Raw genomic sequence first — 56736 nt, 5'->3', positions numbered from 1 at the left:
CCCCGATCTCCTCGCAGCCCGGCGGCACGTCCCGCCCGCGGTCGGTGAAGTACCCGTCCGGCGTCACCCAGTCGTGGTAGAAGGGAGCATCGTCGTCCTCCAGCAGGGTGACCGCGACCTCAGCACCGTGTCCGGCGCACACCGCCGCCTGATGCGGTTTCTCCGCGAGCCGTCCCGCGGCGTAGAGCCCGTTCACGCCGGTTCGACCGCGCTCGTCGACGTCGACGTAGGCCTTCCCGCGGTCGACGATCCCGACGCCGTCGATGTCGGTCAGGTAGCCGACCTCGTTTTTCGTCGCCGCGACGACGTACCGTGTTCGAATGACGTCGCCGTCCGCAGTCTCGACAGCGAACCGAGTAGTGTCATCCGTGTCGGACCTGTCGTCTGGATCGTCGCGCTCGGGCTCTGCGACCGCGCTCGCAAGGCGGGTCACTCTCGCATCGAGCCGGTCTGCACCGGCGTTTTCGGCCTGTTCGCCGATGAGATCGAGGAGTTGTCGAGCGTTGACACCGGCCGGAAATCCCGGGAAATTTTCCAAGTGCGCGTTCCGTCGGAGGAGCGATTCCCCCGTATCGACGATAAGCGTGTCGAGTCCCTGTCGGGCGGTGAAGACGGCGGCCGAGAGTCCGGCGACGCCTCCGCCGACGACGACCACGTCACAGTGGATACTCATGCGGTATCGATCGGTAGACTCCGCGGTAGGTCCTTCGATCACCGACCTCCCCGCTGCGGCCAGTCGAATTCGGATCGGTCCGGCTACGAGCCTGTCGTCGGCTACTCGTGTCGCGCCCGGAGCGGCATCACCCGCGGCCCGCGTTCGGTGTCGATGACCTCGGCGTCGACGCGGAACACCTCCGCGAGCAGTTCTTCGGTGACGACATCCTCAGGAGGGCCCCGAGCGCGAACCTCGCCACTCTTGAGCGCGATCATTCGGTCGGCGAGCCGCGCGGCCTGCTCGATGTCGTGGAGCACGACGACGACGGTGACCTCGCTCTCGTCGCGGAGCGTCTCGACGATCGCCATCACTTCCATCTGGTGGTGGAGATCAAGGAACGTGGTTGGCTCGTCCAACAGGAGTACATCGGTATCCTGTGCTAACGCCAACGCGATCCATGCCAGCTGCTTCTGGCCGCCGCTCAGGCTCCCAACCTCGCGGTCGCGGAGGTGGCTACATTCAGCGAGGTCGATCGCGCGCTCCACCGCGCGAGCGTCCTCGTCAGTCGTCCGCTCGAAGAACCCGCGGTGTGGATACCGGCCGTGATACACCAACTCCTCGACGGTGATACCGTTCGGCGACGTGCTCTCCTGTGACAGCAGCCCGAGCTTCCGCGCGAGCGCCTTCGTGTCCATCGAGTGGACGTCGCGCCCGTCCAAGAGCACCGAGCCATCCTCCGGCGCGAGCTGGTTCGCCAACCCCTTCAGCAGGGTGCTCTTTCCCGATCCGTTCGGGCCGACGAGGGCGGTGACCGCTCCCGGCGCCGCCGCGATCGACGCCCCGTCGATAACCGGTTTCTCGGCATTCGGGTACCCCAACACCAGGTCCTCCGCGTTGAGGTCGCTCGCGTCGGTCGCGTCGACCGCCGCGGAGGTCCCGTTCGGATCGTCCGTGTCGCTCGATTCATCCGGATCCGTCGCGTTCGCGTGTTCGAACGACATTTAGAGCTCACCCATGTGCTGTTGTTTGCGCATCAGGTACAGGAAGTATGGCCCGCCGACCAGCCCGGTGACGATCCCGACCGGAATCTGCGCGTCCGCACCGGTGAGCACGCTCATCCCGAGCCGCGCACCGAGGTCGGCGGCGACCATCAGCGCGGGGCCGACGAAGAGACACCCGACGATCAGCTTCTTGTAGTCACTGCCGACGAGATTCCGCACCATGTGGGGAACGATGAGTCCCACGAAGCTGACGATGCCGGCCACCGCGATGCTCGCCGCGGCCGCCAGCACCGCCACGCCGGACAGCGCGAACCGCGCCTTCTCGATCGACATGCCGAGCGACTTCGCGGTCTGTTCGCCCAACAAGAGGAGGTTCAACTGCCGCGATCCGGCGATTGACAACAGCACTGCCACGACGGTCCACGGCAGCGCCAGCCGCACCTGCTCCCAGTCCGTTCCGGTCAGCGAGCCCGTCGTCCACTGGATCGCCGACTGAACGACCCCGATGTCGTCGGCGAAGAAGAACAGCGCCGTCTGGAGGCTTCCGAAGACGGTCCCGACGATCACGCCCGCGAGCACGAGCCGGATCGGACTCGTCCCGTTCTTCCACGCGATCGCGTACACGATCAGGAACGCGACCGCACCGCCCAGCGCCGCGACCAGCGGAAGGAACGCCGAGAGACTCCCGAACACGACCAACGTCAGGAGGATCATCAGACCCGCGCCCGAAGAGACGCCGAGGATGAACGGGCTCGCGAGCTCGTTTCTGGTGACCGCCTGAAAGATCGCGCCCGAGACGGCGAGGTTCATCCCGACGACGGCCCCGACGAGCACCCGCGGCAGCCGGATGTTCCAGACGATGAGTGTCCCGTGCGTCAGCTCCGGCAATTCACCGTGAAATCCTGTGAGGGTTCGCATCAGCCCCTCGCCGACGAGGAAGTTGAGCAGCCACCGCGGGTCAAGCAGGACGGCGGGATCGAGAACCGCACGCCACGCCTCACCCACCGTCATCGAGTATGCGCCGAAGCTCACCTGGACGACCCCCGCAGCGACGACCACCGCGAGGCTGCCGAGCGCGACAGCCACCAGCTTCGGATCGAGCAGCCACGCGATCCGGCTCACGCCGGTCGGTCGGTGCGTCGAACGCTCGCTTCCGACGGCGGAGCGCTCTCCGCTCATCGCGTACCTCCGTCGGCGGCACAGCCAGCCAGCCCGCCGCCGACCGCGACGATATCGCGATCGGCGAGAGGACTCATTCTCCGCCTCCGGTGACGATCGGCGCGACGCGGTCGCGGTCGAACAGCCGTTCGTCGGCGGGAATCGTCGGATAGTCCTCGCCGCGTTCGTATCCGGGCCACTCGCCGAAGCGGTCGGGAAACAGCTGCTTGGCCGTCGCTTCGAGCTGGAACAGGTTCATGATCGGTCCCTGTACCGGGTCGCCGGCGGCGTAGAACCGGTCGTTCGCGACCGCAGAGAGCTCGCTGGCGACCGGGTGGTCCGCGAGTTCCTCGCGAATCGCGGCGACGTCGTAGTAGGAGGCGATGCCGTACTGGTGAAAGATTACGTCGGGGTCGACCTCCAGCAGCTGCTCGTGGTCGTAGGCCGTCTCGTAGGTGACGTCGTCCGCGGCAAAGGCGTCGGGGACGCCGAACGGTCGCACGTGCGCGTTCGCAAATCCCGGTGTGTCGGTGCGTGACGGGTAGTACGTGCCGTCCATGTAGATGAGTGCCGCGACCGTGGGACGCTCCTCGGCCGGCGGGAGGCCGCTCCGGATCCGTTCGGTCAGGTCGTCGTGGACCGCGGCGAGTGCGGCGAAGCGTTCCTCCTCACGGAACACGCTGGCGACGCGCTCGGCGATCTCCCAGAGGGTGTAGTACGCGTACTCGTCGCGACACGGCTCGGGGGGCTCCGAGTGTCGACGGCTGTAGACGTTTCCGAACCACGGGGCGACGTTGTCGCGGATCTCCGCTACGTCGCCCTCCTCCCAGCCGTCGAAAGAGACGAACAGACACGGGTCCGCGAGGTGGAGGTCGCTGTCGAGCTCGTAGAGGAGCTCGCGGTCGACCGTGATACCGCCGCCGGATCCCGTGTTGAGCTGTGCGACTCCCTCGCGCTCGAAGGCCACTCCGTCGAGGTCGGCGTAGTAGGCGTCGAGGGTGTTCCCGCCCGCGTCGGCGTCGAAGCCGAGCGAGTTCACCGCGTCGCCGTGGCCGAACGCGACCGCCATGTCCGCGTACAGCAGGCTGTACACCATGACGTCCTCCGGGACCGCGTCGAAGGCGACCTCACCGGCGGGCGCCAGCTCGACGGCGTACGCGTCGCCAGTCGACTCCGCTTCGCTACCGTCTGCGCCGTCGGAAGCCGATCCGTCGCCGTTGCCGTCGCCGGTCGGTTCTGTACCCTCGTTCGGGTCGTCGGCGGTCCCACCCAGACACCCAGCGAGGAGTCCGCCGATGGCAACCCCGCCCGTCCGGAGGAGCCGTCGGCGGCGCGTCGAGCCAGCAAGTCGGTCACCTGATGTGCTTTCGTCTGCCATCTCAGCGGTCACCTCGGACGATCGCCGCGACCTCGTCGCGGTCGAACAGTTCCCCGTCCCCGCCGAACTCGTCGGGGTATAACCCCCGTGCCCCCGCTTCTAGCGTGAACAGGTGGATGAGCGGTCCCTGATAAATGGGGCCGCCGCGGATCACGCGGCCCGCTTGGACCGCGGTGAGTTGGCTCGCCACCTCGTGGTCGCGCATGTACGCGAGGACCGTGTCCTCGAACTCGGTCGCGCTTCGGACCGTGTCGCTCCGGACGAGGATCGCGTCGGGGTCGACCTCGAGCATCGTCTCGTAGTCGATTGTTCCCCGATCGCTGGTGCTGAGCCCGTCGATTCCGGTGTCCGCCAACGCGTCCGCAACGCCGAGATCGTGCCACTGCTTGTTGTTCGTGCCGCGGTCGGAAACGCGGTAGGGATAGAACGTGTCGGGCTCGTCGCCTGCGCCGTACGTCAGAAGGGCGGTCGGCCGGTCGTCGACCGGCGGCAGCCGCGATTGGATCTCGGCGACGTACGCGTCGTGGAACGATTCGAGCGCCGCGTACCGCTCCGCGCGGTCGTACACCTGCGCGACCGTTTCGAAGGTCTCGTACAGCGTGTAGTACCGGTAGTCGTGCCACGGGTCCGTACGGCGGAACACGGCGTTTCCGAAGAACGGCGCGACGTTGTCGCGGATCTCCTCGACGTCGGAGCGTTCGAGCCCGAAGAAGGCGTTGTTGACCAGCCACTCGGGGTCGATCAGGTGGAGGTCGCTGTCCAGTTGGTAGAAGATCTCCTTGTCGATGCCGGTGTCGAGGACGATGTCCTCCAGCCCGTCGACATCGACACCGACGCCGTCGAGCTCGTCGTAGTGGTGGTCGTGGAACCGGTAGTTCTCGCCCATCGCGACGAGCGAGTCTTCCACCCCGAGCGCGACGCACATGTCGGCGTACCCGGGGAAGTACGTCGTCACGCGCTCGGGCGGCTCCTCGAAGGTGAGTTCGCCGACCGGTGCCATCTCGACGGAGTACGCGCCCGAACCGTCGGCGTCTGTCGCTTCGCTCGGACCGCTTTCCACCGCGTCCGCGCCGTCAGGATCAGACGTCGAGCCGTCGTCGCTGTCGGTGGAGCCGACACATCCGGCGAGTAATCCGACACCGGCTACTGCGCCCCCGTATCTGATCGCGCCACGACGCGTTACGACACGTCGGTCCGTGTCTTGTGCCATACTGTTTAGGCCAGCCTAAAGTATTAAATCGGTTTCGAATCTTAGGCAGACCTAAACTGTACGGGAGGACAGCACACGAGACGCGACGGCGGTGGCCTCGGATAACGACATAACCGCATTTTCATATCGCACTATGCGATTTATTCGTCGATAAACGCGCGAACCGTCTCGAACGAGCCGTCGGCGACAGCGGCCGCGACCGCCTCCGCATCGATATCTCGCGGCACTTCGTGGGGATACTTCCGGCCGAAATAGCGCAGCAGGTTCGTCACGTCTCGTTCGAGGAACTCGCGGGCGTTCTCGTGGTCGACGGGGACGGCCTGCGGCCAGTCGAAGATCGTGACCCCGCCCTCCGCGACTGCGACGTTGTGTTCGGACATGTCCGCGTGGACCCACCCGAGGTCGTAGGCGGTGACCAACTCACGGCAGACGAGATCGAGCACGCCGACGGCCTGTTCGGGATCGAGTCGCGTGCGCGCGAGCTCGACGCCGTCGAACTTGTCCATCACGATGGCGTGTCGGTTGTGATCCACCGGTCGCGGCACCGACACGTCGGGGTACATCGTCTCCATGGCCTCGTACTCGCGCTCGGCCGCCTTCCGCGCGGTGTACAGCCACGAGACGTGGTCGCGGTCGGCGGTGTACTCGCGCTCGCGGTTCACCTCCCGAAAATTCGTGTATCCCTCACGGTGGTACTTCAGCGCGAGCGGCTTGAACGACTGCACCTCGTACACGTCTCCCTCCTTGCCGAACCCCAGGGGTGAGCCCACGCCGTCGATGGTCTCGCGCTCGGCGAACGTCCGGAGCGCGAGGGCGTCGTACCCCTCGAAGGTGAGCTGGTATCCCTCGTACTGGATCGTCTTCCGCTGGATCAGCTCGCGGTCGAGACACCGGTCGATTCGGTAGTCGACCTCCTCACGCGTCAGGTTAGCGTATTCGGGGAGCTTGTCGCGGCGGACCCACTCGGAGAATCGCATCCCCTGCTCGACGCCGGAGAGGAGGTAGAAGTCCTCCGCGTCGAGCTCCGCCATCTCGCTGGCGACGTTTCGAACCATGCACGCCTCTACTCCGGCGATTCCTAAAAGGGGCGCGCGTTCGACAGGGCGACGTATATAAATCGCATAGTGCGATAGCAAATCGTGTTCGGCGGCTCGCGTTCGGGATAACGTGAACGCAACCGCTTTCGGATCGGCGCGCTCAGTGGCGGTATGACCGCACCCGCTGGCGACTGGCGCCTCATCCGGGGGGAGAGCCGCCCGGGACCGATGCAGATGGCGCTCGACGAGGTCGCCGCCGAGACCGCAGCCGACGGCGGCCCGGCGACCGTCCGGACCTATCGCTGGGAGCCGAGCTGTCTCACCCTCGGCTACCGACAGGACCCGGAGACCGTCGACTGGGCGTTCTGCGAGCGCGAGGGGATCGACGTCACCAGACGACAGACCGGCGGCGGCGGGATCTATCACGACGGCTACGGAGACATCGCCTACTCGATCGCCGTGCCTGCCGCCGCCGTGCCAGGAAAGCTGCTCGACTGCTACCACCTGCTCTGTGAGCCCGTCCTCGACGCGTTCGATCGGCTCGGGATCGACGCCGATTACGTCGAGGAGGCGGTGCCGGAGCTGTATCACCCCGCCTGCTACCTCCGCGAGCTTCACCCGGCACACGACGTGGTGGCGGGCGGCGCGGACGGAGGTGGCCGCCGCAAGATCGCCGGCAACGCCCAGTACCGCAAGCGCGAGGCCGTGATTCAGCACGGGTCGTTGACGTTCTCCGTCGATGCGGAGCGACATCTGGGGACGTTCGCCGACCCGCCGGTCACGGCCGATGCCTTCCGCGAGCGCGTCGTCGGGATGGACGAACTGGTCGGTGTCGACCGCGAAGCGGCGGTCAATGCGGTCGAGGAGGCACTCTCGGCGTGGATCGAGGGGGCCGACGGGACATCGTTGACGACTGACTCATCCTGGACCGACGACGAGTTGGACCGCGCGCGGGAGCTCGCGGAGACGAAGTACAGGGACGGCGAGTGGATCCGGACGCGACCGGGGAGCGACGCGTCGTCGTAGCGCGACCGGTTCCGAAGGGGCTTTTTCAGTCGCCTGCCTGATGACGGTATGAGTCTCAAGGTCGGCGCACACGTCTCGATCTCCAGTTCGAGAGCGTCCAACGATCCCGAAACGCCGCCGTACGGAAACATCGCGAACGCGGTGTTCAGACAGACGCAGTTCGGCGGCAACTGCGGGCAGATATTCACTCACTCCCCGCAGGTGTGGCAGGATCCGGACATCGGCGACGAGGAGGCCGAACAGTTCCGCGAAGGCACCGAACGCGACCTGGAGGGACCGTGGGTGATCCACACCTCCTACCTCGTCAACCTCTGTACGCCGAAGGAGGGGCTCCGCGAGAAGTCGCTCGACTCGATGCAAAAGGAGGTCGACGCGGCGACGAAGTTAGGGGTTCCGTACGTCAACGTCCACCTCGGCGCGCACACGGGCGCGGGCGTCGAGGGCGGCCTCGACAACGCCGCGAGCGTCATCGACGACCTCGACGTACCGGACGACGTCACGGTCCTGATCGAGAGCGACGCGGGCGCGGGAACGAAGCTCGGTGGCGAGTTCGAGCACCTCGCTGGGATCATCGACCGCACGGAGACCGACATCGACGTCTGCGTCGACACGGCTCACGCGTTCGCCGCCGGCTACGACCTCTCGACCCCCGAGGCGGTCGACCGGACTGTCGCCGAGTTCGACGACGTCGTCGGCTTAGAGCATCTCCGGTACATCCACCTCAACGACTCGAAACACGGCTGTGGGACGCACAAGGACGAGCACGCCCACATCGGCGAGGGGCTCATCGGCGAAGCCGGAATGGAGCGGATCCTGAACCACCCGGAGCTCGCGGACGTGCCGCTGGCACTCGAAACGCCGACGGAGGACGGAAAGAGCTTCGCGTGGAACATCGAGCGAGTCCGAGAGCTGCGCGCGGATTGATCGGGCCGATCGGTCGAACAGGAGGCTCTCGTCTCCCTCGTTCTTTCGGCTCATCGGATCGGCGTCGTGCGTTCAGTCACCGCGCTGGATCGTTCGAGCCACACCGCGGCCGACGCCCGTCCGACGCGGGTTTATGTGCACGGAGCGTCGAACCGCGGACATGGCCACCACAGAGGCGCTACTCCTCGGGCGACGACGCGGGCTCGCCGTCACCATGGTCGTGGGGTTCGCCGCCGTCGTGGCACTCGCGCTGGCGACCGCACTCGTCGCGGAGCTCGCGGATATCCCGGCCGCGGCGGCGTTGACGGACCGTATCATCCCCCTGTTGGTGTTTTACGCGCCGGCCCCCATCGCGGCCGCCGGCGCCTACGCGCGGTGCGGCGGCCCGGCCTGTCTGGCCGTGGGCGTCGTCCCCGCACTGGTGTTCGCCGGACTCGTCCTCATCGGAACCGTGGTCGGTGTCCCCGGCGTCGGCGGCGGTGATGCGCCCCTGTGGAGCGTGGCGACATCGTTCGCACTCCTCGGCGTGAGCGGAGCGTTCGTCGGCTACTGCGCCGGTGTCACGGCCGCACTACTGGTAGATCTGGTCGGGTTCGGCTCCGGCGAGGCCGAGTGACCCGACGGGCGAGGAGTCGACGGGCGAGGAGTCGACGAGGGGAACGAGCAGCGACACGCGTCCGACCGCGAGGACGGGGCGTTTATTTTTCCGGACGCTGAATGAAGGAGCGTGCGACGCTTCTCCGCGGAGTACCTCGAACACACCCGCCAGGGGATGTGGGCAGACGGCCGGGACGCCCTCGCCGACCTCGACCTTCCGGGGCGTCGGCGGGTCCTCGACGTCGGCTGCGGGACGGGCGAGCTAACGCGAGTGCTGGACGCGGAGACGCCGCCGGAGACGACCGTGTTCGGCGTCGACGCGGACGCGGAGCTCCTCGCCGTCGCCCGCGAGGAGACCGGACTGCCGTACGTCGCTGGCGATGCGACCCGTCTCCCGGTTCCCGACGACGCGGTCGACCTCGTCGTCTGTCAGGCCCTGCTGAGTAACCTCCCCGACCCGGCGGCCGCGATCGCGGAGTTCGCGCGGGTCTCCTCGGATCTCGTCGCCGCGATCGAGCCGGACAACGCGGACGTGACGGTCTCGTCGAGCGTCGCGAGCGAGGAACGCTTGGAGCGCGAGGCGCGCGAGGCGTATCTGACCGGCGTCCGCACCGACGTCGCGCTCGGCGACCGCGTGCGGGAGACGTTCGCGGCGGCGGGGCTCACGGATGTCCGGACCCGCAGGTACGTCCACGAGAAGCGGACCGCGCCGCCGTACGCGGAGCCGGCGCTCGCGGCCGCGGCGCGGAAGGCCTCCGGCGCGGGGCTCGCCGACCACCGCGCGGAGCTGGTGGCCGCGACTTCCGAGACGGAGTACGACGACCTCAGGCAACGATGGCGCGAGATGGGGCGGGAGGTGGTCGCCGAGATCGAGGCGGGCGAGTACGAGCGCGCCGAGCGCGTCCCGTTCGACGTGACGGTCGGACGGGTTACGTGACGGTCGAGCGGGTTACGTGACGGTCGGACGAGCGACGTAGGCGACCGGGGTCGAACGCCTCCGTCCCTCGGCGCGAGACGACAGGAAGGCGACCGGCAGTCAGTACTCCGCTAACCCGGCCTCGATCCGGTCGAACCCCGCTTCCAGCCGGTCGACGGAGTTCGCGAAGGAGAGCCGGAGCCGCCCGGGCGCCGTGTCGCCGAAGCCGTCGCCGGGCGCGAGCACGACGCCGTGTTCCCGGAGGAGGTACTTCGCGACGTCGAGCGCGGGCTCGTCGATCCCGGGGTCGAGGAACGCGTAGAACGCGCCCTCCGGCCGGGGACACGAGAGCCCGTCGATGGCGGCGACCCGGTCGACGACGAGGTCGCGACGCTCCTCGAACGCGCGATGCATTTCTTCGAACGGCTCCTGCGGGCCGGTGAGCGCGGCGATCGCGGCGTGCTGCGCGACGCTGGACGCGCAGGCGGTGGTCGACTCGCGAACCGTCACCACGTCGTCGATCACGTGGCGGTCGCCCGCGAGCCAGCCGAGCCGCCAGCCGGTCATGGCGTACGCCTTCGAACAGGAACCGACCGTCAGCACGTGGTCCGGGTGGCCGGTGTACGCGGCGATCCCCTCGGCGGGACCGTCGTAGGTGAGCCCGAGGTACACCTCGTCGGCGATCACGTAGGCGTCGCGGTCGGCCGCGGCCTCGACGACCGCGCGACACTCGTCGGGGTCGAAGACGCGACCGGTCGGGTTCGACGGCGTCGTGAGCACGACCGCCGCGGTGTCGTCGCTCATCGCGTCGATCACGCGGTCGGCGTCGAGGTCGAACCCCGTCTCCGCCGGCATGGGCACCTCGCGGAAGGTCCCGTCGGCGAGCGTCGCCTGCGTCTCGTAGTTGGGCCACGTCGGGCCCGGAACGAGCAGTTCCTCGCCGGGCGACACCGTCGCGAGGACCGCCAGGTGGAGCGCCTCCATCCCGCCCACGGTGACGACGATCTCGTCGGGGTCGTGTTCGACGCCGTACTCGCCCGCGAGCGTGTCGCTGATCGCCCGCCGACAGGCCGGCAGCCCCGCGTTGGAGGTGTAGTGCGTCGCGCCGTCTCGGGCGGCGCTCGCGGCCGCGTCGATCACGTGACCCGGCGTGTCGAAGTCCGGTTCGCCGACCTCTAACCGGACGAGATCGCCGTCGTGACGCTGTGCGAGGTCGAACATCACGCGGATCCGCGAGCGCTCCGCACTCCGGACGCGGTCGGTGGGCGTGGGCATACCGTCCACACGGCGATCGGTCCCAAAAGCGGTCGGGTGGCGGCCAACTGCGTCCGGGTGGGAACGCCTCGGCGGCGGCGAACCCCCGCCGAGCATCGAACGCCCCGCGGATAACCGCCTACACCATGTCGCCGCGCACCGACGCTCCCTCCTGTTCGGCGCGCTGCCGCTTGAGCACCGCGGCGGCCTCGCGTGCCACGTCCTCGTCGGCCCCGAGCATACCGAGCGCGGCGGGCAGCGTCGGCATCGCGAGGGAGGCCTCGCGGAGCCGGTCGAGCGCCTCCTCGTCGCGGATGCCGTCGACCCACAGGCAGACCCCTCGCGGGTCGAGCACCTCCTCGTAGGCGTCGCGGGCCAGCGCCCCCTTCAGTCGCTGGCGGACGTTGTCCTCGAAGCTCGCGTTACACACTTCGAGATGGATCGGCTCGCCGTCACCGGGCGAAGCCCGGTTGCCCGGGGGACTACGTCCCTCGCTGTCGTCGACGAGTTCGGCCGCGAGACACTTCTCGGGCGCGGCGTACCCGTTGTCGCTCACGCGCACGCGGTCCGGATGCGCTTCGGCCCACTCGGCGCGAACCGAGGTGCCGACGCCCTTGACGCCGTATTCGGCCTCGAACGCGGCGGCCGCCTCGGCGTCGCCCCCCATGATCACGTCCTTCGTGAGGTACACGTCGAGCCGGTCGACGGGGTCGAGCCCGAGCGCGACATCTCCGAACGCCCACACCTCGCGGACGGGGACGGGCATCGTCTCGCGCTCGACCCGGTCAAGAAGGGTCTCCAGTCGGTCGACGGCCTGCTCGCGGTTCATTACATGCGCGTACGGGGGTCGCGGCCAAACCGGTTACGCTCGGTCGCAAGCGGGACGGAGTCAGTCGTCGAGGAAGTCGCGCAGCCCGTCGACAGAGCGCGCGTTGAGTACGTCGGCCGTCTCGGCCCATCCGCGCCGCGACGTGTGAACGCCGTAGCGGGCGTTGTCGAGCTCGCGAGGCGCGTGGGCATCCGTGTTGACGGCGATGGTCGCCCCCGCGTCGACTGCGGCACGGACGGTGTCGCCGTCGGCGTCGAGTCGGGCGGGGTTCGCGTTCACCTCGATCGCGGTCCCGGCGGCGGCGGCGGCCTCGACGACCGCCTCCACGTCCGGCGAGATCCCCGGACGGCTGTTGATGATACGGCCCGTCGGATGGCCCAGCACGTCGACATCTGGGTGTTCGACCGCTCGGATCAGCCGTTCCGTGGCGGCCTCGCCGTCCTGTCCGAGCGCCGAGTGCGGTGAGGCGACGACCAGATCGAGATCGGCGAGCGTCGCGTCGTCGGTCGTGATACCTCCCTCGGCGTCGATGTTCGCCTCGATCCCGTGGAACACCTCGACGTCGGTGGCGGCCTCGCTTATCGCGTCCGCGACGGCCGCTGCCTGTTCCGCGATATCGGCCTCGTCGAGCCCGGTGTTGCCGAATATTCCCGGTCCGGCGGCGTGGTCGGTGACGACGTGGTAGTCGTAGCCGCGTTCGGCGGCCGCGGCGATCATCTCCGCGATCGTGAACGATCCGTCTGACCAGTCGGTGTGCGTGTGGAGGTCGCCGCGGATCTCCGTGGTCTCCACGAGATCGGGGAGATCGCCGGCGGCCGCGGCGGCGACCTCGCCGTTATCTTCGCGGAGCTCGGGCGGAACCGGGTCCATGTCGAGCGCCTCGTAGATTCCGTCCTCCGTCTCGCCGGCCACGCGTTCGCCGACGCGCCGTCCGCCGGTGGCGGTGTCACCGGCCTCGTCGCCCTCGTCGGTGTCATCCGCGTCGCTTACGTCGAACAGTCCGTACTCGTTGAGCTTCAGCCCGCGGTCGATCGCTCGGTTGCGGACCGCGACGTTGTGCGCGCGCGAGCCCGTGAAGTACTGAAGCGCGGCGCCGAACTCGTTCGGATCGACGATCCGGAGGTCGACCCGGGTCCCGCTCGCGCGAACGCTCGCCTTCCCGGTACCGGCCTCGATCGTCGCGTCGGCCTCGGGCCAGTCCGTGAACGCCTCGACGATCGGGTCGCGCGCGTCGCTGGCGACGAGGAGGTCGATGTCGCCGATCGTGTCCTTCCAGCGTCGGATGGAGCCGCACACCTCCGCCGACGCGACCGCGTCGAGGTCGGCGAGATACGCCAGCGCCGCGTCCGCGACCGGGCGTGCGTCGCCCAAGCGGGTCCGTTTCCGCGCCTCGCGCGCGAACGGGATGTTCTCCAAGATGTTCTCCTCCGTCTTCGCGCCGAACCCGGAGATCTCCTGAATCTCGCCGGCCTCCGCGGCCGCCTCCAACTCGTCGAGCGTGGTGACCCCGAGCGCCTCGTAGAGGCTGCCGACCGTCTTGGGACCGACTCCCTCGACCGCGGTGAGTCCCGCCATGTCGACGGGTATCTCCTCGCGTCGCTCCTCCAGTTCCGCGATCTCACCGGTCTCGAAGTACTCGACGATCTTCGACGCGATCGCGTCGCCGACGCGGTCGATCTCGGCGACCGCGTCTTCACCCTCTCCCGCGAGGTTCTCGATCGGTGCGGTGTGCTCGCGGACGTTCTCGGCGGCGCGGCGGTACGCCGTCGGCTTGTACTCGACGCCCGTCGCCTCCAGCAGATCGGCGAACTCTTCGAGGAGGGTGGCGACCTCGTCGTTCCGGCTCATTTGCTCGGAGTTCGGTCGGGCGCTGCTTATATTGTCGGGCGGCGATCACGCGCGCGATGGTCACGCGGGTGCGGCGATCACGCGACCGCGGCGGTCGTCGGCCCGCTCGTCGCCGCGTACCACCGAACGGCGAACACGATTCCCGCGCCGAGGAAGACGAGTCCGCCGGCGACCCCGAAGGCGACGCCGTAGCTCTCGGCGGCGAGCCAGCCGCCGAGAACGCTACCGACACCGCCGGCGAGCGCGCCGAGCGCGGCGTACATCCCGAGCGCCTCTCCCCGGATCGCCGCCGGGGAGAGTCGGGTAACGAGGGTGCCAGCGGTCACCGCGATCACCGCCCACGTCAGGCCGATGACGGCGAACACCGCGGCCGCGGCGCCGAATCCGAGGGCGGCCGCGCCCCACGTGGCGCCGACGAGCGCGACCGCGGGGAGAGCGATCCCGCGGGTCGAGAGGGAGGCGATCTGGAGGAGCGAAACGTCGTGGCTGGCGCTCAGCCTCCCGGCCACACCGAAGAAGGCCGCGGCGGCGACCCCGTTGATCAAGTACAGCGCGAAGACGCCGTCGGAGCCGAACCCGACCTCGGTCAGGAACGCGGGAAGTGGGGCGAAAAACGCCGAGAAGCCGGCGAAAAAGCAGAACACCGCGGTGAAGTACGCCGCGAGCGCCGGGGTGAACCGCTCGGCGAACCGACGCGGGTCGAGCCCGCGGAAGTCGGCCCGGCCGACGGTGAAGGGGAACGTGGCTGTTCGGACGCTGAATCGGTCGGCGGTGCGGATCGCGCGGCGAAGGCGCGTCCCGGACACGCGTCGGTCCGTTCCGGGAGCCGGGTCGGCGGGGAGCGTCCGAAGCGCGAGCGCGACGCCGAGAACGGCACACCCCGCGAGCGGAACGAACAGCCAGCGGATCACCGCCTCAGCGGAGGCGAATCGGGCACCGACGCCCGTCCACACGGCACCGAGCAACAGGCCGAGCGCCCAGCCGACGCCCTGGTACTGATTCAGCAGGGCGATCCGCTCGCTCCACGCGCGTTCCGGCGCGTCGGTGACCGCGAGCAGCGTCAACACGGGGGTCGCCGCCGCGAACGCGAACCAGATCGCCGCGTTCGCGACGATCACCGGAGCCACCGCGTCGGTGAGCGGGATCACCGCGACACCGACCGCGACGAGGCCGAACATGGCGAGAACGATGACGCGGCGCTTTCCGGTCCGGTCGGCGATCCGGCCCGCACCGAGCGCGGCCGGGACCCCGACGAGCGCGGCGACAGCGGCCAAGACGCCAAGCACGAACGGTCCGCCGCCGAGTTCGACGACGTAGAGCGGAACGACGAGCGATGCACCGCCGAGCGCGATCGATCCGAGCCCCCACGCGTAGAGCCACGCCGCCGACGTGGTCCCCCCTTCCAACGTGGTCTCAGATCCCGAGTCCGACATGAACGCAGATGGCGTGAGGGACGGTGTTAGGTGGTTCGGTCTTGGGAGGACAGACAGCTACTCGTCCGCGTCAGCCGCGTCGAGGAGCATGACCGCCCCGCCGAGGAGCGCGACGTTCTTCAGGAAGTTGATCTTGTTGTCGTGGCGCGCTTTCCCCTCCATCGTCCAGAAGTCGTGGATCGCGGGTGTCGTCCCGAGGAAGAACACGATCAGCGCCCCGGCGGACGCCCGCGGGAACTTCCAGAGAATGATCCCGAGATTGGCGACGAACAGCATGCCGGTGACGAACGGGACGAGCACGTCGGGCATGGGGACGCCCTTCTCCGCGGCGACCTCGACGCGCTTCTCGTTGTTTTTGAACCCGTCGACGGCCATGTACGCCAAGATGCCGCCGTAGAGCGCGCGCCCGATCGCCGAGGGCGGGCCGTTCGTGGTCGACGGTGCGGCCGATGCCGACTCGGCGTCGGTCATGCCGACACCACCTCGATGCGGCTGACGTTCGCGTCGACGCGGCCGACCGTCTCGTAGGCCCCGTCGTCGGTTCGACGCATGACCCGACCCTCCACGTCGTCGCGCTGGTCCGGCACGTCGAACAGTCCGGAGCCGCAGATCACGTCGCCGTCGTGGACGGCCCACGTCTCGATGACCTCATGGGGCTCGCCGGGGAAGGGGACGCGCTCGAAGTCGCGACCGAAGTTCGTCGACTCGAACAGCGCGACGCCGTGATCGTCGTTCACCCACGCCGGCGGCGCCTCCTCGCCGCCGCAGAAGAAGACGGTGCCGTCGTGGACGAACACGCGCCGGATGTACGAGAAGTCGTTACCGACGTCGATTCGGGTCCACGACTCCCCGGCGTCAGTCGTCCGCCAGAGGCCACCCTCGCCGACCGCGTGACCGAGACCGAGATTCTCCAAGTTGTGGTCGAGATACCCGGTCGTCGCGAGCCACACGTCCGCCGAGACCGGCAGGATCTGGTGGACGTCGTCGACGATCGTGTCGCGCCGGTCGGTCCACGTCTGTCCGCCGTCGTCGCTGAGGTGGATCCCGCCCGCTTCGACGCCCGCGATCAGCCGCTCCGGTCGGCCCGGAACGGCTTCGAGCGCGCGCAGTCTGGCGTAGTGCGGGTCGATCGGGGACTCCCAGTGACCGCGCGAGGGAAGGTCTCGGAACCCCTTCAGCTCCGTCCACGTCTCCCCGTCGTCGATCGAGCGGAAGACGTAGGGGTCGTTCGTTCCGGCGTACAGCGCGCCGTCGGCGGTCGCGAGGATCGACCAGACTTCGCTCTGCCCGGCGTGCCAGAACCGGTCGCCGAGCGGCACGTCGAGGTCCTCCCACGTCTGTCCCTCGTCCGTCGATCGGTACGCCCCCGTCGACGACGCGACGAAGAGACCGTCAGTGTGATCCCACGACTTCACGGCAGTGACGACCTCGCAGTCGAGGACCCGCTCCGCGTCGCCCCGCTCGAACGGCACGTCCCCGACCCGATACAGGCCGTCGTCTGTCCCGATCAACAGTGTCATACACGAATACGTGGATCGGACGCGTACTAAAGTTTTTACCAAGCTGTAAAATGCTAAGTGGCCGGGGGGTCAACCGAAGAGCGACGGGGGACCGCCCGTCGCGGCCGCGACCACGACGACGGGGAACCCCCGTCGGCTCCTCGGCCACAGCGACGGCGGACCCACCACACCAGACACCGATGACGACATCCCATCCCACGAAGCGACCGACGGACGCGGCGTATCTCGGCGATCAAAGCGCCGACAACGGAGCTATCGACCCGCCGCGGGAGCTTCTCACACTCCCGTGGATCGACCCGCACAACCACGCGCACACCCTCTCGTGGGCCGATCGCGAGCGGTACGCGCTCTCCGGCTGTCGGTCCATGCTTATGGTCGCGTCGGGCTACCACTGGACGCCGTATAAACCGGTCGAGGCCGACGACATCCGGTTTCTCTGGGACGACGCGATCAACCGCCGCGCGGCCATCGAGCGGAACCACTTCTTCGAGGCGAAGCTGGGGCTCGGCGTTCACACCGGCGTCCGTATCGAGAACCCCGACGAGCTGTTAGCGGCGATGGACGCGTACTGCGCGCTCGACGAGGTCGTCGCGGTCGGCGAGACCGGCGTCGTTCCCTCCCAACACGTCAGCGCGTGGGGGGTCGACGAACAGCAGGCGGTCGTACAGGCGCAGATGGAGCTCGCGGCGAAACACGGCCTGCCGACCGTCCTCCACACGCCGAACACGTCGACCGACGCGAAGCGGTCGTACCGCGACGGGCTCGGTGTGACCCCCGGCTACGAGAAGAACGCGGGCCTCGGCGCCGACCCCGTCCTCGACGGTGAGAACCCCGCGCTCGACGCGGTTCGACTCGACGTCGAGGCGATGCGCGACGCCGGACTCGACGACGACCGCGTCGTCGCCTCCCACGCCGACGGCAACAACACCGCGTACCTGATGGAGCAGACCGACTGCTACCTGAGCTACACGATCGGCCACTCGTGGCTGGTCGGCGTCGACGCGGCCGACGTCGCCGACGCGATCGACGAGTACGGACCCGACCGGATCATGATCGACACCGACTGCGCGAACGTCCTCCGGACCGACCCGTACGCCCTCAAGCGCGCGATATTCGAGCTGTACCGGTACGGGATCGACGTCGACGACATCCGACAAGTCGTGCTGGAGAACCCGCGAGAGGTCTTCGACTTCGAGCGAGAGTAGTCCGCGGTTCCCACCGGTGCGATCCCGTCGAAACCACGTTCTTCAGGCAGATCACTGAGCGACAGCGACGGTCGCTTATAAATCGATACTGTGCGGTGGCGCGCGCCTCCGAGTGGCCGCCACCGGCGGCCACGAGGAGCACGTGCGAGGGAGTCGGCCACCCGGAGCAACGCGGAGGGTGGCCGACGAGGCTGGGGAGGTGTGAGGTGCGGTGCTGAGCGGCTGGGTGGGATTCAAAGGGGCAGGCGCGAGGACGACTTAGGCGACGAAAGCACCGCAAGGAGCGAGTGAAACGAGCGACTGAGGAGCGCAGCGAGCGTAAGTCGTCCTCGCGCCTGGGGCTTTGGAGGTGTTCGCCACGGATTCGGTGTCAACAACGTATCACCGAGCGCCTGGGGCTTTGGAGGCCCTGGTCGTCGAGTCGCCGAACACGAATAAACGGCCGTCAGCGACGCCGCTCCTCTATTTATAAACAGCACCGAAATCGATCTACTTCTGGAATCGGTGTCTCACACGCGGTTCCGCCCCGTGTGAGCCGACGTATCGCTACGCCTCGTCGAACGCGAACTCGTTCGTCAGCTCGCCGACGCCCTCGACGCCCACCGTGACGCTGTCGCCGTCCTCCAGCAGCACCGGCGGCTCGCGGTAGACGCCCACCCCGGGCGGCGTCCCGGTGAACAGCAGGTCGCCCGGCTTCAGCGTGAACGCCCGACTGCAGAAGGAGACCAGCTCGTCGATTCCGAAGATCAGGTTCGCCGTGGTCGACTCCTGCAACCGCTCGCCGTTCACCTCCGCGAAGATGTCGAGGTCGTGCGGGTCGCCGATCTCGTCCGTCGTCACGATCTCCGGACCGATCGGGGCGAACGAGTCGAGGCTCTTGCCGCGGACCCACTGCCCGTCGCCGTGCTGGAGGTCGCGGGCGGACACGTCGTTGCCGACGGTGAACCCGGCGACGTGGTCCATCGCCTCGTCGGGGTCGACGCGGCGGGCCTCCTCGCCGATGACGGCGACGAGCTCGGCCTCGTAATCGACCTTCTGCGTGAGGTCGGGATCCCACGAGACCGCGTCCTCGGGCCCCGTCACCGAGGTCGGGAACTTCGAGAAGAGCACGGGCTCGTCCGGGATCGGGTTGTCGCCCTCTTCGGCGTGATCGCGGTAGTTGAGCCCGACGCAGACGACTTTCTGCGGGTCGGAGACGGGCGCCGCCCGCGAGACCGCGTCGGCGTCGTAGCGCCCGACCCCGGTCTCCGCCGCGTACTCGACCGCCAGTTCGGCCTTCCGCCGCCACTCCCAGTCGGCGAGCAGACCGGTCGTTCCGCCGTCGATACGGATCCCGGCGGCCGCGCCCGCCTCGGAGAGGTCGACGACCGTGTCGTCGTCGATCAGCGCGCCGCACCAGGGAGATTCCGCGTCCGTCGTTCGATATTGTCCGAGTCGCATGTGAGCTGTGGTAGGTGTGAAATCAGTCGTGTGGTCGCTACAGGTCGATGCCAGCCTCGTCGAGCAGACGTTTGCCGGACTCGACGAAGCGATCGAACTCCTCGTGAACCTTCGGGTTCGTCAGTTCGCCGTCGCGCTTGACGACCTCGCCGTCGACGAGTACCGTGTCGATGTGGGAGGGGTCCGACTGGAAGACGACCGTCTGGACCGGCGAGTGCGAGGGCGCCGTCATGAAGTCGTTCGCGTCGATGAGAACGAGGTCGGCGCGCTTTCCGGGGGTTATCGTCCCGATCTCGTCGTCCATCCCGAGCGCCTTCGCGCCCTCGATCGTCGCCATTTCCAGGGTGTCGCGCGCGGTGATGCTCACCTCGCCGACCTCCTTGTCTCCTTCGAGAATCTCCTGGTTGTCGAACATCCGCTGGAGCTGCAGGCCGATCCGCATCTGACTGCCCATGTCGCCGCTGATGTCCGAGCAGACGTCGACGCCCCACGCGGGGCGTCCGCCCGCGTCAAGTACCTTCCCGGTGACGGGGATGCCGTGGCCCATCTGCATCTCGACCTCCGGCGTCGACGAGAAAGAGACGCCCTGCTCGACGGCGTGGTCGATGTCCTCTTGGGAGAAGTGGTTCCCGTGGGCGACGTTGACGTCGGGGCCGAGCATATCCTCGATGGCGCCGAAGCCCTGGTAGTCCTCGCCGTACACCGACGACGGCCACAGCGCGGCGCCCATATGGACGGTCGAGAGCGCTCCCAGCTCTCGCGCCAGTTCCAAGTCGCCCCGAGCGATTTCGTCGGTACAGAAGTCCGGTCCCCGGAGTCCGAGCGCCAAGTTGAGCAGGTCGTCGTCGCGGATTTCCTCGGCGTAGAGCTCGCGAATGTTCCCTTCGGGGAGGCCGACGTCGCTCTCGTACCACCACTTCGCCGCGTCGTCTCCCGGCGGGCCGTAGGTGTACACCGCACGCAGTCCGGCATCCTTCAGGGCGTCGACGGCGCGTTCGCCGTGTTCGAGCGTGTTGGGGTACGACCAGTCCAAGGCCGTGGTCGTCCCCGTATGGAGCTTCTCCAGCGCACCGAAGAGGCCGCCGAGGTACATGTCCTCGGGCCGGTAGAGCCCGGTGATGTTGCCGAGCATGTGGTCGAAGTACTCGCCCATGAGCGACCAGTCACCGGCGATGCCCCTGACCTGGGTCTGTGCGAGGTGAATGTGCGAGTCGACGAACCCCGGGACCACGATCTGGCCGGACGCGTCGATGACCTCGGCGTTCTCGGTCGAGAGGCCGTGGCCGACGTCGACGATCTCGCCGTCTTCGATCAGCACGTCCGCCTCCTCGAGCTCTCCGATGTCGGGGTCGAGAGAGACGACCGTTCCGTTCTGAATGATCGTTCGTGTCATGTGTGAGTGTACCGTTTGACCAGGAGGTTAAAAATTTACTGTATGGTAAAGTCAGAGCGAATCGGAGGATCGCTTATATGTCTCACCGTCGGAAGACAGCGTATGAGCGAATCCCGCGAGACGGTCTCCTCCAAAGACACGGAAGAGGTGATCATGGAGGCCACGTTCCGGGCCCTGAGCAAACACGGGTACACGGACCTCCGGATGCGCGACATCGGCGAGGAGATGGATCTCACGAGGCAGGTGATCCACTACCACTTCGACGGGAAGTACGACCTGCTGTCGTCGTTCCTCGAGTACGTCATCGAACAGTACGAAGGTAGCGTGGAGGTAGACGACGACGCCGACCCGCGCTCGGAGCTCGGCGCCCGGATCGACCAGTGCCTCTTCGGGCCGGAGTTCGAGGAGTTCTCCCACTGGGAGCGGATGAAGGTGTACCACGAACTGTACACGCACGCCCAGAACGACGGCGACCACCGGGAGATCTTCAACGAACACTACGACCGCATCCGCGGAAGCATCGTCGAAGTCGTCGAAGACGGGATCGAACGGGGCGAGTTCAAGCCCGTCGACGCCGAGCGAATGGGGCAGCTCATCACCGACCTCATCCACGCCGCGCGGGGCCGCCGAATGGCGCTGGGCCACGAGGACGCGCCGGAGGAGACCCGAAAGGCGATCGACGAGTTCATTCTCGACTCGCTGTATACCGAGGACTGACGCCGAGGCCGGACACCCCGAGGTCGGACACGCCAAGGCCGAGGCCGTCAATGAGCGCCTCTGTCGTCACTCCTCGTCGTCGTCGTCCGCGCCGAACACGCCCTCGCTCGCCAATGCGTCTATCTCCGCGTCGGAGTACCCGAGCTCCCCGAACACTTCGCGGTTGTGCTCGCCCAGCAGCGGCGGCGCTCGGTCGAACCCGCTCGTCGCGTTCTCGTACCGCAACGGGTGTTCGATCACCGGCACCGTCCCGAGTTCCGGGTGCTCGATCTCCGTCACCGTCCCCCGAGCCTCGATCTGCGGGTTCGAGAGCGCCTCCTCCACCTCGTACACCGGGCCGGCGGGAACGCCCGCCTCTTCCGCGATGATCTCTATCCACTCGTCGGTCGTGTGCTCGCCCAGCGTCGCCTCGATCTCCGCTTCCAACTCGTCGAGGTGGTCGACTCGGTCGGCGTTCTGCGCGAATCGGTCGTCTTCGGGCAGGTCCGGCCGGTCGAGCGCCTCGCACAGCTCGCCCCACAGCTTCTCGTTGAGGATACAGACGTTGATGAACCCGTCTTTCGTCTCGAACGTCTGATACGGCGCGAGCACCGGGTCCTTCGTCCCCATTCGTTTGGTCTCTTCTCCAGCGAACGTCATCCCCGCCTGCTTGGTGAGCCACGGGAGCGTCGCCTCCAACATTCCCAAGTCGATGTACTCGCCCTCGCCCGTCTGCTCGCGTCGATACAGCGCGGTCATGGTCCCGAACGCGGCCCACATCGCCGTGATGAGGTCCGTCATCGGCAGCCCGACTTTGACGGGTTGACGGCCCTCTTCGCCGGTGACGCTCATGATCCCGCTCATGCCCTGAATGAGCAGGTCGTACCCGGAGCGCTCGCGCCACGGACCGGTCTGGCCGAACGCGGAGATGGCGAGGTAGATCAGGTCGTCGTTGTGCTCGGCGAGCGTTTCGTGGTCGACGCCGAGCCGCTCGGCGGTCCCCGGCCGGAAGTTCTGGACGAACACGTCGGCCTCCTCGACGAGTTCGTACAGCGCCTCCTTAGCGCGGTCGTTTTTCAAGTCGAGTTCGAGGCTCCGCTTGCCGTAGTTGAGCGTCCAGTAGTAGGGGGATTCGCCCTTGATAAAGGGGGGGCCGGAGTGACGGACGGCGTCGCCGTAGCCGGGCTGTTCGACCTTGATGACTTCGGCGCCCTGATTGGCGAGCATCGCCGAGCAGAAGCCGCCGGTGACGAACGTCGAGAGGTCGACGACTTTGATCCCCTCCAGAATCTTCGTCTGCTCAGTCATCGGCCGTCCCCGCTGGGCAGCGTACCTGCTTCGAATCAGACGCTGAATCAGACGCCGAATCCCGCGTCGCAGGTCCGCCGCAAACGACGTCGATCCGCCTTCGATACCCGCTGCCGACTCCCGACCGATCGGTGTTCATTGGTGACTGGACATTGGCTTACCATGTGGAAAAACTATCGGCGGGCGCGGCCATCGGCCCGGTCTGTGGCGGTTCGGGCGGGGCAGGAAGGCGACCGCGGACGTCACTCCGTGAGCCACAGCCCGGCGGCCACGACCGCCGCCAGCGACATCGACCCCGCGAGCAGCGCGAACGCGGGGCGGAACCCGGCGACGTCGGCGACGGTCCCGACGACCGCCGGGGCCAGCGCGCCGGCGCCCATGAGCAGGGTCCGGACGACGCCGAGCCCACCGCCCGCGAGCCAGTCGGGGAGGACCTCCATCAGGTAGGCGCTCCGGACCGGCTGGAACCCGTGCGATCCGAACCCGAACAGCGCGACGACGACCGCAGCGGCGACCGTTCCGGCCCCGACGGAGGGGAGGGCCGTCAGCGTCACGAGCGCCGTCGCCGCCAGCCCGAGCGTGGCCACCATCACCGGGAACCGACCGGATCGGTCGGAGAGCTCACCGGTCACGAGCTGGACGAACGTCACCGCGAACACGAGCGAGTACAGCAGGCTCGCCGTCGTCGTCGCCAGTCCGACCTCGCGAGAGAGGTACAGCGGGAGGAACGCGACCAGCCCGTTGTGCGCGAACGAGAACCCGATCGTCACGAGGACGAACGCCGAGAATCGGGGATTCCGAAACAGCCGAAGGTAATCGCGCGCGCCCGGCTGGGGGTCGTCGTCGCCCCCGGTGTCGGCGTCAGCCGGCAGTCGACCGGGGATACGTAGGCCGAAGGCGACCGCGAGGCTGACCGCGGCGAGGCCGGTAACGAGAAAGAGCGCGCGCCAGTCGGCGCCCGGCAGCCGGTCGAGCAGGACCGCGAGCGCCGGGGGCGCGGAGAGGACCACCACGACGACTGCCGGTGCAACGACGCCACTCATCGCTCCGAGCGTGTCGTGGACCCCGAGCATCCGCCCGGTCTGAGAAGGGTACACACGGGCGAGTAGTCGCACGGAGACCGTCTTGTGAACCCCCGTTCCCGCTCCGATGACGACCATGGCAGCGACGAGCGCCGCGAACGGGGAGTCGACGACGAGCGCGAGCGCGCCGACTCCCGCGACCGTCGCGCCGGCGACGATCACGCGGACCGGCCCGATGCGGTCGGCGACCGCGCCGCTGGGGAACTGCATCAGCGCGTACGCGATCATGAACCCTGAAAAAGCGGTCCCGATCGTGGCGTTGCTCACGCCGTACGTCGATTGGAGCGGTCCGAACAGGGGCGGAAAGAGGTAGCGAACGAACTTGCCGAGAAACCAGATGAGAGAGACGAGGATCAGCACGTCGTAGTCGCCGATCCGCCTGAGATTCATCGGGCGACCGTACCCCGGTCACCCGTATAAAAGGTCTGAACTGCCTGTGCCCTGCCGGTATCTTCCGGTGGAAGAACCGAGCAGCGGGAGTCGACGGCTGCCTAGAACGGACCCTTCCCGCCGCCCATCATGTCGCCGAGGCCGCCGCCGTCGCCGCCGCCCATCTTCTTCATCATCCGCTGCATATCGCCCTCGCCCATGCCCTGGAACTGACTGATCGTCTGTTCCATCATGGAGTGCTGCTCTAAGAGCTGCTGGACCGTTTCCTCGTCGGTGCCGGAGCCGCGGGCGATCCGCTCGGTGCGCGACTGGCCGACGACGCGGGGGTTCTCAAGCTCTTCCTCCGTCATCGAGTCCATGATGCGCTCGAACTTCCGCATCCGGTCTTGAGTGACGTCCATCGCGTCGTCCGGAAGCTGGTCCATCATCCCGCCGCCGAGCCCGGGGATCATGTCCATCACCTGATCGAGCGGTCCCATTCGGTTCATCGCGTCCATCTGCTTTTTCATGTCCTTCAGGGTGAACTCGCCCTGCAGGAGCTGTTCGGGGTCCCAGTCCTCGTCCTCCTCTTGGGCCTCCTGCATCGCGCGCTCGACGCGCTCGGAGAGCTGCTTGAGATCGCCCATCCCGAGCAGCCGCGAGATGAACCCGGAGGGCTCGAACCGCTCGATGTCCTGGACGGTTTCGCCGGTCCCGAGGAAGGCGATGGAAGAGTCCGTCTCGTTGACCGCCGTCAGGGCTCCGCCGCCCTTCGCCGTCCCGTCGAGTTTGGTGATCATCACGCCCTCGATGCCGATCGATTTCTCGAACTGCCGGGCCTGCTCCTTCGCGCCCTGCCCGATCGCGGCGTCGAGCACGAGGAGGGAACGGTCCGGATCGACCGCGCGCTCGATCTCTTCGATCTCGGCGATGAGGTCGTCTTCGAGCGCGTGCCGTCCCGCGGTGTCGACGATGTGAACGTCGGCGTCCGCCGTCTCTTCGAGGCCCTTCCGGGCGATGTCGACGGGATCGTCGTTGTCGGGGTCGCCGTAGAAGTCGACCTCGGCGCGCTCGCACATCTGTTTGGCCTGATCGTACGCACCCGGCCGGAAGGTGTCCGTCTGGATGACGGCGGGGCGGAGCCCCTTCTTCGAGAACCACCACGCCATCTTCGCGGCGGAGGTGGTCTTCCCCGACCCCTGTAAGCCGGCCAGTAGGATCGTCTGGTTCTCTAAGGGGAGCTCCGTCGAGTCGCCGACGAGGGCGACCATCTCCTCGTAGACGATCTTGAGGACGTGGTCCTTCGCCGTGGTTCCGCCGGGCGGTTCCTCTTCGAGCGCGCGGCTCTTGATCGAGTCCGACAGCTCCATGACGAGAGAGACGTCGACGTCGGCGGAGAGGAGCGAGCGCTGGATCTCCTTGACGATCTCCTCGACGTCGCTCTCCGAGAGTCGGGACTTCCCCTGGAGCTTGTCGAGGCTGCTCCGGAGGGACGTACCGAGGTCGTCGAGTACCATTTGCCGAAGATAGGCGGTCGACGCGGTAAAGCTTTGTTCGTCGGCGGTCGGCGCGGTCGGCGGGAGCGGCGGGCGTTTTTGCCGGAGCTCAGATCCGCGTCGCGATGTGATGCTCGATCTGCGTCACAAGCTCCGGTCGGAACGTCCAGAACCCGTCCCAGACGTTGGGCTCGTCTTCGATCGCGAGCAGCGCGACGTGGGTCCCGTCGTCGTCGGACGGGGTGAACACGACGAACCACGATCGTCGGTACGGGTACGTAGTACCGCTGTGAACCGTGACGGAGAGGTCGGACAGCGCCGCCGGATCGCCGGTCCCGTACACGTGGACGTCGACGTCGGTGTCGGCGAGGGTCTCGTACACCGTGCGGGTGCCCTGTTCGTCGTTGATCCGCGGGAGGCGCTGGAACGACGCTCGGAGCGTGCCGCCGCCGTGCTCGGCCGCGATGCGCTCGATGACCCGAGAGACGATTATCAACAGCAGCTTCTCCTTGTTCGACTGCGGATAGCCGCGGAGTCGGAAGGGGACCTCGTCGAGCCCGCGGAGCACGTCCGGAAGCGTCACGTTCGCGAGATCGATCGCTCCCGTCTTGTACAGGTCTGAGTTGATGAGCAACACCGATGCGAGGAGCTCGTCAAGCGTCGACTCGGCGACGACCACCCCGTTTTCGACCAACGCCACGATATCCGTGTTCCCGTTGTCCTTGGTTTCGGTCTCGATGTCCTCGATCGACACCGGCTGACCGTCGAGAAGCTCGTCGAACAGCGCTCTCACCGGGTCCGGCGACGATCGGTTCACGACGACCAGATTCCGATCGGGCGCCTCGAGCCCGTCGAAAAACGAGCGGAGCGACTCGGCCATACGTGATTGCTCGAGTGAACGGTTCAAAACCGTTGTGCACGACCGAGCTCAGCGCGGCGCTCCGCCGTCGCCGACGAGGCTCGCACCGGACGGGTGCGTGTGGCACACCGACGGGTCGTAGCCGGCGTCAGAGAGCCCGGTACCGAGCGCGAAGACGCTCCGCCCCAACATCGCCATGGCGGCGCCGCAGTCGCCGGGCCTCCCGTCTCTCTCCGGCGCGGACTCGACCGCGTCGATCGCTTCGGCGACCTCCGGGACGAGGAGGTCCGCCTCGCGGGCGAACTCTCGGGCTGTGTCCATCAGAGTCGGGAGCCGCGGATCGTCGCGGAGCCGGTCGAGGGCGCGTTCGCCAGCCGCGGAGAGGGCAGCAGTGTCGCCGCCCAAGACGGCCTCGGTCGAGAGTTCGCCGAAGGTGACGTACTCCACCCGAGCGGTCGCCGGGATCCCGTCGAGCTCGCCGAACCCGGGCGCACCGGGCTCCAGCCGGATCGGGACCCCTCCGCGCGCCTGCGCGACGACATCGCCGAGTCCGGTCCCGCGGCGCACCTCGGCCCCGTGGGCGAGCCGGACCAGCTCGTTCTCCGAACGGCCGCGGTCGAACGCGTCGTTCGCGGCGAGGGCGGCTCCCAGCGCCGCCGCTCCGGAGACGCCGAACCCGGCCCCGATCGGAACGTCGGACTCGACGACGACGTCGACGGCGGCGTCGAGACCGAGCCCGGTGAGTACGTCGTCGACCGCACCGATCCGTCCGGACTCGCCGTCGACGGTGGTGGAGGCGGCGCCGGTGCGGGCAGTGTCGGCGCCGGTGCGGGCAGTGTCGGCGTCGTCGGCGATATCGGCGGCGTCGACCTCGAGCGTCCCGTCGGCACGGCTCTCGATCGTCTCGTCTGCCGCCGAGACGCGAACCGTGACGCCGTCGGAGAGGGTCACTCCCGCGCCGCGGGAGCCGGCGGCGGCCGGCTGCTCGGCCGGGTGCGCGCTGAAGAAGGCGGTAACGTGTCCGGGGACGAACGCGGTCGCCCGCTGCCTGCTCATTATCGGCCGAACGAGCGGCCGTCGATTAACGGTTGTTATCCGCGCCTCGGCGGCGACGGCTGACACCGCAGTCCGTAAATACCACCCACCCAAATCCGGGACGTATGCGAACGCAGCTGCGTCCCGTCCTCGCCGCCGTGCTGGCGCTGGCCTTCCCCGGCCTCGGCCACCTCGTCCTGCGCCGGTGGGGACGGGCGCTGCTGTGGCACCTCACGATCCTCGGCGGCGGGGTGGCGCTGTTCGTCCTGTACGACGTCACCGTCGACGCCCCGCTCGGGGATCTGACGGGCGCCGCGGCCGGGCTCCCGACCGACGTTGCACTCCCGCTCGCCCTCCTGTACGGACTGTCGGCGTTCGACGCGTACCTCGTCGGGCGGGCCGACATCGCCGAGAAGGAGCGCGCCGACGCGACCGCCGAGGCGATCCGCCGGCGCGACGCAAGCGCTGACGACGACACCCCCGGAGGGGCCTCACCGGTCGACGCGGTGACCGGGGAAGACAGCGGTCCGCTGGAGGTCGAGTGTCCGCACTGCGGGAAGGAGACCGACGCGGACCTCAGCTTCTGTCACTGGTGTACGGAGCCGCTCCCGTGGGCCGACGCGGAGTAGGCAACGAGGAGCCGCAACCCGAGCATCCATACGTCCACAGTCCGTTCCGATCGTATCCGATGCTGTTCGTGGCGCTTTCCGGTCTCGTCGTCGGAGTTATCGTCTGCTCGTTCGCGGTCCTGCTTCCCCTCTGTGTGGGCACCGATCGGATCCGGTCGGTCCTCACCGACCGCGATCGACTCCGACGGCGCGCCGTCGAAGTCGCCCCGTTCGTCGGGGGACTCGCCGCAGTCCTGCTCGTGAACAAGGGGTTGCTCCGTCGTATAGAGACGTTCTCCGCTGAACACGGACTCAGAGCGACCGAGACGTTCTACGCGCTCGAAGGGAACTTCGTGGCCGGTGTTCAGAACGCGCTCCCCGAGTGGGGGCTGTACTACTTCGGGCCGATGTACGTGTTCGGCTACGCCGTGTTACTCGTCTTTCCGCTCGCCGCGTACGCGTTCGCCGACACGGTCCGACCGCTGAAACGGCTGGTAGCCGCGTACGCCGTCAACTACGCGGTCGCGATCGTCTTGTACGCGGGGGTGCTCGCCTACGGTCCACGGAACTACCACCGGCTTCCCGGGGCCGACCCCGACGCCGCGCACGTCGAGGAACCGCTACTCGACTCGTTCCGAGAGGTGACCCAACTCACCGCCCGGGTCAACGTGGAGACGAACGTCTTTCCGTCACTGCACACAGCGCTGTCGGTGACCGTCCTCCTTATCGCGGTCTCGACCCACGACGAGTTCCCGCGGTGGACGCCGGTCGCGACCGTGCTCGCCGGGAGTATCGTCCTCGCGACGATGTACCTCGGGATCCACTGGGGCGTCGACGTGGTCGCGGGGACGCTCCTCGCCGTCGGCAGCGTCGCCGTCGGCGACAGGATCGTTCGGTAGCAGCCGAACAGCCACCGGACCGAGCAGCCCGAACGGCCCGAAGGGCCGCAGAACCGAGCGGCCATCGGACTGCGGACGACTCCAAAACGACCGTCCGTTATATATCAAACAGCCGCGCCGCGTCTTCGGCCTGTCGGCGGTAGATTCCGCGTCCCTTCAGCCGCGGGATCTCGTGGCGGTGGAGCGTCCCGGTCTCGCAGTCGTACACCAGCGGAAAGACGTTCGTCCGCCGGCGAGCAACCGTGTACGACGTGGCCGCGTCGACGAGCGACGGGTCCGGGTCCGGTATCGGGAACAGCACGTAGCCGAGCGGGGTCGTCGAGCCGTGGCGGTCGTCGGTCACTTCGACGAGCAGATCGCGGAACGCGTCGGCTGTCGTGCGGATATCGTCGGGACGAGGGCCGTCAGCGTCGGTCCCATCGTGACCGTCGACGACTGTCGCAAGGACAAAGACGTCGCCGAGAGAGTCGTCCGCCTCGCGAGCCGCCCACACCGGGTCGAAGCCGTTCGCGTCCGCGTCAAGCGCCTCGAAGCCGTGTTTCCGTCGCTTCTTGACGACCGAGTCGCGGTACTGGATCGGGTCCATACACAAGCCCACAACCCCCATGGTAAAAAATGACATAGGTGACGGCAGGGTTGCGTGCTCCGAGCGACAGCGACGGTTCACAGGGCCGCAGCGCCGAGTCGAACACCCACGGCTGGCGGTGAGAGTCGGCCAGAGGGCGCAAAGCGAAGGGATAGTCTCGGACTGTTCGCGCCAAAATAGCAGTAAGTAGCGGAGGGGTGTCTGTTGCTGCGGACCAGTCCTACGATGTTGGCATCGTTCGAGATCGAGGTCCATCTAAGATTGCCAAACTCAGGAACGCCTCGTCGCACAAAAACCAAAGTCGGAGTTATATTACCCCGAGTGAATTTATAACCTATCGGTGGCAGAGGGCTTCAACAAGGCCAGAGATTTTGTTTGTCGGAAGTGTACCTGAGGCTATCAACGATCCATCCCACGTAGTACCGAACTCTGTGATTGGTGCCTTCAGCCCCATACATGAACTCCACGACAAGTAGTGTTCTCGACACATCCGCAATCGTCGTTGTCGGTGACACGCCATGGATAACGGCGTACACTGACGCTCTCCGGGAGGAGTTCGAGACGACGGTCTATACTGTCTCGACGATATCGGCAGCACAAGAGAAGCTTCGACAGACGACCGTTGACTGCGTCGTTACAGACGACAGTCTCGCTGAAACCACTGGGATCGATCTCATTCGACGTATCCGTGATACGTCGACTACGCTACCGGTGATTTTGGGAACAGTCGACGGCAGCGAACGACTCGCCAGTGAGGCTATCGAAGCTGGTGTCACGGATTATATCGCGGTCACAGACCTATCAGACGACGCCATCAACGACGCGCTACGGCGAACTGAACAGATACTCCGGAAAGCTCACCGATCAGCCACACAGCGCGAACGGGCCCGACAGTTCGACGCCATCTTCCACGATACCAGATCAGCGACGTGGGTACTCGACCCCGATGGGACGCTTACGCGTGTCAACCAAGCCGCCCGTACCATGGTGGATACGGACGCTGACGCCGTCGTCGGTGACCCGTTTTGGACGCTTCCCTGGTGGCCCGATGACAGCCAAACAAGAGATGACATCCGTCAGCTCGTGGACACAGCTGGGGACGGCGAATTTGGGCACGCTGTTGTCATCCAAGACGCTGCAGCGACCTCCAGCGTTCTGGAACTCTCCGTGCAACCGGTCACCAACGAACGCGGCGAGCTCGTCTCGATCATCGTCGACAGTGTCGATATCACTGAGCGCGTCGATCTTGAACGAGAACTCCGGCGTTCCGAGAAACTCCACCGGGTCACGCTCAACAATATGACCGATACCGTCCTCATCACCAGAGAGGACGGCGAATACACGTACGTCTGCCCGAATGCTCACTTCATTTTCGGGTATACCGCCGACGAGATTCGGGAGCTCGGAACGATCGAGGCCCTGCTCGGCGAGGACCTCTTCGACCGTGAGAAGCTCGCTGACGAGAGCGTCCTGAAGAACATCGAGACGACAGCCACGGACAAAGCTGGCCGTGAACACACGCTGTTGGTGAACGTTCGCGAAGTCGCTATTCGGGATGGGACGCTGCTGTACAGCTGTCGTGACATTACGAAGCGAAAGCAGCGCGAACAGTCGCTGGCCACGCTGCAAGAGACTGCCCGAGACTTCCTCTACGCAGAAACACACCAAGAAATCGCCCAACACGTCGTCGGCGATACCTCAGACGTTCTGGGCCTCGAGGCCAGTGCCGTCTACCTCTTCGACGCCGACGAGAATGATCTTCAGCCGGTTGTCCACTCGCAGGCGATGCGGAATGTCCACGGCCCACTGCCTGCGGTTCACGCGGACGGGAACGACCTCGTTAGTCACAGTTTTGTCGAGAACGAAGCCAGCTTTTTTGCGGACGTCCACGACGCGGGCCGTCTTACGAATGTTGCGACTGACCTTCGGAGTGTAGCATACATTCCGCTCGGCAATCACGGCGTGTTCGTCGTTGGCTCGACAGCGGTCGGCGTGTTCGACGACGTCACGCGAGAGCTTGCCGACCTCCTCGCGGCAACCGCAGAGGCGGCGCTCGATCGCGTTGACCGCGAGTCTCAGCTTCGTGAGCAGGACCGCGAACTCCAGCGACAGAACGACCAGCTCACTGCGCTCAATCAGATCAACGAGACGATTCGTGAGATCGATCAGGCGCTCGTACAGTCCGAGACCCGCGAGGAGATCGATCACACCGTTTGTGAACGCCTCACTGCCGACGATCGCTTCCGATTCGCTTGGATCGGCACGCTCGATAGTCCGAGCGAGACAGTGACACCACAGGCGTGGGCCGGAAGCGATCAGGGATATCTTGACACGCAATCGTTCCCGGTGGCCGCTGAGAACGTCGAGCCCGCCGGCCGGACTGTGGCGTCTGGAACAATGACGCTCGTCTCGAACGTTGCGGCCGATCTCCGTGCGGCCCCGTGGCGCAAAGACGCAATTTCGCGCGATCTGCTCTCCGTGTTGAGCATTCCGCTGATGTACCACGATATCTCGTACGGTGTCCTGACGGTGTACGCGAACGCGCCGGACGCTTTCAGTGCGACCGTCCAGTCTGTGTTCGCGGAACTGGGAGAGACGATCGCCGCTGCCATCAGCGCGAGTGAACGCAAGCGGGCACTGCTTACCACGTCGATGACGCGGGTCGAGTACACGGCTACGAATCCATCATTCGTGCTGACGCAATTAGCGAAGGCTGCCGACTGTACACTTACCTACGAAGGCGGCGTCCAACAGACGGCCAGCGGCAACTACGTGTTCGTCACTGTCGACGATGCACCGCTTGACGCCGTTGTCGACGCTGCGGACGGTCTTCGGATCGTTGAGGATATACAGCGGATTCGCGGTGGTGACTCCGGGGGCGTGGTGCGACTCCAGTTATCTGAGCCGTTTCTCGCGACGGAACTTGCTGACCACGGTGCTGTTCTTCAGGGTGCAACCACTACGCAATCGAACACCGAACTAGTCATCGACATTTCTCAGGGCGTCGAGGTCAGACACATCACCCAGTTCGTTAGCGAGCGGTTCAGCGACGTCAAGCTCACGTCAAAGCAAACACGGGAACAAACATCCGAACACGGACTTTACGCGTCAGTGCTTGAGCAACTGACTGCCAGACAACTGGAAGTTCTGGAGACGGCGTACTACAGCGGGTTCTTCGAATCACCACGGGAGGCGACTGGGGAGGTGGTGGCGGACTCGCTGGACATCTCGCCACAGGCCTTCTACCAGCATATTCGAACTGCACAACGGAAGCTGTTCACGGCACTTATCGATGATCACTCGCCTGTCGTTGCGTAGTCCACCGACTGAACCCGCCGGATATCTTGCGTGTAGTACCGCTACTGAGTACGGGGTAGTTGACGGACCCCTCGGCATCCGTCGTAGATTGAATAGTAAACCCTACTGTACACCACTTGGCTTCATACTCAACTACCGGATATTCCTCATATGCCCACTCTGTTTTGCTAGAGCACCCTGCGAGATATCGCCGGGGCTTCAATACCCATGAGAGACGCTTCCCAAAATTCGGCCACAGAATCGCCCTACGAGTGTTTTGAGTGTGGGAACATCCTGCTTTCGGAAAATATCCCCGGCAAGTGTCCCGACTGTGCCGGTGAGATGCGGAACCGACGCATGCCGATCGAATAACGATGGCCTCGACAGCAATAGCCCACGACGAGGAGTCGACTGAACCGGAGTCTGCATTAAAAACGGCTCGCCGTCAGCTCCAACAGGCTGCTGATCACCTCGATATCGGTCAAAACGTTATCGAGCGACTGAAGCACCCGAAAAAAGTCCACGAGGTTACCGTTCCGATCGAACGCGAAAACGGCGAGGTGGAAGTGTACACTGGATATCGCGCCCAACACGACAGTGTCCGAGGTCCGTTCAAGGGTGGCCTTCGATATCACCCCGACGTAACGCGCGAGGAGTGTGTCGGACTTAGCATGTGGATGACGTGGAAGTGTGCTGTGATGGACATCCCCTTCGGCGGTGCGAAAGGCGGCGTTGCAGTCAATCCCAAGGACCTCAGTGAGTCCGAAAAAGAACAGCTGACACGCCGGTTTACTACTGAAATTCGGTCCATCATCGGCCCCACAAAAGACATTCCTGCGCCCGACATGGGAACGGACCCACAGACGATGGCGTGGCTGATGGACGCCTACTCGATGCAGGAGGATGAAACGATTCCAGGTGTGGTCACAGGAAAACCACCTATCGTCGGCGGGAGTGAAGGGCGTGATTCGGCACCCGGTCGGAGTGTCGCAATCATCGCCCGTGAGGCTATTGAGTACTACGACAAAGATATCACAGCGACATCGGTTGCCGTGCAGGGCTTCGGGAGTGTCGGGGCGAATGCAGCGAAGCTCCTCGACGACTGGGGTGCGAACGTCGTCGCCGTGAGTGACGTTAATGGCGGGATCTACGACGCGAACGGGTTAGATACGCACGCGATTCCCGCTCACGACGAAGAGCCGGAAGCGGTGCTGACACACGGGGCCCCGGAGACGCTGACCAACGACGAATTACTGGAACTCGACGTGGACGTGGTGATTCCGGCGGCAATCGGAAACGTCCTGACGGGGGAGAATGCCGACGACGTCGCTGCGGACATCGTTGTCGAGGGGGCAAACGGTCCGACGACGAGTGCGGCGAGTGCGATCTTCGCCGAGCGGGATCTCCCCGTGATCCCGGACATACTGGCTAACGCTGGCGGCGTGACAGTGAGCTACTTCGAGTGGCTGCAGGATATCAATCGGCGTGCGTGGTCGCTAGACCGCGTTCACGACGAGTTAGAAACGGAAATGCTAGCAGCTTGGCAGGGCGTCAGTGAGGAGTTCGAGGCGCGTGATGTGACGTGGCGTGATGCGGCGTATATCGTTGCGCTATCACGGATCGCAGAAGCCCACGAGATGCGTGGTCTCTGGCCGTAACCACGCTACAGAATGGCAATATCTGTCTCGGTACCCGGTTGGTTGGATCTACTGAATTAGCATTTTTCAGCCATAAAACAAGATGAACGCCAGTCGCTGAAGAGTGCGTATTGACTGCCGAATCGCTACCAGTTTAACAGGGTGACCGATAGCGATGCGAGATACGAGGTGTTGCACTGATCGCAGTTGAGTCAACGGGAAAGTGTTTTCCGAGAGAACAGTCTTCGAGAGTGCGATATTACAGGGCCTTAGAAACAAGATAGTAGAATCGAGAATACACGTGTTTCGCGGCCGCTACGGTGGACGACGCGGGGTTTTTTCTGAACCTCGATGCGAACCGCCCGGCCGCTCGTTGCGTTCGTTTCGTCCGGCCAGGCTGGAACATCTCCATGGTCTCGTAACAGAGGACCGGCCGGGCGGTTCGTCGACTGATCTCTTCCGCCTGCCGCGGCTCGCTCTCGATGAAGAGGAGCGCGTCGGTCGAATCGTAGACATCCGCCTTGTGTTGAGCGTGATTTCCCCGCTCCTGTCGGATCTCCTTGCTCGGCAGGTCCATCATCACGAGGTTGTCGTACCGGATTTCGTGTTTGTCCAGCCAGTCTTCGGTCTCCGGTCGGTACTTTTCGAGTCTGTTCGTGACGAGGTGTCCGATCCGCTCGTCCGGAACGACGGTCGGTTCTACCGTCGACAGGAATTCGCGGTACCGCTCCCCGTCGTCGTTCTCCGTCTTCGTCGGGTCGCGACAGAGGACCCCGTCGATATCCACGCAGGCATTGTTCAACGCCGGATGGTGGATCACGTTCCACTCGAACACCCGCGGCGTGGGAACGAACTCGGCCCAGTGGTCGACGTGCTTGCGGCCCTGCGATGAGACGTACATCGCGCCGTACGAGAGGTCGAACGGGAAATCGTGTTTCTCAAGCCGCTTTTGCGTCTCCGTCATCTGGCTCCCCGAGTTCACGGAGTCGTCCACGACGAGCACGGAATCGAGGTCGCCGAACGAGCGATCCTCCGCGTGTCGTTCACCGGAGTCTATTAGTCGACCCTCACAGAGCCTGTCGACGTCCGTCATCGGAATATTAAGATGGAGACACAGGAGGCTTGCGGCGAGGAGACCGCTCCTCGGGATCCCGACGACCAGATCGACGTCCGGTACACTTTGAGCGAACCGGCGAGTGTCGACGCTGAGGTCCGCAATGCTCTTGTAGTTCATTCTGACCATCGATGGGTGGTATTCTCAAAGTTATATAGTACCTATACGCGGAGCGGGTGCGCCGCCGTCCGACGTGATCTGTACGCCACAGATTAGGACGCCATACGAAGTGCGTCTCTCGATCTTGTACGACGTTTCTGACAAGGGCCGAGTAGACCGCAACCCCCACCGGTACGTGTGTGCCCTGTACTGACCGGAACCGAGCAAGAATGTGTTACTCGCTGAGATTTTACAGAGCCGTTATTTCAAAAGAGAATACGAGAGTTATCCGGTTCGGCGGCACTCAGAACGGGCCGCGCCAGTTTCCGTCACGGTAGAGGTACCGATCGGTGTTGGCCGTGTCGTAGACCTGGACGCCTTCCCGTCCGTGGCCGTTCCACTCGCCCTCGACTGACGGGTCGCCGGCGTTCGTCCCCCAGCCGTTGAGTAGGACGCGAGTGGGGTTCTGCAGGTCGATGTCGTCGCCGTCGTCAGCGGAGTTTCCGGATAGTTCCCACTCGATTTCCGCTTCTGATCCGGTCCCGCTGATTACGCCGGTGCCGTCCGTGACGTGGTTGTCCCTGAATTTGTTGAAACTCGTCTCGTCCGATGTGTGTACCCACATCGGATACAGCCCCGGTGCAGAGAGCGCGTTGCCTGCGATGAACGATTCGGTGAAATCCACGCGGATGCAACCCGACGAGGCTTCATTGGACCGTAGCGTGTTCCCTGATATCGTGAGGTTTTCACAAACCGAATCGGCCCGGATACAGTAGTCCCCGGGTTCTCCGTCTTCAAGGACGATCTTGTTCCCGGTGATCGTCGAGTCAGACACGCCGTCGACTTCGATTCCGTACCCGGTGCCGATCTGAATTCGGTTGTCAACGAACCTGTTATCTACCGTGTTTCGGACCTCGATTCCACCCGCGGAGACCTCGGTGAGGTCGATGTGGTTGTCCTTCACCGTGTTCTCGTGGTTCCCGCCGGACCCGCCTTTCCCACTACCCGTGTCGAAGTCACCGATACCGCCAACGGACGACTGGTACGTCGACGGCACCTCAGATGGGGGGGTACCCTCGCAGTTGATGACGTCGTTGCTCTGGATCGTCATGTGGTTGGTGTCGTCGGAGATGTAGATTCCAGTCCCGTCACAGTCCTCGATCCAGTTTCCGATAACCTCCGTCCCGTCGCTCCAGACGCCCACGTGGATCGCATTGTACGCGACATTCCGGATCGTGTTGTTCCGCAACTCCCTCGATGTCCCGCGCTGGTTTGAGATCCCCTCGGAGTGGAAGTCTCGCATGACGCAGTCTCGAATCGACCCGCCTTCGTCACCGAAAACGTACGCGAACGCAACGGTGAAATCAGCGGGGCCGTCCGCGTCACGTCCGCCGCCATCGAACGTTAGATTCCGAACGTGGATATTCTCCGAGGACACGTCGTCGATTCGAGTCGTGAGAGCGGAGTGGGTCTGCGCACAAACGTCACCCTCCTCGAAATCCGCGGCTCGACTGCGAACCTCCTCGTTCAAACCGAGCGTGTTCCCGGATATCTCCGTGATATGAGTGTGGTGCGTGTCTCGCCCGGCCTTCCGGTGTTGATCCGGTCCGAACAGGACGATCCCTCGACCGACCTCGAACTCGGATGCGTCGTCCACCGCAACGGTAGTGTCACCGGTACTGACGGCCGACGTCAGCGTCGCCTGCTGGATGTCCGGGTAGGAGAGCGTGGCGTCGCCGACGCCGATAAACGTGCAGTGACTGGTTACGAGGGTGCGCCGCTTGACCTCGTGTTCGCCGGGGAGGACGTAGACGAGCGCGTTCTCGACGGGGTCGTTCTCGTCGCCGACCTGCTGGTGCCAGTCGTCGTCTGACGAGACGGTGATGATATCGGCGTCGGGTCCGATCCCTGACGCCCCTGTGGTGAGCGATTCCGGAATCGTCTCGCCGAGTTCAATCGGGACCGTTTCACCGGTCTCGGCGTTCTTCCCGACTACTTTCCCGTCTTCGGTGACGAGCTTGATACTGTTCTCTGTCATGCTTCGTGGCTCGTAGATCCCGGTATCGTCATTGTCGTCCCCGATGGCGCCGTCGACACGCTCGCGGCAATTAGTAAGGCACGCAGTAAGGCGGTCAGACGTCGGCCACGGGCCCATCGTCGGCGTGATCGTCGCATATCGGTCGCTCTCTAGTCTCGTCAGTGTCGATGACGACACCTACCTCGTTGCGACACGAGATGTTCGCACAGAAGTAGTCCCGGGCGGATTCGAACCGCCGTCAATGGCTGACTTCGGGCATCCGGCGGACGTCTCCGAGGAGACGGACCGTGATCGCGCCTAAGCCGCGGACGCGGGCGAACTCCCTCCAAAGGCCATTATGATTGGCCACTACACCACGGGACTGCATTACCACGTTTCCCGTCCGCACTCAAGTAGGTTACTTTTCATCGAGCCGTGCGCCGGAGGTGACCCACCGAGAGCGTCACGGGGGCGGCACCACGGGATCGCGAGGCCGCCGATCAGGGCTGATTTCCGTCCGAGATGTCGTCCCCGCCGATCGAAGCCTCGCCGTCGACTGCGCTCTCGTCGCCGTCGACTGCGCTCTCGTCGCCGTCGCTCCACGCGTCGTCCGGGAATCCGCCGGTCTCGTCGTCGTCATTCGCCGCGGTCGGCTCGCCCGCGTCGGGATCGACGGCCGACGATCCGTCGCCGTCACGATTAGAGTCGCCCGTCGAAACGTCCGGCGAGGGCGGGCGGTACGTGTAGCAGAACTCTGGTGTCACCGCGTGGAACGCGCCCGTGGTCGGGTCCTCGACGACGCCGGTGTCGTTGTCGATGGCGAAATCGACGAGGTCCCGCAGGCTCGACGCCTCGGCCTCCTCACGCTCGTGGACGGACGCTGGGAGGCGGATCTGCGTGATCCACTCGTCGAACTCCGAGCGGTCGTCGCGGTAGGAGAGATACTCGCGCTCGGCCGGTGTGAGCGCGAGGTCGGACTCCCGTCGGGCGTACGTGAGCCCGCCGGCGCCGACGAGCCCGAGGAGCAGCAGGAGCGGTCCGCCGACCGAGCGGAGCAGACCGTACTCCTGCTCGACGACGACCTGCTCGGTGCGGTCGGTGGTGTCGGATTGGGGCCCGGGGTCGGTGACGGTGTAGGTGTCGCCGCCGTGATCGAGACCCATCTCGATGGTCCGCGTGTACGAGGTGGACTCACCGGCGAGATCGCCGTCCACGTAAACGGTCGTGAGGACGAACGTCTCCGTCGCCCCCGGTGAAGCGCCGAGCTCCTCCTCGATCGAGGCCGCCGTCTCGTCAACCGCACTGCTGTTCAGCGCGAACGACGCGGCCACCGTTTCGCCGGGATCGACGTCCAACGCCTGCGCCGTCGCGAGCGTCTCGCGCTCGCTCCAGTAGACGACGTCGTTCTCATCGACGTTGCGGATCACGAGAACCGATTCGAGCGCGACGTCGACGTCGCTCGCGGCAGTCGCCGCGTAGCTCGCCTCCACGTCAACGTCCAATTCCGGTGCAATTCGGGTGAAGTACGTGTTTCGGTCGTCGAGCACTGTACCGGTCGCGAACACCGAATTGGGCTCGGTCACCTCCGCCGAGTGCACGTACTCGCTTTCGACGGTCAGCGAGGAGAGGGTCTGCGTTTCCGTCTCCGTTCCGGGATCAACGTGTGTCGTGTACGCGAGACCGGCCCCGACTGCCGCGACGAGGAGGCAGACGGCGAGGATCACGGCGAACTGTGCGTTCAGAAGCGCCCGAAGACGGAGTCGGGTTTCGTTTGGGGATGGATCAGAGCTCATTGGATCACTTGTAGAGTTCGCGGAGGAGACGTCGGTGCAGCGGGGGTTTCTCGCGCGATTCCCGAGTCCGTATCCGTGCGGGCTCGCCGCGGAGCAGTAACAGACCGAGCGCGACGATACCGCCGCCGAGTAGCGCGTTTATCGCCACGAGGGGCGCCCAGGGGTGAATCCGATAGAGCCCGTCGATGACGGCCGCCGGCAACACCGCGAGGTAGCGGTGTTCGGCGACGAACAGCCGGTAGTAGCCGGTGTCGTCGGGGGCGGTAAGCGTCACCGAAACGGTCGCCTCGTCCCGGCTCCCGACGGCGACCCGCTCGGGCGAGACCTCGACGCCGGGACTCGCGGGCGTGACGTACGCGTACACCGGGACGAGCCCCGCGTTTGGAACGACGTACTCCAGCTCCTCGCTCGTCCCGCTCTCGATGACCGTCGGGTTCTCCGACTCGAACTCGGCGCTCACGACCCCGTACTCCTGCGTTCCGGCGGGGACGACCATCGCCGCGGTCGCCGTCGCCATCAACACGAGCGCGAGGACGCCGACGATCGCGAACACCGAGGTACCGTCGTCGCGAGCTCGGTCGCGCTGTCGCGGCTCACGGGCGCCAGCCGTGAGATACCAGTCGACCGCGTACGCGACGACGGAGAGTCCGAACAGGAGGTACGCTAGCCCCTGTGTCCCCTGGAACGACCGGATACCGAAGGTGACCGCCAGCCACGTCTGTGCGGAACTGAGTGCCGATTGGAAGCCCATGGCGACAGTGCCAAGATACGGGATCACGACCACGCTGCCGCCCACCGTGAGTGCCTTCGCGACGATGTCGGCGTCTTGGACGATCGGCTCTCCTCCGTCCTGATCCGTGAACGGGTTGTTGTCGCCGCGGGTGACGTACCCGCGCTCCGTCTCCTCGACGACTCGATGCGTGGTCAGTCCGCCGCCCTCGATCTCTTGTGCGTCGAAGGTGACGACATCGCCGGGACCGACCCCGCCAGCGAGCGGGGCCGGAATCGCGATGAAGCCGTCACCGGGGTCGAGAGCGGGCTGCATGCTCCCCGTCTCGACGAAGCTGAGGAGTATCGGTTGCCCGAGGTACTGACCGACGATCAGCGAGACGATGACGAGCACTGCCACGGCCTGCAGCGTGAGGACGAGGGTGCGTTTGGGATCCATGTGTCGAGTTGGTTCGCGTCGTGTAGTGCTCGTCAAGTCGGGCCGGACCCCAGCCGGGACGGGTCCCAGCCGAGACGGGTCCGAATGAGGTCCCTCTGAGCGAGGCGAACCCCGTCTCCGGACTGATTTCGGGGCGATCCGGGGCGTGCCCGAGCCCGCTCAGTCGGATTCCTGTTGTGCCGTCATCAGGTTACGTCGTTCCGAGTATGTCATTGATACATTATAAACTCGTGGTTCGGAGCAGAAGCGTCGAGCCCGTGCGGTGGCTCACTCCTCGAACGCGCCGCTCGCGAGGACGACGAACGAGCCGATATACGCGAGACAGAAGCCGAGCAGGTGCACGTATAGGTTCACGACGCTCCCGTCGCCTGCCGGGTCCGCGGGGAATCCGACGATCGGATAGCCGACCGTTAGTAGCGCGCCGACGGCGAACAGGTCGCCGTATCCCGCACGCGACGCGATCGCTCGACAGCGTTCGCGGAGGGACCCTCGGAGCCGTATCCCCGCGCTCGACGCGTACAGCAGGCCGAGTAGGGCTCCGGCGACCGCCGTCGCGACCCCCGCCAGTCCGGGCCCCTCCGTCGAGAGCGGGAGCGCGAGCAGCGCGATCCACCCCGCGAGTGGGAAGAACACCGCGGGGAGGACACGGATCGACGCGTTCTGGAAGAAACGTTGGCAGGCGTATACGCCGAGAAGGAGCGAAAGCAATCCCGCGAGCGCCATGTTGATCCCGGAGAAGCCGAACCCGACGGCGTTCCGCGGCACCGCGAGATTCAGTCCCGAGAGTGCGAACGGAAACGCGAGCAGGAACGTCACCAGCGCGCTCAGGAAAAATCGGCGGTGGCCGCTCAAAACTGCGAGCGCGTAGCCGACGCCCGCAAGCAGGAAGTACCCGGCGACGTTGCCGGCGAGGTGGTCCGTGTCGAGGTGTACGAAGTGAGACGTGTACGCGGTCGCGAGCGTCGGGTCGGTGTACGAGAACGCGAGCGACCGCCGGGTCGCCTCCGAAAGCGAAAACAGGGCGAGCAACGCCACCGGCACGGCGGCGAGCAACAGGAGGTCGACGGCGCGGACGCCCGCCGTAAGCTCCCGCCAGAAAACCCCCTCATCGCCCGCGTTCACAGCGGACACGGGCGTCTCTGAGCCCGCGTCGACCCGCGTGTCGTCGTTCGACAGCAACATCACGGTCGCGTCGTCGCAGGCCAGCCCGTAAGAGCTGTCGTCCGCGCTATCGGGAGTGAGAACTTCGGCGGCACTGACCGTAGCCGCACTCACCGTAGCCGCACTCACTGCGGCATTCGACGGACGAGCGCGACACCAGCGACGGCGAGAACCGCGAGCGCGAGCAGTCCGGTAATCGCCACGGCATCGATCCCGCTCGGTTCCTCGATCGGTCCGGGCCCCCCCGCGCTCGACGCCCCGGTTGAATCGGACGCTTCCGCGTTCGACTCCGCAGCCGAGTCGGGTGCTCCCGCGTTCGACTCCGCCTCCGTCCCCGCCGCCGGATCGCCGACAGTCAGCGTTCCGGCCGGAACCCCGTCGACGGCGAGTTCGTACTCGCCGGGCGACTCGAAGGCGGTCCGCAGCGACAGGGCGGTCTCCTCGCCGGGGTCGAGCGCGACCGGTTCCGCGGCGACCGCCTCCCCGTCGGCGGTCAGCGCGACCGTCTGCTCGCCGTCCGCGCCGCCGGTGTTCTCGACCGTCGCGCGAACGACGGCCTCGCCGCCGGGCTCCACGGCGGTCTCGTCAAGGGTCGCGCCGGTCGCGCCGATGCGGGGAACGCGCTCCGCGACCGCGAACGTCGAGAACTCCTCGGTCGTCGCGCGGAAGTGCACGCGGTCCTCGGGCAGTTCCGACAATCGGACGGTGTCCTCGTCGACGATTTCGACCGACTTCTCCTCCCACTCGCCCGCGTCCGTCTGCCGGTAGAGCGTCACGTCTTCGGGGTCGGCGTCGGTCGCGTCGAAGTGGTCCGGATCCGCACTGAACCGGAGCGTCATCGCGTCGACCGCGTCGGGAGCGAAGTCGTACTCCAGCGCGAGGTACGCCATCGACCGCGGCGCGGTCGACGCCGCCAGCGTACTCTCGTTTGCGAAGGGGCCCGGGCTCCCCTCGGCGTTCAGCTCGACGCGGTCGTTCCGGACGCCCTCCAAGTCGAGCCCGTGGAGGGTAACGCTCTCACTGTCGATGGACATTCCATCGGCCCGGAACCGGATTGTCTCTCCCCGGTCGACGTCGCTCGCTACGAACTCGCGGCGGTCCGCGCTCGGCGACGCGGTCGTGACGGTCGGGCCGCCGTTGCGTGTCCCCTGTGTCGACCAGCCCGTCGTCGTCATATCCCCCGGCTCCGCGAGCGTCCCGTTGATCGAGAACTCGTCGGGACCGAGTTGCGTCCCGGCGACCTCGCCACGCGCGTCGACCACGAGGCCGACCGCAACCGTCTGGTTCGGCCCGAGCGTGACGTTGTTCGTCTCGTTTTCGATCGACTCGCCGTCGGCCGTGAACGTCACCGCGTCGCCGCCGTCGTGTTCGATCCAGACGTGCGCGTACTCGTCGGCCGTGTACGTGATCTCGAAGACGCCGTCCGCCGACGCGAGCGTATCTGCGTTAAGGCCCTCGAAGTCCGCAGGGAGGTTCGGGTTCGACGCCGAGACGTCGACGACGATCTCGTCGTCGTCGTTCAGATACGCGTAGTTCCCGTTCGGTCCGTCGGCCGGTTGGACCGCGAGGCGATCGTCCGCGAAGGTATCGGCCGGGCCGTCGATCACCGCTGCGCCCGTGGCGAAGAGGAGCGACCCCGCGGCGACAGAGAGGAGAACGAGAGTCAGGGTGCGGCGAGGAGTCGGCATTGTCAGTCGAGTTCACGTTACGGACAATGGGGTTTGGTTATGCGCTGCGTGAAGTCGCTGAAGGGAGTTGTTGTTGGTCGGATCCGACGGCTCAGCTCCCCCTCAACGGCCGTCGTGATCGATCGGCGAGATGTCGCGAATCTGTGTCTCGACCGGTCGATTCGATAGTTTCCAAAACGATAATTGCGACGTACGCGTCAGTAATATGCCGGAATATCGCGGATTGAGGCGGTATTGGTCCCGTTTTCTAAACGGAAATAAATCTTGTCTGATTATCACAACCCCGGGATTTATGTTGGCGTACTCATATGTGTCAGACAGAAATGGCGTCGGTACAACAGATCGACGGAGACGGTGGTGAGCCAGCGACAGATATTACGGAGGACGAATTATTCGACGTACTGGCGAACCAGCGGCGGCGGTTTGCAGTGCACCTCCTGAAACGGGAAGACGACAGTTCGATCGCGATCGGCGAGATGGCGGAGCAGATCGCGGCCTGGGAGAACGGCATCGAAATGACCGAGATCACGGGCAATGAGCGCAAGCGCGTGTACACCGCGCTCCAGCAGTCGCACCTGCCGAAGATGGACGACGCGGGCGTCGTGGAGTTCAACAAGGACCGCGGGCTCGTCGAGCCCACACCCGCGCTGACCGATGTCGACCTCTATATGGACGTCGTCGAGGGGAAGGAGATCCCTTGGAGCGACTACTATCTCGGGCTGTCCGGGGTCGCCGTCGCGCTCGTCGCCGCGGTGTGGCTCGGTGCGTGGCCGTTCATTCTGCTTCCTGAGTTCGCGTGGACGGTCGCGGTCGTCGTCGCCTTCGCCTTCTCCGCGCTCACGCACAAGTACTACACGACGAAGATGAAGGTGGGCGAACCCGAGGAACCCCCCGAACTGGCGTAGCGGACGGATTTCAGGCAGTCGTTGCGGGTCTTCCGGGAGCGCATAACAATACGGACAGAGCCTGTTGGTTGACACACAAAGCGCAGTCTCTCAGATATGAAACGACGCAACCTCATCCTCCTACTCGGCGGTGCAAGCTCCGGTACCATGAGCGTCGGCACCGGCGCGTTCAGTAGTATGGAGGCGGAGCGCGGGGTGGAAGTGAGCGTCGTGGGCGACGACAGCGCGTACGTGGGGTATAACGAGTGGGATAAAACGGTCCCAGAAGATCTGCGTGACGACGGGACCGTCCACTTGGTCACGGTCACGAACCGCTTCCGGGAAGCGATATCCATCGTCGACGCCGTGATCGGTAACGGAACGGACGTGTTGAGCGAGGTGTCGTACGACGATGCCGAGTTCGGGACCGGCGAGAAAGCGGAGATCACGGGTCGTGTCGAAGGGCTCACGCCCGGCGAGCGCGTCGAGGTCGAAGTCACGGTCACCGTTGAGGGGGCCGGCGTCACGGCGCAGCTGTTCGGCGATACGGAGACGCGACGGTTCACGATCGAGCGAGAGGACCGAGACGTCGCTCTCGAAAGTGTGGAGGTGGAATTCTTCGGAGGCGGAAACGCGGAGATCCTCGGCGACGATCGGGACGAAACCGTGGACATCTATCGCCTCGTTTCGAACAAGGGAACGAACTCGATCGAGGTCGATAACGGCGTGGAAGTCGCCACGGAGCAGAAGCTCAGAGGTCAGCTATCCGGGGCCGGAGGCGACGCGATCGTCGGTGTCGCTCTCGGAGACACCACCCACATACATCCGCAGTGGGACTCGGAGAATTGTGACCTTAGTCACCCCAACAACGGCGGATTCGGAATCCCGTCCGATGATCCGCCCAGCTGTGACGACTCCGAGTAATCGGCGACGTTCTCGGCCCTTTCAGTTCGGCTTCGTGCGTACGACTTCCGTCCGTTTACGATGATGCTGATCCGGAAGCGCGAGCCCTCTTAAAATAGAACTGCGATTTGGGTTTGCCAGAACCGTCTCTGGGATCCACCATATGTCGAGGCAAGATACACCGGAATATGAATGTGAAGGGCCAGCGTGAAGCGTTTTCAGCCCCGACCAGACCGGTTTCAGACTTGGGTGGAACGATCTCTGTCTCCCCCGGAGAATCTTCTGCTAACTCATTACGATATGGGATACGTCCCATGGGTGAAGTAGAGCGACCCAGGGTGACACGAGATGTCTCGTGTTCCTGGACGCGGGTCGCGTGCGGACAACAGAGGTAGACCAACAATGGAACGACGCAAACTCCTAATTGGAATAGGATCGCTCGCTGCCGGCGGGGCAGCTGCAACGGGTACAGGCGCGGTTACGACATTCACTGCAGACCGAAGCGCAAACGTAGCTAAAGTCACCACAGACAGTGGTGGTATCATCTCGATTAGTGCAGGGACAGGCGCGGATGATTCCGTAGATATGTCCGATGGTACCCTTTCGATAGATCTCTCCGGAACGGATGGAGAGGGCATCAATTTGGATTCTGTTTACACAATCGGTGAGGATCTCGACCAAATTTCTGCCGACCTTGAGGACGTACACACTGCATTCGTTGTACAGAACAACGACAATATTGCCCACGATCTTTCATTTAATTACACACTAGATGACCGGAGCTGGGTAGATGAAAGCGATCTAAATTGGAATAGTGAGTTTGGAGGATCAACGATAACGTTCCGCCCATTCGCGCAGGGACCAAGTCCCTGGTCGGCTGTAAATACTAATTCGCAAACCGTCCCAGATTATCATGAAGATGACCCGGGTGGAGTTCCCTCCGCTTACCTCGGTCCGGGAGAGCAAGTCGCATTCCAAATCATAGTTGATACGACGGGGGAAGACGCGAGTACCGATGATAATCTGAGCGGAACGCTCGAACTCTCTGCGACGACTCCCAGTCCGGAAAACTCAGAGTAATCTGGCTTTGGGCCACGTTTTCAGAATAGGCATCTTACTTCTAGTCAACCGAACCTGACACGAAGACAGAAGCACCAGTCATCGGCAGCGACTATGGATCGAACTTCACAATGACCGTTGGATAATCAGTCCGTCTGGCTCTGTTGAAATCTCCAGCAGTTGATACAGATGGTGTGCTGAACACATCCTCCATATCTTGTGCGGGTTACTTGCCAGTTGTTGGACAGGTAGCAATCACATGCGCTAAGTCGTTCACCTGTACCTAGCGATCGACGGATCGCTGAGCTGGTACTAGTAGTATCGTGGTGTGGAGTATCTCGTTCGAGGGCTGTTCAATCGTAACACCAACTAGTAAATTTGAGGCCGGTAGAGTGCGGGTCGTCATAACGAGACGTTCGCCCCTCGTGATCCTTATCGCGGGAGACGGTCCGGCTCGCGTCGCTCGCTGGCTGCGACTCCCTGACTCTCGCTCGTTTCACTCGCGAGAGCGTCACCGGGCGTCGTCCTCCAGGCTACCCCTTTGAGCCCCACCCGGCCGCACAGCACCGCACCTCACACCTCCCCCAGCCTCGTCGCTCGCTTTGCTCGCGACTCCCTCGCGGGCTCCTCGCGCCCTTTCGGACGCTCGGCGGCGCGCCACCGCCCCGATCCGTGTTCGATAGTGGCAACGATCGTGGAATCGATCGCCCCGTTCAGGTGCCCTTATGTATCCCCCGACCCGATCCGCGAACATGGACGACCACTCTCACGAGCCCGACCCGGACGCACGCGTGACCTCTCCCATGCAGGAGTTCGGCAGCCGCGAGGTCGGCATCGGCGCGGCCGTCACCCTGATCGGCCTGCTGATCGCGTACGTCATCCCGTTCCTCTTCACGTTTTAAGCGTCGCCGCCGCTCGCGGTTTGATACTCATCGAGAACCACCGACAGCGAATTCCTTACCGCGGACTTCCTTACCGCGGGTACCACGCGAGCGGGTGATCCGCGGACAGGTCTAAGCTCACGGGCTCGTTCAGCCCGAACTCCTCGACGTGGTTGTGCAGGCAGTGGACCGTGTCGCCGGACTCCAGCTCCACCCGATAGACGAACGACGGCCCGACGTACTGCCGCGAGACGATGATCCCGTCGGCGAGTTCGGGGCTCGCAGGCGTCGCCCGGAGGTCGTCGGGCCGGACGAGGACGTCGACGGGCGCGCCGTCGTAGACGGTGTCGTACCCCTCCAGCGTGACGGCGTCGAACCGCCCGATCCCCGTCTCGACCTTCCCGTCACGGAGCTTCCCTTCGAGGAACGACGCCCGGCCGAGGAACGAGGCGACGAACTTCGACTCCGGCCGCTCGAACACGTCCTCGGGGCGACCGACCTGCTCGATTGTTCCCTCGTTCATGACGGCGACGCGGTCGGAGATGGAGAGCGCCTCCTCCTGATCGTGGGTGACCGAGACCGCCGTGACGCCCGCCTCCTTCAGGATTCGGCGGACCTCCTCGCGCATCTCCACGCGGAGGCGCACGTCGAGGTTCGAGAACGGCTCGTCGAGAAGGAGCACCTCGGGCTCCGGCGCGAGCGAGCGCGCGAGCGCGACGCGCTGTTTCTGGCCGCCGGAGAGCTGTTCGGGCGTCTTTTCGCCGTGCTCGGGCATATCGACGAGTTCGAGCAGTTCGTCGACCCGGGCGGCGGTCGCGTCGTCGTCCGCGCCGTCGAGGCCGAAGGCGATGTTCTCGCGGACGGTGAGGTGCGGGAACAGCGCGAAGTTCTGAAAGACGATCCCGACGTCGCGGCGCTCCGGCGGGACGAAGGCGCCGTCGCCGGCGACCGTCTCGTCGCCGAGCGTGATCGTTCCCTGAGTCGGCTCCTCCAGTCCCGCGATAGCCCGGAGCGTCGTCGTCTTCCCGCATCCGGAAGGACCGAGGAAGGTGAGCAGTTCACCGGGACGCACGTCGAGTGAAACGCCGTCGACGGCGGTTTCGGGACCGAAAACCTTCGTGACCGCCGACAGCGACAACACCGGATCCGGTGCGGGATCGGCGGGGGACTCGCTCGCTTCCGCGCCCGACCGTCTCGTGCCGACTGATTCAGTGTGAGCCATCGATGTGGCGGGCGCCGCAGCGGTCGGCGTCCCGTTGTTGCCACTACGTATTTTAGGAATGCCTAAAAGCGTATCGCTCGCTTTCCGTCGGTGGAAACGCGTCCGAAGGAGAGCGGCGGAGCAGTGCACAGAATAGCAGAGAACGCGCTTTTCAGGCTAGCTCGCGTTCGATGACGCCCCGCATCTCTCGGATCGCATCGGCGTCGAACTCGACCGACTCGTCGCCGACCGACAGCGAGAGCGTGCCGTCCGTCGTCACGTCACCGAGCCGGAGCACGGGGAGGTCGCCGGCGAGGGCGGCGACCGCGTCGGGGTCGGTCGTCTGGACGACGAGCCGACCCGGCGTCTCCTCGAACGCCGCGATCCGGTCGGGGAGCGTCACGTCCGCGCCGGCCGCGTCGCTCACCAGCTCCGCGAGCGCGACGACGAGTCCGCCGTCGCTCACGTCGTGGGTGGCGAGCGTCGACTCGTGTCGCGCGACCGCCGCGAGCGACGCGACGAGGTCCGCGAGGTCGTCGCCCTCGGGCAGGTCCGGGAATTGGTCCGTCCCGCCTGCTTGCGCGAGGTATTCGGAACCGCCGAGGGTATCGCCCCCGGAGCCGTCGGAGCCACCGGCGCCGACTAACAGTAGCTCGGAGTCACCGGCGCGCTCGGCGTCGAGAGCGGCGGGCGGCGCGTCGTATCCCTGCTTGGTCCCGATCAGCGCGAGCGTCGGCGTCGGCGGAATCGGTCCCTCGACGCTGTCGTTGTACAGCGAGACGTTGCCGCCGACGACGGGCGTATTGAGGTCGGCGCAGGCGTCTGCGAGCCCGTCGACGATCCCCTTGAACCCGCCGTACACGTCCGGCGTCTCCGGGTTACCGCCGTTGAGACAGTCGACCGCCGCGAGCGGGACGGCCCCCTTCGCGGCGAGGTTCGTCGCGTTCTCGAGAGCGACCGCGCGAGCCCCCTCGTAGGGCGCGGTCTCGGTCCAGTTGGGGTTCGCGCCGGAGGAGAGCGCGAGCCCGACGCCCTGCTCGTCGGCGTCGCGGTCGGCGGCGTCGTCCGCCGCGGTCTCCCGGATCGCCATGACGGCGGCGTCGTCGCCGGGCTTCAGCGCCGTGCGAGCGCCCACCTCGTGGTCGTACTGGCGGTACACCCAACGCTTGCTCGCGGTCGCGGGCGCGGCGACCACGGATTCGACCGCGTCGGCGAGGGCGGGTTCCGGGTCGGGGAGGTCGCGGTCGGGCCGGCTCGGCTCTTCGCTCACGAGGTCGTTCATCGGCGCGCCGTCGGCGAGGAACTCGGCGTCGACGTCGACGACGACGGTCGGATCTTCGACGTCCGCGTCGACGCCGTCCTCGTCGACGCCGTCCCCGTCACCGGCGAACTCGCAGACGTAGTTCCCGTCGGTCACCTCGCCGATGACCGAGCAGCCGAGATCGAACCGCTCGGCGAGCTCCCGGACGCGCTCGACGTCGTCCGGTGCGACCTCGTAGCACATCCGTTCTTGGCTCTCGGCCAGCAGGATCTCGGTCGCGTTCATGTTCGGCTCGCGTTGGTGAACGCGGTCGAGGTCGATCCGGGCACCGAGTCCGCCCTTCGCGACGAGTTCGGAGGAGGCCCCGCCGAGCCCGGCCGCACCGAGGTCGCGGGCGGACAGCAGGAGGTCCTCGTCGACCAGCGCCTCGTTGCACTCGATCAGGCGCTTTTCGGCGTAGGGGTCGCCGACCTGCACCGCGGGGCGGTCCTCCGTCTCGGCGTCCTCGGCGAGGTCCTCGCTCGCGAAGGAGGCCCCGCCGAGCCCGTCGCGCCCGGTGCCGTTGCCGACGAGGACGAGTTTGTTTCCGGGCTCCTGTGCGGTGGCCGTCACGAGTCGGTCCTCGTTCGTGAGGCCGACGCAGGCGACGTTGACGAGGGGGTTCCCCTCGTACCCGTCGTGGAACGCGACGCTGCCGCCGACGGTCGGAACGCCGATGCAGTTGCCGTAGTGGGAGATCCCCTCGACGACGCCCTCGAAGAGGTACCGGGAGCGCTCGCGGTCGAAGCCGCCGAAGTACAGCGAGTCGAGCAATGCGATCGGGTACGCCCCCATCGACATGGTGTCGCGGACGATGCCGCCGACCCCCGTCGCCGCCCCGTCAAACGGGTCGACGAAGGAGGGGTGGTTGTGACTCTCGACGCCGAAGGTGACGTACTGGTCGCCGTAGTCGTCGGCGTCGCGGTCGGCGGCCGGAACGTCGGCGGCCTCGGGCTCCGGGAGCGCGAGGACGGCCGCGTCGTCGCCCGGGCCGACGACGACCTGGTCGCCCTCGCTGTCGAACGCGGAGAGGAGGGGCCGCGAGGAGCGGTACGCGCAGTGCTCGCTCCAGAGGTTCTCGAACAGCGCGGCCTCGGCCGTCGTGGGCTCTCGGCCGAGCTCGGCGGCCACGAGCTCGTGGTCCGATTCGGACAGACTCATTCACTTACGTGATTATCGAGCCGGTTCTAATGCTTTTCCATGTGCACGTTCGTGGATTCCGGCAGCGACGAATCGCTGCGAGCTACCCGTCTATTTATCAGAGGACGAGCGCGACGCCGTAGATCGCGAGTGCGCCGACGGCGCCGACGGCGAGCGATTTCGTGTTCAAGCGGACCGCGCGCTTTCGGTCGGCGGCGAGCGCGTCCTCGTCGGTGACTCGGGTCGTACCGTCGCCGACGTCGAACACGCCCATTCCAGCGAAGCCGACGCAGAAACGGTCGCGGTACTGGAAGTAGCCCATCGCGGCGCCGTACAGCGGAAACATCGCGATCAGTAGCGTCCAGAGCGGCCAGCCGACCGCGAGGACGGCCGCGACGTGAACGATCGCGAGGAGGAGCGAGCCGACGCCCAAGAGGAGCCGCCGTCGCTGTTGGGCCGGTCCGATGTTACACACGCCCGGTTGATACTCCATGTCGATCGTCAGAGCGTCGGCGAATAAAAGCGCGTCCGGATCGGGACGGTCTCCGCCTCTGATCGCTCGCGGACGACCCTTTTAATATGCAACCGCTGAAACGATCGGCAGAGACGAGTACATGACGGACGGCACGCACAGCGAGCGAAAACTCCGGCGGTATGAGACCATTCTGGAGTCGGTCGATGACGCCGTCTACGCCGTGCGTCCCGACGGGACCATCGCGTACGTCAACGATCGCTACGCGGAGATGAAAGGCGTCCCGCGCGAGGAGCTGATCGACACCCAGATCTACGACTGGGTCACCGAAGAGACCGCGGCGAAAGCGCAGCGGGTTCGGCGCGAGGTCGCCGAGGGAGAACGAGAGGCAGGAGCCGTCGAGTACGAGTTCCTGACCGCCGACGGCGACCGATTCCCGGTCGAGATGCGATTCACGCGAGTCACGAACGACGAGGGCGAGGAGCTGGACCGCGTGGGCGCCATCCGTGACATCCGGGAGCAGCGACGGCGCGAGAACGCGCTCCGAGAGAAGAACGAGCGGCTCGACGAGTTCGCCAGCATCGTGTCACACGACCTCCGCAATCCGCTCACCGTCGCGTCCGGGCGGCTCGATCTCGCCCGCGAGGAGTGTGACTCCGAGCACCTCGACGCCGTCGCCCGCGCGCACGATCGGATGGAGACGCTCATCGAGGATCTGCTGACGCTGGCGCGCGACGGGGAGGGAGTCGAGGCGTTCGAACGGGTCGACCTCGCCGCCCTCGTCGCCGAGTGCTGGGAGGGTGTCGACACGGGCGGCGCGACGCTGGAGGTCGAGACCGATCAGATCATTCAGGCCGACCGGAGTCGGCTCAAACAGCTGTTCGAGAACCTCGTGCGGAACGCGGTCGACCACGCGGGCGACGGCGTGACGATCGCGGTGGGCGACCTCGGCGAGAGTGGTTCCGACGACGGTAACACCGGCTCCGACGACACCGGCTCCGACGACGCCGACAGCGCGACACGACGCGGCTTCTACGTCGCCGACGACGGCCCCGGAATCCCCCCGTCCGACCGCGACCGCATCTTCGAGAACGGCTATTCGACGGTCTCCGAGGGAACCGGATTCGGGCTGAGCATCGTCGAGCGCGTCGCCGACGCCCACGGCTGGACGGTTCGAGTGACCGATGCCGCGGGCGGCGGTGCCCGCTTCGAGTTCGCCGGTGTCGACGTGCTCGACCGACCGAGCTAACGCGACGAACACCGACGCAAACGGCGATCGAGGCCGCGGTAGCAACGATAAAAAGGCCCCGCGACGACGACTCACCGTGAAACGGATCCAGCTCGGCAACACCGTGTTCGAGGGGGAAAACGACGTCTACCTGCTCGACGGCGAGACGACCGCTCTGGTCGACACCGGCGTCGCGCTCCCGGACGTCCGCGAGGACCTGGCGAGCGGCCTCGCCGACTACGGCGTCGCGTTCGCCGACGTCGACGCGATCGCCTTGACCCACTGGCACCCCGACCACGCGGGGCTGGCGGGCGAGATCCAAGCCGAGAGCGGTGCGGACGTGTACGTTCACGAGGCCGATGCGCCGCTCGTCGACGGCACGGAGACGCCGCTCACCGAGGACCGAGACCTCCAGCGCGAGACGTTCGAACGGTGGGGGATCCCGCAGGCGGACCGAGACCGGCTGACGGCCTTTTTCGAGTCGGTGAGCACCGGACTCAGCGGGCGCCCCGCCGACGTGACGACCGTCACCGACGGCGACGTGATCGAGGTCGGCGGCGTCGCCCTCGAAGCCCTCCACCTCCCGGGACACACCGCGGGACTGGCCGGGTACGCGTTCGACCCGCGCGAGGTGCCCGACCACGAGCCGGTGGGGGCGAGCGACGGCTCGCCTCGGTACGAGGAGCTGTTCACCGGCGACGCGCTCCTCCCGAAGTACACCCCGAACGTCGGCGGCGCGGACGTGCGCGTCGACGCCCCGCTGGCCGCGTACGCCCGGAGCCTCGCCCGGATCGTCGAACGCGACGTCGACGCCGCCCACCCCGGCCACCGGTGGCGGATCGACGACCCGAGTCGCCGAGCCGCCGAGATCCTCGATCACCACCGACACCGGACCCGGCGCGTGATCGGCGTGCTCGCTGACGGCGGCCCGGCGACCGCGTGGGAGGTGTCGGCCGAGCTGTTCGGCGAACTCGTCGAGATCCACGTCCTCCACGGGCCGGGCGAGGCGTTCGCACACCTCGATCACCTCGAGGACGCGGGGATCGTCGCTCGAGATGGGACCGCCTACCGTCTCGTCGAGCCGGACCCGGACGTCCGTTCGCTGTTCCCGACGACGCGGCTCGATCACGCGGTCGATGGCAGCGAAGACGGCGCCTAGTTGCGGAGGGCCGAACGCGTCGCGGAAGACGGGACGCGGTCGCGGAGGAGCGTCTCCGTCATGCGGGCCGCCCGATCGCTGGCCCTTTTGTACTCCCCCGCCGACGGTCGGGTATGCGCACTCCAGCGATCGCGACTCCGGCCTCGACGAGGTGGTCGGCGTGACGGACCTCGTGACGTTCGGCGAGACGATGCTCCGGCTCTCGCCGCCGCGCGGCGACCGACTGGAAACCGCGGAGACGTTCGACGTACAGGCTGGCGGCGCGGAGAGCAACGTCGCGGTCGGCGCGGCGCGGCTCGGCGCCGACGCGGTCTGGCTCTCGAAGCTCCCCGAATCGCCGCTCGGTCGGCGGGTCGTCGGCGAACTCCGGAGCCACGGCGTCCGGACGGGCGTCGCCTGGGCCGACCCCGACGCGACCCGCGTCGGCACGTACTACCTCGAACACGGCGGCGACCCGCGGGGGACGAGCGTGGTGTACGACCGAGCCGACGCCGCGGTCACGACCGTCGAACCGGAGGAACTGCCGACGGCCGCGCTGGAGTCGGCCTCGCGATTCCACACGACCGGGATCACTCCGGCGCTGTCAGAGCGGGCGGCCGAGACGACGACCGCCTTGCTGCGAGCCGCCGGCGAGGCCGGTGTGACGCGGTCGTTCGACCTGAACTACCGAGCGAAGCTCTGGGACCCGGCGACGGCCAGGGAGACCTACGAGGAGCTGTTCGACCACGTCGACACCCTGTTCGTCCCGCGGCGCGACGCCCAGGAGGTGCTGAATCGTGAGGGCGACGCCGTCGACATCGCGCACGGGCTCGCCGCCGAGTTCGGCTTCGAGACCGTGGTCGTCACCCGCGGTACCGAGGGCGCGGTGGCGCTGCGGGACGGGAGGCTCACCGATCAGGGCGTCTTCGCCGCCGACACGTTCGACGCGATCGGGACGGGCGACGCCTTCGTCGCGGGATACCTCGCGAAACGGATCGACGGCGGCGGCGTCGCCGACGCGTTGGAGTGGGCCGCCGCGGCCGCGGCGTTAAAACGCACTATCGCCGGTGACGTGGCAGTCATCACGCCGGACGACGTCACGAGCGTCATCGACGGCGCCGCGGGCATCGACCGGTAGGCGGCGGGGAAGCGGGGCGAGGCGGCGTCGCCGTCAGTTTTTATAAAGAGACGTCGGTTTCCATGTCTTCGGTCGCGTCCTTGAGCCCGTCCTCGCGGGCGTCAGCCGCGTGTGATCCCTCGATATCGGCGTCGGTGAGGAGATCCCGAAACTCGTCGCGGAAGCGGTCGTTCGCTCGGGTCGACGTGATATCGACGCGCGCGACGCGGGCGTACCCGGCGACGGTGTCGATATCGGCGTCGAGCTCCTCCGCACACTCGACGACGGAGTGACCCGCCGCCGTTAGCTGCGTGAGGTCGGCGTAGGTGAACCCGGCGTCGTCGTCGATCTCGCGGTCGGACTCCCGAACGAGGTGGAGATCGAAGCGGGCGTCGCGGACGGTCGCGGAGTCGAGCGCGGGTTCGTCGGTTTCGTCGCCGCCCTGCCCGTCGCCGCCCTGCTCGTCACCGATCGCCTCGACGATCGCCGCGTCATCGGACGCTTCGAACCGTCCGCGGGCGATTCGGGCGTAGGTCTCGTCGTCGAGATCGGTCGCGAACTCGTAGCGCTCGCGCATGGTTGCGACCAGTTCGCGGACGCGCTCGTCGATCGCCGCCTCGTCGCGGTCAGTGAGGGTCCCGCGGGACGCCGCCTGCCGCTCGGTGACGGTCTCGGATCCGGTGGTCTCGACGAAGATATCGCGGAGCTCCGAGGTTTTCTCGTCCATGGACGGGATCGTACGCGCTCCCGGTAAAAAAGCCTCGCGTCCGGATTGGAGCCACAGACGACGTCGCTGCGTCGGTCGGCGTTTCACCCGTCCCCATCGCGTTCGCGTATCGTCAACCAGTATATTGAAGTCGGTTTACGAGCGTGTCGTGGGTATGGCAACCAGCACGGAGTCAGTCGATCTCGTCGGCGACGAAGCCGCGGCGAACTTCGCTCGCGCGGCGCTTTTCGCCGCGCTCGTCGGCGCGTTCGCGTACGTCTCGTTCCCGTTCCCGCTATCGCCGGCACCGGTCACCCTACAGGTGCTCGGCGTGTTCCTCGCCGGAATATTCCTCGGACCGGTGTGGGGCGCGTCGGCGCTCGTGCTCTACCTGCTGGCCGGAGCGCTCGGTGCCCCCGTGTTCTCGGGTGGCTCCGCCGGGTTGGGCGCGCTGCTCGGCCCCACCGCGGGCTACCTCTGGTCGTACCCGATCGCCGCGGGACTCGTCGGCGCGATCGTCCACCGCGGGCCCGCCCTCCGGGATCTCGACGCCGTCGGCGTCTCCGTCGTCGTCGCTGCGATGATCGCCGGGACGGCCGTGATCTACGCGTCGGGCGTCGCCGGGCTGGCACTCGTGCTCGATCTCACGCTTCCCGAGGCGTTCATCCAAGGCGCCGCCGTCTTCCTCCCTGCGGAGGCCGCGAAGATCGCCGCCGCGGTCGGCATCGTCCGCTCGGACGCGATCGCGGCCGCCTGATCCCGTGATCGACATCGACGGGGTCACGTGCCGGTACGGCAGGGCGGGACGGACGGACGGTGACGGCGGATCCGGGGACGGGGCGGACGGGCGTGAGAAGCCATCCCCCGTCACCGCCGTCGACGACGTCTCTCTCAGTGTCCCCGACAGCGAGTTCCTCGTCGTCGCCGGGGCGAACGGCTCGGGGAAGACGACTCTCGTGCGGACGTGTAAC

Annotated in this window: 50 protein-coding genes and 1 tRNA gene (2 of these 51 cut by a window edge); 20 read left to right on the top strand and 31 right to left on the bottom strand. The window is 66.1% G+C overall.

Translation table 11 applies throughout. The features are described from left to right. The 6 genes from ACNSN4_RS03005 to ACNSN4_RS02980 form a co-directional block, all read right to left on the bottom strand. Window positions 1–673: the 5' portion of an FAD-binding protein gene (locus ACNSN4_RS03005; RefSeq protein WP_418284276.1), read on the bottom strand. Its footprint begins 107 nt before the window's first position; 673 of the gene's 780 nt are visible here — the first part of the coding sequence; it begins with the start codon at window positions 671–673; the stop codon falls past the left edge of the window. Between the two features lie 101 nt (window positions 674–774). Beyond that, complete coding sequence (locus tag ACNSN4_RS03000; protein ID WP_418284275.1) at window positions 775–1656, bottom strand: ABC transporter ATP-binding protein; 882 nt, start codon at window positions 1654–1656, stop codon at window positions 775–777. After that, window positions 1657–2835: a FecCD family ABC transporter permease gene (locus ACNSN4_RS02995; protein ID WP_418284274.1), complete on the bottom strand. Its 1179-nt coding sequence runs from the start codon at window positions 2833–2835 to the stop codon at window positions 1657–1659. Window positions 2836–2908: 73 nt separating this feature from the next. Then, window positions 2909–4192, bottom strand: coding sequence for an ABC transporter substrate-binding protein (locus tag ACNSN4_RS02990; protein ID WP_418284273.1), 1284 nt, complete (start codon window positions 4190–4192; stop codon window positions 2909–2911). A 1-nt stretch (window position 4193) separates the two neighbouring features. After that, window positions 4194–5402, bottom strand: coding sequence for an ABC transporter substrate-binding protein (locus tag ACNSN4_RS02985; protein ID WP_418284272.1), 1209 nt, complete (start codon window positions 5400–5402; stop codon window positions 4194–4196). 140 nt (window positions 5403–5542) lie between these two features. After that, window positions 5543–6457, bottom strand: coding sequence for a serine/threonine-protein kinase RIO2 (locus tag ACNSN4_RS02980; RefSeq protein WP_418284271.1), 915 nt, complete (start codon window positions 6455–6457; stop codon window positions 5543–5545). 153 nt (window positions 6458–6610) lie between these two features. On the opposite strand from ACNSN4_RS02980, the gene ACNSN4_RS02975 reads away from it, so the two are divergent. The 4 genes from ACNSN4_RS02975 to ACNSN4_RS02960 all read left to right on the top strand — a co-directional run bounded on the left by ACNSN4_RS02975 (window position 6611) and on the right by ACNSN4_RS02960 (window position 9923). Beyond that, complete coding sequence (locus tag ACNSN4_RS02975; protein WP_418284270.1) at window positions 6611–7465, top strand: lipoate--protein ligase family protein; 855 nt, start codon at window positions 6611–6613, stop codon at window positions 7463–7465. A 48-nt stretch (window positions 7466–7513) separates the two neighbouring features. After that, the gene (locus ACNSN4_RS02970; protein ID WP_418284269.1) at window positions 7514–8389 is read left to right on the top strand and encodes a deoxyribonuclease IV; all 876 of its coding nucleotides are present in this window, start codon (window positions 7514–7516) and stop codon (window positions 8387–8389) included. A 160-nt stretch (window positions 8390–8549) separates the two neighbouring features. Beyond that, the gene (locus ACNSN4_RS02965; protein ID WP_418284268.1) at window positions 8550–9005 is read left to right on the top strand and encodes a hypothetical protein; all 456 of its coding nucleotides are present in this window, start codon (window positions 8550–8552) and stop codon (window positions 9003–9005) included. 111 nt (window positions 9006–9116) lie between these two features. After that, window positions 9117–9923, top strand: coding sequence for a class I SAM-dependent methyltransferase (locus ACNSN4_RS02960; RefSeq protein WP_418284267.1), 807 nt, complete (start codon window positions 9117–9119; stop codon window positions 9921–9923). Window positions 9924–10022: 99 nt separating this feature from the next. On the opposite strand, the gene ACNSN4_RS02955 is transcribed toward ACNSN4_RS02960, so the two are convergent. The 6 genes from ACNSN4_RS02955 to ACNSN4_RS02930 form a co-directional block, all read right to left on the bottom strand. Beyond that, window positions 10023–11177 carry a pyridoxal phosphate-dependent aminotransferase gene (locus ACNSN4_RS02955; RefSeq protein WP_418284266.1) on the bottom strand — a complete coding sequence of 385 codons (1155 nt, stop codon included), beginning with the start codon at window positions 11175–11177 and terminating at the stop codon, window positions 10023–10025. 118 nt (window positions 11178–11295) lie between these two features. Next, window positions 11296–11985, bottom strand: a complete 690-nt coding sequence (locus tag ACNSN4_RS02950) for a DUF7095 family protein (protein WP_418284265.1) — start codon at window positions 11983–11985, stop codon at window positions 11296–11298. A 60-nt stretch (window positions 11986–12045) separates the two neighbouring features. Next, window positions 12046–13833, bottom strand: a complete 1788-nt coding sequence (gene polX, locus ACNSN4_RS02945; protein WP_418284264.1) for a DNA polymerase/3'-5' exonuclease PolX — start codon at window positions 13831–13833, stop codon at window positions 12046–12048. A gap of 77 nt (window positions 13834–13910) precedes the next feature. After that, window positions 13911–15266: an MFS transporter gene (locus ACNSN4_RS02940; protein WP_418284263.1), complete on the bottom strand. Its 1356-nt coding sequence runs from the start codon at window positions 15264–15266 to the stop codon at window positions 13911–13913. A 57-nt stretch (window positions 15267–15323) separates the two neighbouring features. Beyond that, on the bottom strand, window positions 15324–15737 hold the full coding sequence (locus tag ACNSN4_RS02935) for a DoxX family protein (protein ID WP_418284262.1): 414 nt from the start codon (window positions 15735–15737) through the stop codon (window positions 15324–15326). Continuing rightward, window positions 15734–16786, bottom strand: coding sequence for a WD40/YVTN/BNR-like repeat-containing protein (locus tag ACNSN4_RS02930; protein WP_418284261.1), 1053 nt, complete (start codon window positions 16784–16786; stop codon window positions 15734–15736). The genes ACNSN4_RS02935 and ACNSN4_RS02930 overlap by 4 nt, the downstream gene beginning before the upstream one ends. A 179-nt stretch (window positions 16787–16965) precedes the next feature. Here ACNSN4_RS02930 and ACNSN4_RS02925 point away from each other — a divergent pair, with 179 nt between their 5' ends. Then, a complete protein-coding gene (locus ACNSN4_RS02925) occupies window positions 16966–17991 on the top strand; it encodes a TatD family hydrolase (protein WP_418284260.1) in 1026 nt (341 codons plus the stop codon). 546 nt (window positions 17992–18537) lie between these two features. Here ACNSN4_RS02925 and ACNSN4_RS02920 read toward each other — a convergent pair. Both ACNSN4_RS02920 and ACNSN4_RS02915 read right to left on the bottom strand, forming a co-directional pair. After that, complete coding sequence (locus ACNSN4_RS02920) at window positions 18538–19431, bottom strand: fumarylacetoacetate hydrolase family protein (RefSeq protein ID WP_418284259.1); 894 nt, start codon at window positions 19429–19431, stop codon at window positions 18538–18540. Window positions 19432–19468: 37 nt separating this feature from the next. Further along, the gene (locus ACNSN4_RS02915) at window positions 19469–20824 is read right to left on the bottom strand and encodes an amidohydrolase family protein (protein WP_418284258.1); all 1356 of its coding nucleotides are present in this window, start codon (window positions 20822–20824) and stop codon (window positions 19469–19471) included. A gap of 102 nt (window positions 20825–20926) precedes the next feature. Between ACNSN4_RS02915 and ACNSN4_RS02910 the strand changes: the two genes are divergently transcribed. Then, a complete protein-coding gene (locus ACNSN4_RS02910) occupies window positions 20927–21541 on the top strand; it encodes a TetR/AcrR family transcriptional regulator (RefSeq protein WP_418284257.1) in 615 nt (204 codons plus the stop codon). Between the two features lie 66 nt (window positions 21542–21607). Here the strand turns inward: ACNSN4_RS02910 and ACNSN4_RS02905 are convergent, their stop codons facing one another. The 5 genes from ACNSN4_RS02905 to ACNSN4_RS02885 form a co-directional block, all read right to left on the bottom strand. Further along, window positions 21608–22828 (bottom strand): CaiB/BaiF CoA transferase family protein, encoded by a 1221-nt coding sequence (locus tag ACNSN4_RS02905; protein ID WP_418284256.1) that lies wholly within the window; start codon window positions 22826–22828, stop codon window positions 21608–21610. A gap of 242 nt (window positions 22829–23070) precedes the next feature. Beyond that, entirely contained in the window at window positions 23071–24300 is a 1230-nt protein-coding gene (locus ACNSN4_RS02900; protein WP_418284255.1) for an MFS transporter, read from the bottom strand. A 101-nt stretch (window positions 24301–24401) separates the two neighbouring features. After that, on the bottom strand, window positions 24402–25796 hold the full coding sequence (locus ACNSN4_RS02895; protein WP_418284254.1) for a signal recognition particle protein Srp54: 1395 nt from the start codon (window positions 25794–25796) through the stop codon (window positions 24402–24404). A gap of 88 nt (window positions 25797–25884) precedes the next feature. Beyond that, entirely contained in the window at window positions 25885–26655 is a 771-nt protein-coding gene (locus ACNSN4_RS02890; RefSeq protein ID WP_418284253.1) for a DICT sensory domain-containing protein, read from the bottom strand. A gap of 48 nt (window positions 26656–26703) precedes the next feature. Then, complete coding sequence (locus ACNSN4_RS02885) at window positions 26704–27690, bottom strand: pantoate kinase (protein WP_418284252.1); 987 nt, start codon at window positions 27688–27690, stop codon at window positions 26704–26706. 104 nt (window positions 27691–27794) lie between these two features. On the opposite strand from ACNSN4_RS02885, the gene ACNSN4_RS02880 reads away from it, so the two are divergent. Then, window positions 27795–28298, top strand: coding sequence for a DUF7575 domain-containing protein (locus ACNSN4_RS02880; protein WP_418284251.1), 504 nt, complete (start codon window positions 27795–27797; stop codon window positions 28296–28298). Continuing rightward, on the top strand, window positions 28280–29176 hold the full coding sequence (locus tag ACNSN4_RS02875; protein WP_418284250.1) for a phosphatase PAP2 family protein: 897 nt from the start codon (window positions 28280–28282) through the stop codon (window positions 29174–29176). Before ACNSN4_RS02880 ends, ACNSN4_RS02875 begins: the two co-directional genes overlap by 19 nt. 97 nt (window positions 29177–29273) lie before the next feature. Here the strand turns inward: ACNSN4_RS02875 and ACNSN4_RS02870 are convergent, their stop codons facing one another. After that, on the bottom strand, window positions 29274–29762 hold the full coding sequence (locus ACNSN4_RS02870; protein ID WP_418284249.1) for a hypothetical protein: 489 nt from the start codon (window positions 29760–29762) through the stop codon (window positions 29274–29276). Between the two features lie 456 nt (window positions 29763–30218). Here ACNSN4_RS02870 and ACNSN4_RS02865 point away from each other — a divergent pair, with 456 nt between their 5' ends. The 3 genes from ACNSN4_RS02865 to gdhB all read left to right on the top strand — a co-directional run bounded on the left by ACNSN4_RS02865 (window position 30219) and on the right by gdhB (window position 34717). After that, window positions 30219–33080: a bacterio-opsin activator domain-containing protein gene (locus ACNSN4_RS02865; protein ID WP_418284248.1), complete on the top strand. Its 2862-nt coding sequence runs from the start codon at window positions 30219–30221 to the stop codon at window positions 33078–33080. A gap of 207 nt (window positions 33081–33287) precedes the next feature. Next, window positions 33288–33431 (top strand): rubrerythrin-like domain-containing protein, encoded by a 144-nt coding sequence (locus tag ACNSN4_RS02860; RefSeq protein ID WP_418284247.1) that lies wholly within the window; start codon window positions 33288–33290, stop codon window positions 33429–33431. A 2-nt stretch (window positions 33432–33433) separates the two neighbouring features. Next, window positions 33434–34717, top strand: a complete 1284-nt coding sequence (gene gdhB / locus ACNSN4_RS02855; RefSeq protein ID WP_418284246.1) for a glutamate dehydrogenase GdhB — start codon at window positions 33434–33436, stop codon at window positions 34715–34717. A 238-nt stretch (window positions 34718–34955) separates the two neighbouring features. On the opposite strand, the gene ACNSN4_RS02850 is transcribed toward gdhB, so the two are convergent. From ACNSN4_RS02850 to ACNSN4_RS02820, 7 genes are all read right to left on the bottom strand, one after another. After that, the gene (locus ACNSN4_RS02850; protein WP_418284245.1) at window positions 34956–35930 is read right to left on the bottom strand and encodes a phosphoribosyltransferase; all 975 of its coding nucleotides are present in this window, start codon (window positions 35928–35930) and stop codon (window positions 34956–34958) included. Between the two features lie 283 nt (window positions 35931–36213). Further along, complete coding sequence (locus ACNSN4_RS02845; RefSeq protein WP_418284244.1) at window positions 36214–37947, bottom strand: right-handed parallel beta-helix repeat-containing protein; 1734 nt, start codon at window positions 37945–37947, stop codon at window positions 36214–36216. Between the two features lie 212 nt (window positions 37948–38159). Then, window positions 38160–38310 (bottom strand) — tRNA-Gln (locus ACNSN4_RS02840). A gap of 116 nt (window positions 38311–38426) precedes the next feature. Further along, window positions 38427–39719 carry a DUF5305 domain-containing protein gene (locus ACNSN4_RS02835; RefSeq protein ID WP_418284243.1) on the bottom strand — a complete coding sequence of 431 codons (1293 nt, stop codon included), beginning with the start codon at window positions 39717–39719 and terminating at the stop codon, window positions 38427–38429. A 4-nt stretch (window positions 39720–39723) separates the two neighbouring features. Then, window positions 39724–40887 (bottom strand): signal peptidase I, encoded by a 1164-nt coding sequence (locus ACNSN4_RS02830; RefSeq protein ID WP_418284242.1) that lies wholly within the window; start codon window positions 40885–40887, stop codon window positions 39724–39726. Between the two features lie 267 nt (window positions 40888–41154). Further along, window positions 41155–42069: a hypothetical protein gene (locus tag ACNSN4_RS02825; protein WP_418284358.1), complete on the bottom strand. Its 915-nt coding sequence runs from the start codon at window positions 42067–42069 to the stop codon at window positions 41155–41157. A 104-nt stretch (window positions 42070–42173) separates the two neighbouring features. Then, entirely contained in the window at window positions 42174–43736 is a 1563-nt protein-coding gene (locus ACNSN4_RS02820; RefSeq protein WP_418284241.1) for a CARDB domain-containing protein, read from the bottom strand. A 323-nt stretch (window positions 43737–44059) separates the two neighbouring features. Here ACNSN4_RS02820 and ACNSN4_RS02815 point away from each other — a divergent pair, with 323 nt between their 5' ends. The 4 genes from ACNSN4_RS02815 (at window position 44060) to ACNSN4_RS02800 (ending at window position 47484) form a co-directional block, all read left to right on the top strand. Next, window positions 44060–44641 carry a DUF7344 domain-containing protein gene (locus ACNSN4_RS02815; protein WP_418284357.1) on the top strand — a complete coding sequence of 194 codons (582 nt, stop codon included), beginning with the start codon at window positions 44060–44062 and terminating at the stop codon, window positions 44639–44641. A 96-nt stretch (window positions 44642–44737) separates the two neighbouring features. Further along, window positions 44738–45544, top strand: coding sequence for a hypothetical protein (locus tag ACNSN4_RS02810; RefSeq protein ID WP_418284240.1), 807 nt, complete (start codon window positions 44738–44740; stop codon window positions 45542–45544). A 381-nt stretch (window positions 45545–45925) separates the two neighbouring features. Further along, window positions 45926–46603 carry a hypothetical protein gene (locus ACNSN4_RS02805; protein ID WP_418284239.1) on the top strand — a complete coding sequence of 226 codons (678 nt, stop codon included), beginning with the start codon at window positions 45926–45928 and terminating at the stop codon, window positions 46601–46603. 731 nt (window positions 46604–47334) lie between these two features. Then, entirely contained in the window at window positions 47335–47484 is a 150-nt protein-coding gene (locus ACNSN4_RS02800) for a DUF7550 family protein (protein WP_418284238.1), read from the top strand. A gap of 70 nt (window positions 47485–47554) precedes the next feature. Here the strand turns inward: ACNSN4_RS02800 and ACNSN4_RS02795 are convergent, their stop codons facing one another. The 3 genes from ACNSN4_RS02795 to ACNSN4_RS02785 form a co-directional block, all read right to left on the bottom strand. Next, window positions 47555–48685, bottom strand: coding sequence for an ABC transporter ATP-binding protein (locus ACNSN4_RS02795; RefSeq protein ID WP_418284237.1), 1131 nt, complete (start codon window positions 48683–48685; stop codon window positions 47555–47557). A 151-nt stretch (window positions 48686–48836) separates the two neighbouring features. Next, entirely contained in the window at window positions 48837–51125 is a 2289-nt protein-coding gene (gene purL, locus ACNSN4_RS02790) for a phosphoribosylformylglycinamidine synthase subunit PurL (RefSeq protein ID WP_418284236.1), read from the bottom strand. Between the two features lie 97 nt (window positions 51126–51222). Next, window positions 51223–51597, bottom strand: a complete 375-nt coding sequence (locus tag ACNSN4_RS02785) for a hypothetical protein (protein ID WP_418284235.1) — start codon at window positions 51595–51597, stop codon at window positions 51223–51225. 121 nt (window positions 51598–51718) lie between these two features. Here ACNSN4_RS02785 and ACNSN4_RS02780 point away from each other — a divergent pair, with 121 nt between their 5' ends. The 3 genes from ACNSN4_RS02780 to kdgK1 all read left to right on the top strand — a co-directional run bounded on the left by ACNSN4_RS02780 (window position 51719) and on the right by kdgK1 (window position 55080). Next, window positions 51719–52825: a PAS domain-containing sensor histidine kinase gene (locus tag ACNSN4_RS02780; RefSeq protein ID WP_418284234.1), complete on the top strand. Its 1107-nt coding sequence runs from the start codon at window positions 51719–51721 to the stop codon at window positions 52823–52825. Between the two features lie 76 nt (window positions 52826–52901). Further along, window positions 52902–53963, top strand: a complete 1062-nt coding sequence (locus tag ACNSN4_RS02775; RefSeq protein WP_418284233.1) for an MBL fold metallo-hydrolase — start codon at window positions 52902–52904, stop codon at window positions 53961–53963. A 151-nt stretch (window positions 53964–54114) separates the two neighbouring features. Further along, window positions 54115–55080 carry a bifunctional 2-dehydro-3-deoxygluconokinase/2-dehydro-3-deoxygalactonokinase gene (gene kdgK1 / locus ACNSN4_RS02770; RefSeq protein ID WP_418284232.1) on the top strand — a complete coding sequence of 322 codons (966 nt, stop codon included), beginning with the start codon at window positions 54115–54117 and terminating at the stop codon, window positions 55078–55080. Between the two features lie 40 nt (window positions 55081–55120). Here kdgK1 and ACNSN4_RS02765 read toward each other — a convergent pair whose 3' ends face one another. After that, window positions 55121–55786 carry a hypothetical protein gene (locus ACNSN4_RS02765; protein WP_418284231.1) on the bottom strand — a complete coding sequence of 222 codons (666 nt, stop codon included), beginning with the start codon at window positions 55784–55786 and terminating at the stop codon, window positions 55121–55123. 154 nt (window positions 55787–55940) lie between these two features. On the opposite strand from ACNSN4_RS02765, the gene ACNSN4_RS02760 reads away from it, so the two are divergent. Beyond that, window positions 55941–56522, top strand: coding sequence for a biotin transporter BioY (locus ACNSN4_RS02760; protein WP_418284230.1), 582 nt, complete (start codon window positions 55941–55943; stop codon window positions 56520–56522). A 4-nt stretch (window positions 56523–56526) separates the two neighbouring features. Continuing rightward, window positions 56527–56736 carry the start of an energy-coupling factor ABC transporter ATP-binding protein gene (locus tag ACNSN4_RS02755; RefSeq protein WP_418284229.1) on the top strand. The gene runs 582 nt beyond the window's last position, so the window shows 210 of its 792 coding nt (coding positions 1–210); it begins with the start codon at window positions 56527–56529; its stop codon lies beyond the right edge, outside the window.

Origin of the sequence: Halorubrum marinum (assembly GCF_048381195.1) — an archaeon.
In the GTDB taxonomy this organism is placed as follows: Archaea; Halobacteriota; Halobacteria; order Halobacteriales; family Haloferacaceae; genus Halorubrum.
The sequence above is the reverse complement of the archived record's forward strand: the minus strand, read 5'-3'. Positions and strand labels throughout refer to the sequence as shown.

Excerpts from the sequence above, each read along its gene's own strand:
- ACNSN4_RS02985 (WP_418284272.1), bottom strand. The coding sequence starts at position 5,402 with ATGGCACAAGACACGGACCGACGTGTCGTAACGCGTCGTGGCGCGATC.
- ACNSN4_RS02925 (WP_418284260.1), top strand. The coding sequence starts at position 16,966 with ATGACGACATCCCATCCCACGAAGCGACCGACGGACGCGGCGTATCTC.
- ACNSN4_RS02995 (WP_418284274.1), bottom strand. The coding sequence starts at position 2,835 with ATGAGCGGAGAGCGCTCCGCCGTCGGAAGCGAGCGTTCGACGCACCGA.
- ACNSN4_RS02765 (WP_418284231.1), bottom strand. The coding sequence starts at position 55,786 with ATGGACGAGAAAACCTCGGAGCTCCGCGATATCTTCGTCGAGACCACC.
- ACNSN4_RS02845 (WP_418284244.1), bottom strand. The coding sequence starts at position 37,947 with ATGACAGAGAACAGTATCAAGCTCGTCACCGAAGACGGGAAAGTAGTC.
- ACNSN4_RS02830 (WP_418284242.1), bottom strand. The coding sequence starts at position 40,887 with ATGGATCCCAAACGCACCCTCGTCCTCACGCTGCAGGCCGTGGCAGTG.
- ACNSN4_RS02980 (WP_418284271.1), bottom strand. The coding sequence starts at position 6,457 with ATGGTTCGAAACGTCGCCAGCGAGATGGCGGAGCTCGACGCGGAGGAC.
- ACNSN4_RS02885 (WP_418284252.1), bottom strand. The coding sequence starts at position 27,690 with ATGAGCAGGCAGCGGGCGACCGCGTTCGTCCCCGGACACGTTACCGCC.
- ACNSN4_RS02915 (WP_418284258.1), bottom strand. The coding sequence starts at position 20,824 with ATGACACGAACGATCATTCAGAACGGAACGGTCGTCTCTCTCGACCCC.
- ACNSN4_RS02785 (WP_418284235.1), bottom strand. The coding sequence starts at position 51,597 with ATGGAGTATCAACCGGGCGTGTGTAACATCGGACCGGCCCAACAGCGA.
- ACNSN4_RS02820 (WP_418284241.1), bottom strand. The coding sequence starts at position 43,736 with ATGCCGACTCCTCGCCGCACCCTGACTCTCGTTCTCCTCTCTGTCGCC.
- polX (WP_418284264.1), bottom strand. The coding sequence starts at position 13,833 with ATGAGCCGGAACGACGAGGTCGCCACCCTCCTCGAAGAGTTCGCCGAT.
- ACNSN4_RS02950 (WP_418284265.1), bottom strand. The coding sequence starts at position 11,985 with ATGAACCGCGAGCAGGCCGTCGACCGACTGGAGACCCTTCTTGACCGG.
- ACNSN4_RS02870 (WP_418284249.1), bottom strand. The coding sequence starts at position 29,762 with ATGGACCCGATCCAGTACCGCGACTCGGTCGTCAAGAAGCGACGGAAA.
- ACNSN4_RS02975 (WP_418284270.1), top strand. The coding sequence starts at position 6,611 with ATGACCGCACCCGCTGGCGACTGGCGCCTCATCCGGGGGGAGAGCCGC.
- ACNSN4_RS02805 (WP_418284239.1), top strand. The coding sequence starts at position 45,926 with ATGGAACGACGCAAACTCCTAATTGGAATAGGATCGCTCGCTGCCGGC.
- ACNSN4_RS02900 (WP_418284255.1), bottom strand. The coding sequence starts at position 24,300 with ATGAATCTCAGGCGGATCGGCGACTACGACGTGCTGATCCTCGTCTCT.
- ACNSN4_RS02970 (WP_418284269.1), top strand. The coding sequence starts at position 7,514 with ATGAGTCTCAAGGTCGGCGCACACGTCTCGATCTCCAGTTCGAGAGCG.
- purL (WP_418284236.1), bottom strand. The coding sequence starts at position 51,125 with ATGAGTCTGTCCGAATCGGACCACGAGCTCGTGGCCGCCGAGCTCGGC.
- ACNSN4_RS03000 (WP_418284275.1), bottom strand. The coding sequence starts at position 1,656 with ATGTCGTTCGAACACGCGAACGCGACGGATCCGGATGAATCGAGCGAC.
- ACNSN4_RS02920 (WP_418284259.1), bottom strand. The coding sequence starts at position 19,431 with ATGCGACTCGGACAATATCGAACGACGGACGCGGAATCTCCCTGGTGC.
- ACNSN4_RS02965 (WP_418284268.1), top strand. The coding sequence starts at position 8,550 with ATGGCCACCACAGAGGCGCTACTCCTCGGGCGACGACGCGGGCTCGCC.
- ACNSN4_RS02835 (WP_418284243.1), bottom strand. The coding sequence starts at position 39,719 with ATGAGCTCTGATCCATCCCCAAACGAAACCCGACTCCGTCTTCGGGCG.
- ACNSN4_RS02815 (WP_418284357.1), top strand. The coding sequence starts at position 44,060 with ATGGCGTCGGTACAACAGATCGACGGAGACGGTGGTGAGCCAGCGACA.
- ACNSN4_RS02910 (WP_418284257.1), top strand. The coding sequence starts at position 20,927 with ATGAGCGAATCCCGCGAGACGGTCTCCTCCAAAGACACGGAAGAGGTG.
- ACNSN4_RS02905 (WP_418284256.1), bottom strand. The coding sequence starts at position 22,828 with ATGACTGAGCAGACGAAGATTCTGGAGGGGATCAAAGTCGTCGACCTC.
- ACNSN4_RS02780 (WP_418284234.1), top strand. The coding sequence starts at position 51,719 with ATGACGGACGGCACGCACAGCGAGCGAAAACTCCGGCGGTATGAGACC.
- ACNSN4_RS02940 (WP_418284263.1), bottom strand. The coding sequence starts at position 15,266 with ATGTCGGACTCGGGATCTGAGACCACGTTGGAAGGGGGGACCACGTCG.
- ACNSN4_RS02860 (WP_418284247.1), top strand. The coding sequence starts at position 33,288 with ATGAGAGACGCTTCCCAAAATTCGGCCACAGAATCGCCCTACGAGTGT.
- ACNSN4_RS02760 (WP_418284230.1), top strand. The coding sequence starts at position 55,941 with ATGGCAACCAGCACGGAGTCAGTCGATCTCGTCGGCGACGAAGCCGCG.
- ACNSN4_RS02810 (WP_418284240.1), top strand. The coding sequence starts at position 44,738 with ATGAAACGACGCAACCTCATCCTCCTACTCGGCGGTGCAAGCTCCGGT.
- ACNSN4_RS02850 (WP_418284245.1), bottom strand. The coding sequence starts at position 35,930 with ATGAACTACAAGAGCATTGCGGACCTCAGCGTCGACACTCGCCGGTTC.
- ACNSN4_RS02895 (WP_418284254.1), bottom strand. The coding sequence starts at position 25,796 with ATGGTACTCGACGACCTCGGTACGTCCCTCCGGAGCAGCCTCGACAAG.
- gdhB (WP_418284246.1), top strand. The coding sequence starts at position 33,434 with ATGGCCTCGACAGCAATAGCCCACGACGAGGAGTCGACTGAACCGGAG.
- ACNSN4_RS02990 (WP_418284273.1), bottom strand. The coding sequence starts at position 4,192 with ATGGCAGACGAAAGCACATCAGGTGACCGACTTGCTGGCTCGACGCGC.
- ACNSN4_RS02800 (WP_418284238.1), top strand. The coding sequence starts at position 47,335 with ATGGACGACCACTCTCACGAGCCCGACCCGGACGCACGCGTGACCTCT.
- ACNSN4_RS02825 (WP_418284358.1), bottom strand. The coding sequence starts at position 42,069 with ATGTTGCTGTCGAACGACGACACGCGGGTCGACGCGGGCTCAGAGACG.
- ACNSN4_RS02795 (WP_418284237.1), bottom strand. The coding sequence starts at position 48,685 with ATGGCTCACACTGAATCAGTCGGCACGAGACGGTCGGGCGCGGAAGCG.
- ACNSN4_RS02880 (WP_418284251.1), top strand. The coding sequence starts at position 27,795 with ATGCGAACGCAGCTGCGTCCCGTCCTCGCCGCCGTGCTGGCGCTGGCC.
- ACNSN4_RS02955 (WP_418284266.1), bottom strand. The coding sequence starts at position 11,177 with ATGCCCACGCCCACCGACCGCGTCCGGAGTGCGGAGCGCTCGCGGATC.
- ACNSN4_RS02890 (WP_418284253.1), bottom strand. The coding sequence starts at position 26,655 with ATGGCCGAGTCGCTCCGCTCGTTTTTCGACGGGCTCGAGGCGCCCGAT.
- ACNSN4_RS02935 (WP_418284262.1), bottom strand. The coding sequence starts at position 15,737 with ATGACCGACGCCGAGTCGGCATCGGCCGCACCGTCGACCACGAACGGC.
- ACNSN4_RS02930 (WP_418284261.1), bottom strand. The coding sequence starts at position 16,786 with ATGACACTGTTGATCGGGACAGACGACGGCCTGTATCGGGTCGGGGAC.
- ACNSN4_RS02865 (WP_418284248.1), top strand. The coding sequence starts at position 30,219 with ATGAACTCCACGACAAGTAGTGTTCTCGACACATCCGCAATCGTCGTT.